This window comes from Actinomycetospora sp. TBRC 11914 (assembly GCF_012933465.1).
Lineage (GTDB): Bacteria > Actinomycetota > Actinomycetes > Mycobacteriales > Pseudonocardiaceae > Actinomycetospora.
This window is the reverse complement of record NZ_JABBND010000010.1, coordinates 171,846-217,095: the sequence shown is the minus strand read 5'-3', so window position 1 is coordinate 217,095 and position 45,250 is coordinate 171,846. Positions and strand designations below refer to the sequence as shown.

Below are 45,250 nucleotides of genomic sequence, written 5' to 3'. Positions count from 1 at the left end.
CCTTCGGCTCGTGAGCAGAAAGTGTCGCTATACCGACACTTTCTGCTCACGAGCGCGCAGCGCACCTCAGGAACGTCTCGGGACCCGCCGGCGTTGCACAGGACGTCCGCCCAGCACCGAAGGAGGACCAACACATGGCTCCCAACAACGCCGTTCAGGCTGAGACGGCGATCCTCGCCGGCGGCTGCTTCTGGGGCGCCCAGGAGCTGCTGCGCCACAAGCCGGGCGTGATCTCGACCCGCGTCGGCTACAGCGGCGGGGACACCCCCAACGCGACCTACCGCAACCACGGCGACCACGCCGAGGCGGTCGAGGTCGTCTTCGACCCGTCGACGATCTCCTTCCGCGACATCCTGGAGTTCTTCTTCCAGATCCACGACCCGTCGACGAAGAACCGCCAGGGCAACGACGTCGGCCGCAGCTACCGCTCGGCGATCTACTACACCTCCGACGAGCAGCGTCGCGTCGCCCTCAACACGATCGCCGACGTCGACGCCTCCGGCCTGTGGCCGGGCAAGGTCGTCACCGAGGTGGAGCCGGCCGGCGACTTCTGGGAGGCCGAGCCGGAGCACCAGGACTATCTGCAGCGGATCCCCTACGGCTACACCTGCCACTTCCCGCGTCCGGGATGGGTGCTGCCGAAGCGGGCCACGCAGAACGCCTGACCCACCGCCGCAGCACGCACACGACGGCGCCGTCCCCGGCCGGGGGCGGCGCCGTCCGCGTCTCAGCCCCAGGCCTGGGCGAGCAGCTCGTGGCTGCGGACCCGGTCGGCGGGATCGGTCGTGATGGTGGTAACCAGCAGCTCGTCGGCGCCGGTGGCCTTGACCAGGATCTCCAGGTCGTCGCGCACCGTGGTCGGCGACCCGACGAACTGGGTGTCGACCCGGTCGGCCACCCCCGCCCGCTCGGCGTCGGTCCACGCCCGCGCCCGCGCCTGCTCCGGGGTGACGTAGGGCTGCGCACCGCGGCCGGTGCGGATGTCGAGCACCCACTGGCCGTACGGGGCGGCGAGCTCCCGGGCCGCGTCGTCGGTGGGGGCGACGACGACGTCGGCCGACACCATGACGTGCGGGCGGTCCAGACCGGGGGACGGCACGAAGGCCGCGCGGTAGGCCGCCACCGTCTCCAGCACCGTCGTCGGGAGCGTGTGGTAGTTGACCGCGAACGGCAGCCCGAGCGCGCCCGCGGTCTGCGCGCTGACGCCGGGACTCGAGCCGAGCAGCCACACCTGGAGGTCGGCGCCCTCGGCGGGCATCGCGTGGATCGGGGTGCCGTCGGCGCGGGTCGCCGTGCCCTCGAGATAGGAGACGATCTCGCGGACCTGGGCGGCGTGGTCCGGGGCGTCGCCGCTGACGCCCATGCGCTCGGCGAGGGTGCCGAACCCGGAGAAGTCCGCGCCCGGCACCCGCCCCGGGGCGGGGATGAGCAGGCCGTCGACGTGGCGCGACGGCGGCGGGGGCGGCGCGTCGGCCGGTGGCGCCGAGCGCGCCCGGAGCATCGCGAGGATCTTGTGGATGTCGAAGCGGCCGAGCCCCAGGTCGACCCGGTCTGGGAAGACGGCCGCGACCGTGCCGAACTGCTCGGCGATCTGCAGCGGCGGCGTCATCGGCATCTGCACCGCACCGGAGCCGACGCGGATCGTGCTGGTCGCGCTCGCGACGAGACCGACGAGCACCGGGGTCGACGACGAGGCGACCCCGGGGGTCAGGTGGTGCTCGGCGACCCAGTAGCGGCGGTAGCCCGCCGCCTCGGCGGCGCGGGCCAGCTCGAGGGTGTGGCGCAGCGCGTCGGCGGCCGTGCCGCCGGGCGGGACGGGCGCGAGGTCGAGGACGGACAGCGGGACGGCGGGCACGGCGGGGCCTCCGGGGGCGAACGGTCGGGACGGGGTGCTCCCGAACAGACCGCGCTCGCCGTGCGCACCAGGTCGACGTGCCGGCGGTGGGTGCCGAGGAAGCCCGCGCGCATCCGCCACCTCCGCTCGCCCGGCCGTCACTCCGTGCCTACCCCGAAGGGGCGCCCCCGGGCAAGCGCTGGTGCGGCCACGGCCACACCTCGCGGACACGGGCGCGGAGCACACCGCGTGGTTACGGTGGAGGGGTGATCCCGGCCCTGGTACTCGTCGCGCGCCGCTGGCTCGACGGTCGCGGCGCGCCCTCGGGGCTGTAGGCCGCCTCTCCCGTCGTCCACGTACCGACAGGGAGGACCCCGGGTGAACGCACCCAGCGCCACCGCACTCGACGAGCCCGTCCGGGCCGCGCTCGACGGTCCCCACGCGCACCTCGCCGTCCGCCACGGACGTGCCGTGCGCTACCACCCGGACGTCGCGCCGTTCCTCGCCCCGCCTCGCGACGAGGCCGAGTGGGCCGACGCCGTCGCGCTCGCCGGGGCCGGCGGGGTCGTCGTCGTGCGCTCCCCCGCACCGCTCGACGTGCCGCCGGACTGGGAGATCGCCCGCGACCTGCCGGGGGTCCAGATGGTGCTCGGCGACGACGTGCCCACCCCGGCGGATCCCGACCTCGACGTCCTCGGCGCCCCCGACGTCGACGCGATGCTCGCGCTCGTCGGGCGCACGCAGCCCGGCCCGTTCGCCCGCCGCACCCACGAGCTGGGCACCTACCTCGGCGTCCACGACGACCTCGCCGGGCTCGTCGCGATGGCCGGCGAGCGGCTCCGCGTGCCCGGCGGCACCGAGATCAGCGCGGTCTGCACCGACGCGGCCGCCCGCGGCCGCGGCCTCGCGACGAGGTTGGTGCTGGCCGTCGCCGCGGGTATCCGGTCCCGCGGCGAGCTCCCGTTCCTGCACGCCTCCGCCACCAACACGACCGCGATCCGGCTCTACGAGGAGCTCGGTTTCGTCCTGCGGGCCGAGCCGGCCTTCGTCGCGGTCCGCGCGCCGTCCCACGTCGTCGAACCGGCCCTCACCGAGGAGACCTCCGCATGACACCTCCGCTTCCTGCGATGGCGCCCTTCCACCTGGCGATCGCCCTCGACGGGACCGGCTGGCACCCCGCGTCGTGGCGGGAGCCCGGCGCGCGTCCCGCCGACCAGTTCGGTGCCGACTTCTGGGTCGAGCAGGTCCGCGAGGCCGAGAACGGCCTGGCGACGTTCGTGACGATCGAGGACGGCTTCACCGCGGCCCGCGTCCCCGGCGACGAGGGCCGCTCCGACCGCGCGCAGGGCCGCCTCGACGCCACGCTGATCGCTCAGCGGGTCGGCCCGACGACCGAGCACGTGGGGATCGTCCCGACGGTCGTCGCCACCCACACCGAGCCGTTCCACGTGTCCACCCAGATCGCGACGCTGGACTGGGTCACCTCCGGGCGGGCGGGCGAGCGGATCAAGGTGTCGACGGGCGACGCGGAGTACGCGCTGTTCGGGCGCCGGCAGCCCGGCACCGAGAGCCGCGACGCGCTGTTCGACGAGGCCGCCGACCACGTCGAGGTGCAGCGGCGGCTCTGGGACTCCTGGGAGGACGACGCGGAGATCCGCGACGTCGCGACCGGCCGGTTCGTCGACCGCGACAAGCTCCACTACATCGACTTCGTCGGGACGCACTTCGCCGTCCGGGGCCCCTCGATCACCCCGCGCCCGCCGCAGGGCCAGCCGGTCGTCACCGCGCTCGCCCACGTCGACACCGCCTACCGCCTCGCCGCGCGGGCGGCCGACGTCGTGTTCACGACGCCGGACGGCACCGGTCGCGACGGCCCCACCGGCGACGCGGCGACGACGCTGGCCGCGGCGCGCGCCGCGGAGCGCGAGGTCGGGCGCACCGGTGAGCCGCTCGTCGTCGTCGGGGACCTGCTCGTCCTGCTCGACGACGATGCCGCGGGGGCCCGCGCCCAGCTCTCGCGGCTCGACGCCGTCGCCCCGCTGCGCAGCGACGCCGCCGTGCTCGCCGGCTCGGTCACCGACGTCGCGGACACCCTCGAGTCGTGGGCCGCGGCCGGCCTCACCGGCGCCCGCCTGCGCCCCGCGGTCGCCACCAACGACCTGCCCCGCATCACCCGGGAGCTCGCGCCCGAGCTCGCCCGCCGCGGGCTGACCCGCGGCGCCTGGGGCGAGCCCGGGTCGCTGCGCGACCTGCTCGGACTCCCCCGCCCCGCCGACCGCTACGCGCACGCGTGAGAGGAGGGCTCTCCCATGAAGCCCCGTAAACGGATCCACCTCGCCGCGCACTTCCCCGGCGTGAACAACACGACGGTCTGGGGCGACCCGGCGTCGGGCAGCCACATCGCGTTCTCCTCGTTCCGCCACTTCGCGCAGACCGCCGAGCGCGCCAAGTTCGACTTCCTGTTCCTGGCCGAGGGCCTGCGCCTCCGCGAGCAGGGCGGCAGGATCTACGACCTCGACGTCATGGGCCGCCCGGACAACGTCTCCATCCTCATGGCGCTCGCCGCGGTGACCGACCGGATCGGCCTCGCCGGCACCGTCAACTCGACGTTCAACGAGCCGCTCGACGTCGCCCGCAAGCTCGCCACGCTCGACCACCTCTCGGCCGGGCGCGCGGCCTGGAACGTCGTGACCAGCTGGGACGAGTTCACCGGCGAGAACTTCCGCCGCGGCGGCTACCTGCCCAAGGACAAGCGCTACCTGCGCGCGCAGGAGATGCTCTCGACCGCGCAGGCGCTGTGGGACTCGTGGGACTCCGACGGGATCGTCGCCGACCCGGCGTCCGGAGAGTTCCTGCGCCGCCCCGACGAGGGCGCCTTCGAGATCCACTCCGACCAGTTCGACATCGCCGGGCGCTTCCCGCTGCCGCGCAGCCCCCAGGGCCGGCCGGTGATCATCCAGGCCGGGGACTCCGAGGAGGGCCGTGAGTTCGCCGCGCACAGCGCCGACGCGATCTTCACCCGGCACGCCGAGTTCACCGCAGGCCAGGAGTTCTACGCCGACGTGAAGGCCCGCCTGGCCCGGTTCGGGCGCCGCCACGAGGACCTCAAGATTCTCCCGGCGGCGACGTTCGTCCTCGGCGACACCGAGTCCGAGGCCGCGGAGAACGCCCGGCAGGTGCAGTACCAGCAGGTCGGCCCGCAGACGGCGATCGCGTTCGCCGAGCAGGTGTGGAACCTCGACCTCTCCGACGTCGACCCCGACGGGCCGGTGCCCTCGTTCGACCCGAAGACCGAGGACGACGTCGACTCGGGCGGCCACATCTCCAAGGGCCGCGCGAGCGTGCGGATGTACCGCGACCCGGTGGCGACCGCGAACGAGTGGCGCGAGCTCGGCGAGGCGGAGGGGCTGTCGCTGCGCGAGGTGGTGATCCGCAAGAACGGGCGGCACACCTTCGTCGGCACCCCGCAGCGGGTCGCGGACACGATCGACCGGTTCGTGCAGGAGGACGCCTCCGACGGCTTCGTGCTCGTCCCGCACATCACGCCGGGCGGCATGGACGCGTTCGCGGACCAGGTGGTGCCGCTGCTGCAGGAGAAGGGCTCGTTCCGCACCGAGTACGAGGGGACGACGCTGCGGGAGCACCTCGGGCTCGCGCCGTTGCGTTCAGATGCGCTGGCGCAGTCGTAGATGACCGCCCCGGATCGGCGGTCCGCAGAGTCCCTGCTCGGCCTGGTCGGCGGCACCCCGCTGGTGCGGCTCGCCCGTGCCGCGCCGGCCGCCGAGGTCCACGCGAAGCTGGAGTACCTCAACCCGGGCGGGTCGGTGAAGGACCGCGCGGCGCTGGCGATGGTGCTCGACGCGGAGGAGTCCGGGGCGCTGCGCCCGGGCGGCACGGTCGTCGAGGGCACCTCGGGCAACACCGGGCTCGGGCTCGCGCAGGTCGCCGCGGCCCGGGGCTACCGGTCACTGTTCGTGCTGCCGGACAAGACCGCGGTGGAGAAGCTCGACGCGCTGCGCGCGTACGGCGCGGAGGTGGTGCTGACACCCTCGGCGCTGCCGCGGGAACACCCGGACCACGTGATCAACTACGCGACGCGGCTGGCGAAGGAGACCGACGGCGGCTGGCTCGCCGACCAGTACGGCAACCCCGCCAACCCCGAGATCCACCGCCGCACCACCGGCCCCGAGATCTGGGAGGCGACCGGCGGGCGGATCACCCACCTCGTGTCGACGATCGGGACCGGCGGGACGATCACCGGGACCGGCTCCTACCTGCGCGAGGTGTCGGGCGGGCGGGTCGAGATCGTGGGCGCCGATCCGGTGACCAGCCGGTACGGCGGCGGGGACGGATCGCCGTTCGCGGTGGAGGCCGCGGGGCACTATCTGCACCCGGAGACCGCCGAGGACGTCTTCCCCGACGTCTACCGCCGCGAGGTCGTCGACCGGATCGAGACGATCGGCGACCGGGAGTCCATCCTCACCGCGCGCGGACTGGCCCGGACCGAGGGCCTGCTCGTGGGCGGCTCGTCGGGGACGGCGGCGGCCGCGGCCCTGCGGGTCGCGCGCGAGGCGGGACCGGACGCCGTCGTCGTCGCGATCCTCCCCGACTCCGGGCGCGCGTACCTCTCGAAGTACCACTCGGAGACGTGGCTGCGCCGGCAGGGCTTCCTCGACGACGACCGGCCGGGCACGTTGGCCCCGCTCGTCTCGCCGGTGGTGAGCGTCCCGACCGGGACGTCGGTGGGCGAGGCGCGGGCGGCGCTCGAGGCGTCCGGGCAGGCGGCGCTCCCGGTGGTGCTGGCCGGCCGGTCGGACCGCTTCCCGCCGGCGGCCGGGGAGGTGCTGGCGCTGCTGTCGATGTCCGACCTGCGCGGCGTGTCCTCGGAACCGGTGCCGGTGCCGGCGACGCCGCCGGTGGGGGTCGGCACCGGGGAGACGGCGGCGGAGGCGCTGGCGCGGCTGGGTCCCGACGTCGAGGCGGTGCACCTGGTGCGGGATGCGCGGTTGGCGGGCGTGCTCTCCCTGGGTGCGCTTCGCGCTCGTGAGCACTAAATGTCGCTATAGCGACATTTAGTGCTCACAAGCGCGGAGCGCACCTACTCGGTAGGAATTGAGCCGCCGAGTGGACTCTCAAGGCTGCGCCGACAGCCATGGAGGTCCACTGAACGGGTCCTCACCCCTGTAGGGAGATCCCCACCGCTGCTCGGGGGCGCGCACGATCGTTCCGAACCACCCACCACGACAGGCTCCTCCCATCACGGAATCGGGGTCACCGAGGCCCCTCCGACACCCAGAGGAGCCTTCGATGACCACGTTCGACCCGCGCACCGTCAATTCCGGCAATTACTCCGGTCCGCAGTTCGGGACCCCGAACTTTCCCGGCCGGCAGTTCCCGGGCCCCGTTCCACCGCCACCCTCGCGACCCACCCGCAAGAAGCCGTTCGCGGCGAAGCTCGTCGCGGGCCTCGTCGCCGCCGGACTCGTCGTCGGCGGCGCCGGCACCTGGTTGGCGTTCTCCAGCTCGTCCGCGGAGGCCGCCGTGCAGTCCACATCGTTCGCCGGGGACAACCCCACGACGTCGCCCTTCGGCACCGACGCTCCGCAGGTCGCGGCCGTCTCGGCCACCGGCCCGCAGGCCGGCGACACCAAGGGTCTCTACGCCGCCACCGACCCGGCCTCGTGCAACACCGCCGACTTCCTCGCCCAACTCCAGGCGGACCCGAACAAGCTCGCGGCTTTCGGTGGTGTGTTCGACCTCGGCGCCGACGCCGTCCCGGGCTTCATCAGCAGCCTCTCCCCGGTCGTCCTGCGCGCGGCCACGTCGGTGACGGACCACCCGTTCGTCGACGGCGCCTTCGACGCTCGGACTGCTGTGCTCGCCCCGGGCACCGCAGTCCTCGTCGACCACCGCGGCGTGCCCGCCGTGAAGTGCTTCAACGGCAACCCGCTGACCGCCGGACCCGAGGCCGCCGGTGCCGTCACCGTCATCCCCACCGCCCAGGAGATCGCCACCTTCTCCTTCACCAGCGTCGACAACACTCGCGTCGTCGTCACCCCCCGCCCCGAAGCCCGACCCCGAAGCCCTCGAGAAGGCCGCCAAGGAGGCCGCCGCGAAGGCTGCGACGTCACGGGCGCAGGCCGACACCGCCAGGTCGCAGGCCGCGACGTTCGAGGCCCAGGCCGCGGCCCTCCGTGCGCAGGCCCAGAGCGCCGACGCCAATGCCGCTGCGGCGGCCGCGAACCTGAAGGCGGCCGACAACGCGGTCGCGAAGGCGCAGAAGGACCTGCAGGACGCCGAGAACGCCAACCCACCGATGCCTCAGTGGTTCATCAACTCCCTGAAGCACGACCTCTCCCTGCGCCTCAACGAGCAGAACACCGCGCTGCACGTCAAGGGGATCGCCGACCTCAAGGCCAAGGACGCCCGCCAGAAGTCGGACGACGCGGACAAGAAGGCCGCGGACGCCGACAAACTGGCCAAGGAGCTCGAGGAGCAGGCCAAGAAGGACGCGGACGAGGCGAAGAAGGCCCAGGAGGCCGCCGGGAAGGAGAAGCCCGAGCTCAGGAACGGGCAGGCGGAGAAGACCAAGGTCGACCCGACCACCATCGACCCGAACGGTCGGACCCCGATCACGGGCACGACCGGCACCAGCTCCATCCCCTGCGGTGCGGTGGCCGACTCGGCGACCACGAAGGAGTGCACCGTCCCGTCGGGCTCGGCGGACACCGCGACCGGCACCACGCCGGTCACGGGCAGCGGGTCGACGACGGCCGGCGGGTCCACCTCGACGGGGACGTCCTCGACGGGGACCGGCTCCACGAGCGGCAGCTCGACGAACTCCGGCTCCACGAGCTCCGGCTCGACGTCCTCGACCGGCGGCTCGCAGACCGGCGCGAAGGAGGGCACCGACACGTGACCTGACCGCCCCGGACGCTCGGCCCCACGTCGTGGAGCCGAGCGTCTCGGCGTGCGCGGGCAGGGAGAACCCCGCGGGGCGTCACGGGTCAGGGAGCGCTCGCCGTCGTCGTCCGATCAGCAGGGCGTCCGCTCGCGGTCGTTGCCCGCCGGCGCCCGCTCCCGGTAGGGAGAACCCCCGGTCGATCGGCGGGTCGTCCCCGCCCTGCTCGGGGGCGCACACGATCGTTGCGCGGCCCCGATCGCGACAGGCTTCTCCCATCACCGAGCGGGCCGGACCGAGGCCCACCGGGACCCCACCGAGGAGCTTCCGATGACCTTCGACCCGCGCACCGTCCAGCCCACCCACCCCGGCCAGTACGGCACCCCCACCGTCCCCGGCCAGAAGTTCGCGGGCTCCGCCCCACCGCCGCTCTCCCGACCGAGGACCAAGCGCCCGCTGGCCGGCAAGATCGTCGCCGGCGTCGTCGCCGCCGGTCTCGTCGTCGGCGGCGCCGCCACGTGGTTCGCGCTGACCGGCTCGCCCGCCGAGGCCGCCGTCCAGTCGACCTCGTTCGCCGGCGCCAACCCCACGACCGTCCCGTTCGGGGTCGACGCCCCGCAGGTCGCCGCCGTGGCCGCCACCGGCCCGCAGGCCGGCGACACCACCGGCCTCTACGCCGCGACCACCCCGCCGGCCTGCACCACCGCCGACTTCCTCACCCAGCTCCAGGCCGACCCGGCCAAGCTCGCCGCGTTCGGCGGGGTCTACGGGATCGGCGCCGACGACGTCCCGGCCTTCGTCGACAGCCTCGCCCCGGTGGTGCTCCGCGCGAACACCTCGGTCACCGACCACCCGTACTCCGACGGCGCCTTCGTCCCCCAGCCCGCGATCCTCGCCGCCGGCACCGCGGTGCTGGTCAACAGCTACGGCGAGCCCACCGTGAAGTGCTTCAACGGCAACCCGCTCACCGCCGGCCCGCAGGCCGCGGACGCGATCACCGTCGTGCCGACCGCCCAGGTCATCACCAACTACTCGTTCACCACCATCGACAACACCCGCGTCGTCGTCATCCCCGGCAAGCCCGACCCCAAGCCGCACCCCGGCCCGAACCCCACGACCACCCCGCAGCCCGACCCCGAGCTCGTCAAGAAGGCCGAGGAGGCCAAGGCCACCGCCGAGAAGGCGCGCGCCGAGGCCACCGCCGCCCGCGAGAAGGCCGACGCCGCCAAGACCGCCGCCACGATCGCGCAGACCAACCTGAACCAGGCCGAGCAGGACCTCGCCCGGGCGATCGCCGACGGCGCGAACCCCACGGTCATCAACGAGCTGACCAAGGTCCGCGACCAGGCCAAGCAGGACCTGGAGACCAAGCAGAACCAGGCCAAGTACGCCGACGCCGCGGCCACCAGCGCCGAGGGCACCGCCGACCAGGCCGACAGGAACGCCAAGGAGGCGAAGGACAAGGCCGACGCCTCGGCCAAGGCCCAGGACACGAAGCACCAGAGCACCAAGGACCAGGACACGAAGGACGAGACCCCCAAGGACAAGCCCGCCGTCCAGGACGCGGGGCAGGCCCCGGCCCAGGGCCAGGAGAAGACCCAGGACCAGCAGGTCCAGAAGCCGGTGCAGGTCCAGAAGCCCGCCACGGTCACGCCGGTCTGCCCGAAGGTCGTCACCGAGGCGACCGCGACCGCCACCTGCCCGGCCACCGTCTCCGCCGACACCGCCCAGAAGGCCCCGGCCGGCCAGGGCACCACGGGCACCGGCAAGGACGAGACCGGGACCGGCTCGACGAAGGGCACCGACTCGACCGGCAAGTCCTCCTCCGGCTCGGACACCAAGACCGAGAGCAAGGAGGGCACCGACAAGTGACCTGATCCCCGAACCCAGCCACGAACGCCCGGCCCCTCAGCAAGGGCCGGGCGTTCGTGCGTGCTCAGGCCGACGACGCGGCCCACCGCCGCCGGTAGGCCAGCGGCGACACCCCGAGGGTGGCGCCGAGGTGGGCACGCAGCGACGAGGCGCTCCCCAGCCCGGCCGCGCTCGCCACCCGGTCCACCGGCAGCGTCGTCGTCTCCAACAGGTGCCGGGCGTGCGCGAGCCGCTGGGCGAGCAGCCACGCCGCCGGCGACCGGCCGGTCTCGGCCCGGAAGCGGCGGGTGAAGGTCCGCACGCTCATCGAGCACACCGCGGCCAGGTCCGCGACGGCGACCGGCTCGGCGAGGTGCTCGAGGGCCCAGGTCCGGGCCGCCGCGGTGCCGCCCTCGGCCCGGCCCTCCGGCACCGGCGCCGCGATGAACTGGGCCTGCCCGCCGTCGCGCCAGGGGGCGACGACGGCGTGGCGCGCGACCGCGTTCGCGACGTCGCTGCCGTGGTCGCGGCGCAGCACGTGCAGGCACAGGTCGATGCCGGCGGCCAGGCCGGCCGAGGTGAGCAGGTCGCCGTCGTCGACGAAGAGCACGTCCTCGTCGAGCTCGACCGCGGGGAAGAGCCGGCGGAAGTCCGCGGCGCGGGCCCAGTGGGTCGTCGCGCGGCGCCCGTCGAGGCGGCCGGCGGCGGCCAGGACGAACGCCCCGGTGCAGATCGACATCCAGCGGGCGTGGTCCGGGACCAGGGCGAGCGCCTCGGCGACGGCCGGCGGCAGGACACCGTCCCGCCGGACGGGCACGCAGTGGGTGCCGGGCACGATCACGGTGTCGGCCTCGGCGAGGGCCTCCGGCCCGTGGTCGAGCTGCAGCGCGTACCCGCTGGTGACGCGGACCGTGGGCTCGACGCCGCAGACGCGGACGTCGTAGAGCGGCTCGTCGTCGCGGCGGGCCTCCCCGAGGATCTGCGAGGCGATCGGCAGGTCGAACCCGACCACCTCGTCGAGGGCGAGGACGGCCACCCGGTGCGTCATGGCCCGATCCTGGCACATCTCGGCGGTCCGGCCACTGGTTCGACGACGCCCCCGCCCCCACGATGATCTCCCGTGTCCACGACCGCGTCGCCCACGCCGACGCTGCTGCGCCGCTCGAACACCTGGCCCTGGGCCGTCGCCGCCACCGCGTTCGTCTCCCTCATGTGCGCCGCCGGGTTCCGGGCCGCACCCGGGGTGCTCATCGACCCGCTGCACATGGAGTTCGGCTGGTCGCACGGCGAGATCTCCGCCGCGGTGTCGGTCAACCTCGTGCTCAACGGCGTGATCTCCCCCTTCGCGGCCGCGCTCATGGAGCGCTTCGGGATGCGCCGGGTGGTCAGCGGCGGGCTGCTGCTGGTGGCGGCGGGCAGCGGGCTGACGGTCTTCGTCGACGCGCCGTGGCAGCTGGTGATGCTGTGGGGCGTCTGCATCGGCGTCGGGACCGGGGCGACCGCGCTGGCCTTCGTCGCGACGGTGACCGGGCGCTGGTTCGTGAGCCACCGCGGCCTGGTCAGCGGGGTGCTCACCGCGGCGCAGTCGGCCGGCGGGCTGGTGTTCCTCCCGCTCATGGCGTGGCTGGCGACGTCGCACGGGTGGCGGCCCGCCTCCCTCGTCGTCACGGCCGGGGCGCTGCTCGTGGTTCCGCTGGTGCTGTTCGTGCTGCGGGACCACCCGAGCGACGTCGGTACGGTCGCGCTCGGCGCCGACCCCGCCGCCCCGGCCCCCGTCGCGACCCGGCCGGCGGGCGGCGCCGTCCGGCACGCGCTCGCGGTGCTCCGCGAGGCCTCCCGCACCCGGGTGTTCTGGCTGCTCGCGGGGAGCTTCGCGATCTGCGGCGCGACGACCGTCGGGCTGGTCAACACCCATTTCGTGCCCGCGGCGCACGACCACGGGATGCCGGAGACGACGGCGGCCGGGCTGCTCGCCGTCGTCGGGATCTTCGACGTGGCCGGGACCGTCGCGTCGGGCTGGTTCACCGACCGGATCGACCCGCGGAAGCTGCTGGTCGCCTACTACCTGCTGCGGGGCGCCTCGCTGGTGGTCCTGCCGATCCTGCTCGGACCGGCCGCGACGCCCCCGATCTGGGCGTTCATCGTCTTCTACGGGCTGGACTGGGTCGCGACGGTGCCGCCCACCGTGACCCTCGCCCGCGAGCACTTCGGAGAGAAGGCGCCCGTGGTGTTCGGGTGGGTGTTCGCCTCGCACCAGGTGGGCTCGGCGATCGCCGCGGTGGGCGCGGGGGTGCTGCGCGACACCACCGGCTCGTACACCTCGGCCTGGCTGACCGCGGGGAGCCTCTGCGCGCTCGCCGCCGTCCTCGCCCTGCTGATCCCCAGGTGGGCTTCGCCCTCGTGAGCACTAGATGTCGGTATAGCGACACTTGGTGCTCACGAGGCGAAGCCACCCAGCGACAGGCGCAGGAGCCGCCGGGCCGCGTCGGGGTCGCCCTCGCACGCGAGCGAGAGCGCGTTCGTGAGCGCGAGCAGATCGTCGGTCGTCGCCTCCGCGCGCAGCTGACCGGCCTCGCGGGCCCGCACGACGAGGCCGCCGGCCGCGTCGTGCATCAGGCCGTGGCAGGTGTCCTCCTCGGCGATGTGGCCGTCCGGTCCGGCGAGCAGGGCCGTCGCGACGCCGCGCGTGGTGGCCGAGTAGACGGCGAGCTCCTCGAGCCAGGTGGCGAGCCCCTCGCGGGGGTCAGGAGCGTCGAGCAGCTCCTCCGCCCGGCGGCAGAGGCGCACCACGCCCTCGTGGAACACCGCGTCGAGCAGTGCACGCCGGCCCGGGAAGTGCCGGTGCAGCGTCGCCGAGCCGACCCCGGCCCGCCGGGCGATCTCCTCGAGCGAGGCGCCGGCGCCGTCGCGGGCGATCACCGCCTCCGCCGCCACCAGCAGGCGCTCCCGGTTGCGCCGCCCGTCCGCGCGACGGGGACCGGTGGGGGCCGCCACGTCCACCTCCTCGCTCGACAACCGGGGGACCACCCCATATGGTAGCGACCACCAAACGGGGTGGTCCCCCGTTTCGTGGCGAGGAGACGGACATGGCGGGATTCGTGCTGGTCACCGGGGCGACGGGGCAGCAGGGCGGAGCGACGGCGCGTGCCCTGCTCACCGCGGGCACCCCGGTCCACGCCCTCGTCCGCGACCCGGACGCGCCGCGGGCGAAGGACCTCGCCACGCTCGGCGCCACCCTCGTCGTCGGGAACCTGGACGACCCGGACTCGCTCGCCCGCGCCGCCGCCGGGGCGCGCGGTGTGTTCTCGGTGCAGACCCCCGACCTCGCCGACCTCATGGGCGACGCCGAGCTCCGCCACGCGCAGAACCTCGCCGCGGCGGCGCGGACGGCGGGCGTCGCGCAGGTGGTGCACACCTCGGTGTCCGGCGCCGCGCGCTCCGAGCCGATCGACGAGGCGCGGTGGGGCGCGTTCATGGGCCACTACTGGCGCAGCAAGGCCGCGGCGGAAGAGGCGGCGCGCGACGCGGGGGCCGCGTCCACGACGATCCTGCGGCCCAGCACGTTCATGGAGAACTTCGTGCGGCCGTCGTTCTACTTCGCCGACGGGACCTCGGACCACCTGCTGGTCGCGATGGACCTCGACGTCGCCCAGCCGTTCGTCGCCGTCGCCGACATCGGCGCCGCGGCGGCCGCCGCCTTCGCCGACCCGGTCCGGTTCGACGGCGTCGAGCTCGAACTGGCGGGCGACCTGCTGACCTTCCGGCAGGCGGCCGCCGTCCTCTCCGAGGTCCTCGGCACGACGATCACCGTGCCGCAGAGCCCGGCCCAGGCGCGGGCGGACGGCCTGCCCGACCACTTCGCGGTCTCCCAGCAGCTCATGAGCGAGCACCCGGCGCCCGCCCGGCCCGGGGACGCCCGGGCGCTGGGCCTCCCGACGACGTCGTTCGCCTCCTGGGCGAGTGCGACGCTCGGAGCCGCGGCGTCGTCCGTGTGAGCGACACGACCTCGACTTTTCGTCGCGGTCGTCGTGGGGCACTCTCGCCCTCGTGCAGGGGACGCCTCGTTCGACGCGCTCGCGTCGCTGCGTCCTGCCCCGGGTGCCCCTCGCCCGCCGCCGCCACGTCGACCACGGCCGCCGGCGCACCCAGGCCTGTCCGGCCTGATCAGCAGGACTCCCCGACCCGCCCGCCGCGGGCCCTGTCGGGGTGTGCCCGCTGCGCCCGGCCGGACCCACCGACCAGCCGGGCGTTCCCCGCCTCCCGAACCGAGGACGCCCGTGACCACGACCGATTCCGCCGCGCCCGCGGAGAGGACCGAGCCGCCCGCGCAGGCGACGACCGTCCTGCTCGCGTCCCTCATCGGCACCACCATCGAGTGGTACGACTTCTTCCTCTTCTCGACGGCCGCGAGCCTCGTCTTCCCGGCGTTGTTCTTCCCCGCCGGCAACGAGACCGTCGGGACGCTGCTGTCCTTCGCGACCTTCGCCGTCGGGTTCGTGGCACGCCCGATCGGCGGGGTGATCTTCGGCCACCTCGGCGACCGGGTCGGGCGGCGGGCGACGCTCGTCGCGACGATGGCCCTGGCCGGCGCCGCCACCGCGCTGATCGGGGTGCTGCCCACGTACGCCTCGATCGGGATCTGGGCCCCGGTGCTGCTCGTGGTGCTGCGGGTGCTCGGCGGGATCGCCCTCGGCGGTGAGTGGGGCGGCGCCGTGCTGATGGCCGTCGAGTACGCGCCGCCCGGGCGGCGCGGACTGTGGGGGTCGAGCCCGCAGATCGGTCTCGGGCTCGGCCTCGCGCTCGGGACGGGCGCGTTCGCGCTGCTCGGGGCAGCGATGGACAACCAGGCGTTCCTGGCGTGGGGCTGGCGGATCGCCTTCCTGGTCAGCATCGTGCTCGTGGCCATCGGGCTGATCGTGCGGCTGCGGGTCTTCGAGACCCCGGCGTTCCGGCGGATGCAGGAGGGTGCGGAGATCTCCCGGGTGCCGCTGGTCGACGTCGTCCGCGACACCTTCTCCCGGCGCAACCTCGGCCTCGGGCTGCTCGCGCGGTGGGGCGAGGGGGCCGCGTTCAACACCTGGGGCGTCTTCGTCCTGACCTACGCGGTGACGACGGTGAAGATGCCCAAGACGCAGGTGCTGGTGGCCGTCACCGTCGCCGCCCTGGTCTGCGCGGCGGTCGTGCCGGTGGCCGGACGTCTGGCGGACCGGTTCGGGCGACGGGCGGTGTTCGCGACCGGGTGCGCCGCGTTCGGGATCGGCGTGTACCCCGCCTTCCTCGGGCTGCACACGGGGTCGCTGGTCGTGGTGACCGTCGTGCTCGTGCTGCTGCTCGGCGTCGTCTACGGCATCCAGTCGGGGTCGGAATCGACCCTGTTCGCCGAGCTCTTCCCCACGCGCACGCGCTACACCGGGATGTCGCTGGTCTTCCAGGGCAGCGGCATCTACGCGTCGGGCCTGACCCCGCTGATCCTCACCTCGCTCCTGGCCGTGGCCGGGGGCTCGCCGTGGCTCGCGTGCGGGTTCCTCGTCCTGACGGCGGTGATCAGCGTCGTGTCGACGGCGTTCCTGCGGCCGGTGGTCGACCTGTAGCCGCGGGTACACCCGGATCCCCTGCCGAGGAGATTCCGTGCCCGTACCCGACGCCCGGTCCAGCGCCGACGCCCTCGACGCGCTCCGGGCCCACACCCCGCTGGTGCAGTCGCTGACGAACATCGTGTCGGCGAACTTCCTGACCAACGTGCTCCTCGCCGCCGGCGCCACCAACGCCGTCATCGACAACCCGCACGAGGCCGGCGGGTTCGCGGCGATCGCCGACGCCGTGCTGATCAACCTCGGCACGCCGACCGACGAGCAGGCCGAGGCGTTCTCGCTCGCGGCGGACGGCGCGACCGCGGCGGGGACGCCGTGGGTGCTCGACCCCGTCGGCGTCGGCGGGCTGCCCTGGCGGACGGAGCTGGCGGCCGGACTGCTCGAGCGGCGGCCGACGGCGATCCGCGGGAACCCCTCGGAGATCCTCGCGACGGCGGGGCTGCGCGGGGCGGCCGGGCACGGCGGCGGGCGCGGGGTGGACAGCGGGAGCGACGCGGCCGACGCCGTCGGCGCCGCGGTGGCGCTGCTCGAGGTCACCGAGGCGGTGTCGGCCTCCGGCCCGGTCGACCACGTCACCGGGTACACCACCGAGGGCGAGGTCGTGACCGTCCTCGTGCCGGGCGGGAGCCCGTTGCTCGCGAAGGTCACCGCGACGGGCTGCTCGCTCGGTGCGCTCGCGGCCGCGTACCTCGCCGTCACCCCCGATCCGTTGACCGGGCTGGTGGCCGCCCACGTGCACGTCGCCGTGGCGGCCGAGGCCGCCGAGCGCGTGGCGCTCGGACCGGGGACCTTCGTCCCGGCATTCCTGGACGCGCTGGCGTCGGTCGGTCCCGACGAGGTGCGCTCCGCGCCTGTGAGCACTAAAGGTCGGTATAGCGACAGTTAGTGCTCACGAGCGCGCAGCGCACCTCTTGACCTCGACAATCGTTGAGGTTCCACGCTGGCCGGCATGGCATCGCTGCACTCACCGACCGCCCTCGTCACCGGCGCCTCCCGCGGGCTGGGGCGCGCCCTCACCGACCAGCTCGTCCGGGACGGCTGGCGGGTCGTCGTCGACGCGCGCCACGGCGCGGACCTGACCTTCGGCTCCCCCGCCGTCACCGCCGTCCCCGGGGACGTCACCGACCCCGCGCACCGTCGGCGGCTCGCCGAGGTCGTCGACGGGCTCGGCGGGCTCGACCTGCTGGTCAACAACGCGAGCCTGCTCGGACCCAGCCCCCAGCCGCGGCTCGTCGACTACCCCCTCGACGTCCTCACCGGGGTCCTCGCGGTCAACGTCGTCGCCCCGCTCGCGCTGGTCCAGGCGCTGCACCCCCTGTTCCGCCAGGGCGCGCGGGTGATCGACGTGTCCTCCGACGCCGCGGTCGAGGCGATGGACGGCTGGGGCGGGTACGGCGCGTCGAAGGCCGCGCTGGACCACCTCACCGCCGTGCTCGCCGTCGAGGAGCCCCAGCTGCGGGTGTACGCCGTCGACCCCGGCGACATGCGCACCGTCATGCACCAGGAGGCCTTCCCGGGCGAGGACATCGGCGACCGGCCGCTGCCGGAGTCGGTCGTCCCCGCGCTGCGCGCGCTCGTCGCCGGCGAGCTGCCGAGCGGGCGCTACCGCGCGGCGGACCTGGTGGTGGCGTCGTCGTGACCGCGCCGCTCACCCGCTTCGTCCTGCCGGCCGAGCGCGAGGCCACCGCCCCGCCGGAGCGGCGCGGGCTGACCCGCGACGGGGTCCGGCTGCTGGTGGCCGGACCGGACGGCGTCGAGCACCGCCGCTTCGCCGACCTCGGCGAGTACCTCGACCCGGGCGACCTCCTGGTCGTCAACACCTCGGCGACGCTGCCCGCGGCGCTCGACGCCCGCCGCGCCGGCGGGGAGCCGACGACGGTGCACGTGTCGACCACGCTCGACGACGGCACCTGGGTCGTCGAGCCGCGGCGTCCGGACGGGCCCGACCGCGGCGTCACCGCCGGCGAGGTCCTCACCCTCACCGACGACGTCCGCCTCGCGCTCACCGAGCCCTACCCGGACCCGACGACGACCCTGACCCGGCTGTGGCGGGCGCACACCGACCCGCCGCGCGAGGCCGCGCCGTTCCTGCGGGGCCACGGCCGGCCGATCGGCTACGGCTACCTCGCCGGCGCCTACCCCCTCGGCGACCACCAGACCGTCTACGCCACCGAGCCCGGCAGCGCCGAGATGGCCAGCGCCGGGCGCCCCTTCACCGAGCGCCTGCTGGTCCGGCTGATGGCGGGCGGCGTCGTCGTCGCGCCGATCGTGCTGCACTGCGGGGTCTCCAGCCCCGAGAAGCACGAGCCGCCGATGCCCGAGCGCTACACCGTCCCGGCCGCCACCGCACGGCTCGTCACCGGGACGCGGGACGCCGGCGGCCGGGTGGTCGCGGTCGGCACGACCGTCGTGCGGGCCCTGGAGTCGGCGGCCGACCCGGACGGCACCGTGCGCCCCGCGGGCGGCTGGACCGACCTCGTGCTGGGACCGGACCGTCCGGCCCGCGTCGTGGACACCCTGATCAGCGGGCTGCACGCCCCGGAGGCCAGCCACCTGCTGCTCCTCGAGGCGGTCGTCGGGCCGGAGGTGGTGGGCCGGGCCTACGCGGCCGCCGTCGAGCACGGCGACTACCTGTGGCACGAGTTCGGGGACTCGACCCTCCTCGGTGGCCTCCGGCCTCGTGAGCACACAAGGTCGGTATAGCGGCACTTGGTGCTCACGAGGCCGCAGGTCACCTAGGGTCGAGGACCGTGGTGGTGCGGGCCCGACACGTGATGACGCAGGGCGTGGTGACGGTGTCGCCCGACGACCCCCTCGAGAAGGCCCGCGCGCGGCTCACCGAGAACCGCTTCAGCGCCCTGCCGGTGGTCGACCGCGGCTACCGGCTCGTCGGGATCGTCACGACCTTCGACGTGCTGCGCGCCGAGGTGCGCGGGCACGCCGACGCCGCCGTGAGCGAGGTGATGACCCGCGAGCCCATGACCATGGGCCCCGACTCCCCCGTGACGATCCTGTCCCACCGGCTGCGCCGCTACGGCGAGCGCCGGGTGATGCCGATCGTGGAGCGCGGCGTGCTCGTCGGGGTCGTCACCCGCGGCGACCTGCTCAAGACCCCGCCCCGACGCTCGTTCTTCGACCGCCTGCTGGGCTCCGAACCGGACGACCCCGACGACCTCCCGGCCGACCGCGGCCGCTTCGGCACCACGGCGGGTGAAGTGATGACCCCGTTCGCCGACCTGATCTACGCCGAGACCGACACCCCGGTCGCCGCGGCCGCCGCCGCGCTGTCGACGCACCGGTTCACCGCCCTGCCCGTCCTCGACGGCGAGGGCGTCCTGCGCGGCATCGTCAGCGAGGCCGACCTGGTCACCGACAACCTCTCCGGGCGGCGCGGCCCGACGCCGGCCCGGTGCGGCGACGCGATGACCTCGCCCGCCACCGCGGTGCGCCACGACGTGCCGCTCGCGAAGGTCGCGCGGACGATGATCGAGCACCGTCGCCGGGTGTTCCCGGTGGTCGACGACGCCGGCCGGCTGGTCGGGATGATCAGCCGCGGCGACCTGCTGCGGGCCGACTCGCCGCCGGAGGAGCCCGCGGGGCCGGAGGAGCCCGAGAAGCCCGCGTGACGATGTCCACGCCTGCCTGCGGATCCGGCCGCGGTGGCGCACGGTGACGGGGTGGGTTCGACCGACGGACGGGAGCAGCGGGTGGACGACGAGGGTTCCGACGGGTCGGAGCAGGAGAACGTGCTGACCCCGCCGCTGGTCCGCAGCGACCCCGCCGACCCGGCACGACGCACCTGGACCGGCTCCCCGGTGCCCGCCGGCTACCCCGAGATGATCGACGAGCTGCGCGAGCTCCTCGACCGCGTCGCGACGACGGCCCCGAGCGCGGAGGTCGTCGCGGACACCACCAAGGCCGTCGCGCAGCTCAACGCCTGGCTCGCCGAGTACGAGGTCGACGAGGCCGACCGCTTCGCCGGCCGGCTCCTCGCCGCCCCCGGCCGCGCCCAGCTCACCGGGCCGCCGCTGCTCGTCGACGAGATCGACGACGGCCGCATGACGGGCCGGGTGCGCTTCGGGGCGCACTTCCTGGGCAGCAACGGCGTCGTGCACGGCGGGGCGATCCCGCTGCTGTTCGACGACGTGCTCGGCCGGCTCGCCCTGACCGGCGGCCGCTCCCGCTCGCGCACCGCCTTCATGCACGTCGACTACCGGGCCGTCGCCCCGATCGACACCGAGCTGCGCGTCGAGGCGTGGTTCGAGCGCGAGGAGGGCCGCAAGCGCTTCGTCCAGGGCACGCTGAGCCACGGCGACACGGTGTGCTCCGAGGTCAGCGCCCTGTTCGTCGCCCTGAAGCCGGGACAGCGCTAACCGACGGGCTCCTCGGCCACCGGGATCGGCGCGTCGTCGCGCAGTCCGGAGCGCACCGCGACCGGGAACACCGCGAGCGCCCACACCGCCACCACCACGGTGTCCCACGGCGCCGGCAGCACCCCGGCCCCGTCGAACGAGCCGAGCCCGGAGAGCAGCAGCACCACCAGCAGGTGCACGACGAGCCAGGCGCCCCGCCGGAGCTCCCCGCCCAGCGACCCGACCCGGTCGGCGCGCCACAGCACCACGAACAGCGGCACCCCGACGAGCGTGAGCGGCAGCGCGAGGCGCAGGTCGTCGAAGCCCGACCAGTAGACGAACAGCGTCGCGAGCACGAACGAGACCGGCGCGATCACCGGCAGCCCCGGCACCCAGCCCGACAGCCGCGCGGGCTCCCGGCGCCGGAACACCTCGACGGCGACCGCGGCGGCCAGGTAGAGCAGCAGGTACAGGTCGCCCATCACCGAGACGATGCTCTGCCAGCCGGAGAACGGGAGCAGGTAGACCACGATCACCGCGAGGTTCAGCGCGAGCGCGCGCCGCGGCACGCCCCAGTCCCGGTCGACCGTCATCAGGCCCCGGGGCAGCAGCCGGTTCTTGGCCAGGGCATAGGTGTGGCGCGCGTCGACGGCGACCCCGACGAAGGCCGACCCGCCGGGCGAGACCACCGCGTCGCCGTAGAGCAGGGCCGCGAGGAACCCGAGGTTGAGCGCGACGGCGAGCTGCCCGAACGGCGAGTCGAATTGGATCCCCTGCCAGCCGTCCGCCAGCGCCGAGTCGGGCACCGCGCCGAGGAACGCCAGTTGCAGCCCCAGGTACACCAGGACCGCGGCGCCGATCGAGCCGAGCACGGCCAGCGGCACCGTCCGGCTCGGGCTGCGGGCCTCGCCGGAGAAGTCCACCGGCGCCTGGAACCCGTTGATCGAGTAGACGATCCCGCCGCCCGCGAGGGCCGAGAGCACCGCGCCGTAGCCGTACGGGGCGAACCCGCCGTGGTCGGTGAGGTGGGCACCGTCGAACCCGGACGCGAGCAGCAGGACCACGGTGAGCACCGGGACCACGACCTTGACCACGGTGATCGCCGCGTTCAGCCGGCCGAAGAGCCGCACGCCGAACCAGTTCAGCGCGGTGAGCACGATCGAGAGCACGACGGCGAGGCCCACCCCGGGCCAGGTCAGGGAATCGTCCCGGTAGAGCCAGGGCAGGTAGTAGCCCGCGTACTGGACGATCGCGGTGAGCTCGGCGGAGGTGGCACCCACCGCGAGCAGCACCGAGAACCCGATCACCGAGCCGACCAGCCGCCCGCTCGCGTAGAGCGGCCAGCGCACCGTGCCGCCGCCCTCGGGCCGCGTCGCGCCCAGCTCCACCATCACCAGCGCGACCAGCGCGCACAGCACGCCGGCCACCACCCACGAGATCAGCGCGGCCGGGCCGGCGATCTGCGCGGCGTACATCGACGCGAACAGCCAGCCGGAACCGATGATGTTGGAGAAGCCGATCGCGGTGAGGCCGCCGAGGCCGAGGTGACGCCGCAGCCGCCCCTCCTCGGCCTCGACGTCGGGCGGCACGGTCTCGGTCGTCACGCACGGCTCCCAGGGGTCGGCACGGCGCGGGCTACCCCGCTGGACGATGGGATCAGGGGTCGGCTACGCGGACCGGCGGAAGTCCGAGGCGCGCGCCCGGTCGAGCAGCACCCGCAGCGCGTCGACGGAGTCCTCGATGGCGTTCCGGGCCAGGGCGGCGGTGACGCCGGGCTCGAGGGGCACGAGCCGCGTCCGCAGCGGCGAGGGCACGTCGAACGGCGCTCCGGACCGCATGGCCAGCGCCAGCGCCTGGCCCGCGGAGAGCTCCACCCGCCGGTCGTCGGTGAGCACCGCGGTCGCGCTGAGGTCCGCGAGCCGGAGCCGCGGTGCCCGGACGGACCCCGACGGCGCCCGCGGGCGCCCCGCGGCCGGCGTCGGCGCGGTGCACGACGCCGCCGACGCGTCCGGGGCGGGCCCACCCTCCGCGAGGCGGAAGTAGTGGATCCGCGCGCCCAGCCCGGCGACCACGGCCAGCAGCAGGTCGATCCCGCCGGCGCTGAACCCGTCGCCGTGGGCGCGGGCGACGTCGATCGCGGTCGGGTCGTCGACGCCGATCGGCAGCACCGCGCTGCGGCTCCGGTTGGTGAGCAGCACGGTCGCGGGGCGCGGGGGTCGGCCGGCGCGTACGCCGGCCACCGTCATCCACATGGGCGGGGTCCTTCGTCCTGGCGGGACGCTCCCGGGGCTCGGGGAGCGGGCACGGACCCGCGAGGCCGGGCGGACGGACGGCCGCCCGGGCGGTCAGCGGATCGGCACCGCCGGACAGTGCCCGCCGACGAGGCGCAGCAGATCCAGCCAGACGCGCGCGACCGGACGTCGCTGCGCGCCCCAGGAACCCACGTCCCGATCGTGGCACACCCGTGGCACGACGAGCCAGCGACGGCCGCCGTCGTGCTGGTGGGGACGCGTCCCCCGTGTCACCATCAGCGTGTGCCAGGACCGGGAGTGAGACTCGTGCGCCGCACGTACGTCGACCTCCTGCGCGTCGTCTCCGACGGGTGTCGTCGGCCCTCCGGCCGCTGACCCACCCCGTCCACCGACGCGCCCGCGCGGGCGCCGCCCTCCGAGGACACCCGTGCCCACCTCCCTCGCCACCCCCACCCCGCTGTCCACGTCACCCTCCCGCGGCCGGGCCCGCCCGACGCGCGGGCCGCTCGCGCGGGCCGTGGTCACCGCGCTGCGCCGGCTCGACGAGGCCGACCACCGCGACGCCCGCCAGCGCTGGAACCGCAGCCGGCGCCTGGAGTCGATGCTGCGCACCGTCCTGGCCGACCACGCGGGTGCCGAGCACGGCGACGCGGTCCCCGCCGTCACGATCGCGTGCTCCTACCTCGCGGCGGGCGACGACGAGGAGGCCTACGCAGCGCTGCTCGTCGCGCACGACAAGCTGCGCTGACCCGTGGCGGCCGGGGACGAGGCGCGGGTCGTCGCCTGCGCGGAGTCAGTCCCGCGTCCGTGTCTCCCCCCACCGCTCCCAGTGGACGACCTCCTCGACGGGGCGCCGGCGCGGCTGCGACCACCGTCCGCGGGCCGGGTAGCCGAGCGGGACCAGGCCCATCGTCGCCGCGTCGTCGGGGAGCCCGAGGAGCGCGTCGACCCGGTCCTCCGCGCCCAGGTACAGCGAGGTGAGCACCCCGCCGATGCCGTGGGCGCGGGCCGCGAGCAGGAGCTGCTGGACCGCGCCGTAGATCGAGGACCCGAGGCGCTTGTCCGTGGAGTCGGCGGCGTCGCGCAGCACCGGTACGACGAACACCGGCGCCTCGCCGAGGTGCTGGGCGAGGTACTCGGTGGCCCGGTACGACGACGGGGTCAGCCCGGTGTCGACGCCGCTGCGGCCGGGATCGCTGAGCTCCTCGCGCCGCACGCCGTAGGCGGCGTCCCACCCCTGCCGGTACCAGTCCGCGATCCGCGTCTTCACCGACGGATCGGTGACGACGAGCCACGCCCACCGCTGCCGGTTCCCGCCCGACGGGCCGCGGATCGCGGTGTCGAGCAGCTCCCACAGCAGGTCGTCGGGGATCGGGGTGTCGGACAGGTAGCGCCGCGACGGGGTGCTGCGCAGGCCCTCCAGCAGGCCGACCTGCTCGGGCACGGGCTGGGACACGCTGCCTCCTCGGTGTACCGGCCGCCGGAGATCGACCGGACGCGGCCACCGTATGTGCGGGCCGGGCGGGAGAACCTCGGGGTGGTGCGAGCCGCCCCCGACGCTAGGTTGGGACGAGTGCACGTCACCACCGTCGTCGTCGGCGCCGGTCACTCCGGCCTCGCGATGAGCAGGCGCCTGGCCGAGCGGTCGATCGACCACGTCGTCCTCGAGCGCGGCGAGGTGGCCAACTCCTGGCGCACGGAGCGCTGGGACTCGCTGCGCCTGCTCACCCCGACGTGGCACCTCACGCTCCCCGGCGCGCGCGCCCTGCCCGACGCGGACCCCGACGGGTTCCTGTCGGTCGCCGAGCTGGTGTCCTACCTCGACGGCTACGCCGAGACGGTCGCCGCGCCCGTCCACACCCGGACCACGGTCTCCCGGGTCGCCGCGACCGACGGCGGCTACGAGGTCACGACCGACCGCGGGACGTGGACGTGCGCGACCGTCGTCATCGCCAGCGGCGCCAGCAACGTCGCCGCGCTGCCCCCGGCCGCCGACGGCGTCCCGGACACCGTCACCTCGCTCGCGTCGGCCGGCTACCGGTCGCCGGCCGACCTGCCCGAGGGCGGTGTCCTGGTCGTCGGGGCGTCGGCCAGCGGTGTGCAGCTCGCCGACGAGATCGCCCGCAGCGGCCGCCCGGTGACGGTCGCCGCCGGCGAGCACGTCCGCATCCCCCGCACTTACCGGGGTCGGGACGCCTTCTGGTGGATGGAGCGCGCCGGCGTCCTCGACGAGCGCTACGACGAGGTCGACGACATCATCCGCGCCCGCCACACCCCGTCGCCGCAGCTCATCGGGACCCCGGAGCGCCGCTCCATCGACCTCGACTCGCTGCAGCAGCGGGGCGTTCGGCTGGTCGGGAAGCTGGGCCGGTTCCGGGACGGGGTCGCCCAGTTCTCCGGCGGGCTGTCCAACACCGTCCGGCTCGCCGACCTCAAGCTCGGCCGGCTGCTCGACCGGTTCGACGCCTGGGCGGACGAGCACGGCGTCGACGACCTGGACGACCCGCGCCGACCGGCCCCGACGACCGTCGCCGCGTCGCCGCCGACGGAGCTCGACCTGTCGCGGGAGGGGATCCGCTCGGTCGTCTGGGCGACCGGCCACCGCCCGGACCACTCCTGGCTGGCGCTGCCCGTCCTCGACCACAAGGGCCGCATCAAGCACCAGGGCGGCGTGGTCACGGGCGCACCCGGCGTCTACCTGCTGGGGACGAGCCTGCTGCGCCGCCGCCGCTCCACCTACCTCGGCGGCGCGGACCAGGACACCGCCGACCTCGCCGAGCACCTGGCGGCCTTCCTCGCCGGGCGGTCCACGACCGGGGAGGGCGCGGCCTGAGCGCCGCGCCCTGCCCGGCCCGTGCCGTCAGCCGACGCTGACGTTGATGTTCGTCGGGTTGGCCAGGGCGTCGAAGACCGCGGACCGCTTCTGCGACTGCGCGACGAGCGCCGCGATGTCCTCCTCGCTCGCGTCCGCGTCGATGTCGAAGTGGACGGAGACGTCGTTGAAGCCGTTGCGGACCTCGGGGTCGCCGCCGAGGATCCCCAGCACGTTGTGGTTGCCCTCCACGGTCGCCCGGACCGAGCGCAGCTGGATGCCCCGGTTCTGCGCCACCGCGGCCACGCCCGCCGTGAGGCAGCCGGCGAGCCCGGCGAGCACCGTCTCCACCGGCGTGGGTCCCCGGTCCTCGGAGGCGAAGACCTCCGGGTGGTCACCCTCGAGCGTGAACGCCTGCTTGTGCTGCTGCGGTCCGCCGAGGCCCGAGAAGTGCTCGATGGTCTGCCGCGAGTAGGTGCCGTCCTCCCACTCCGAGGTCACCTTCCAGACGAACTCGGCCGCTTCGGGGGCCTCCTTCAGCGCGTCGCGGGCCTGCAGCAGGGCCTCGGTGTTGACGTTGTTGTCGACTGCCGGACTGGTGGTCATGGGGTGCTCCGGGAGTGGTCGCTGGGTGCTTCGGTCACGACGGCTCGGGCGGGGACGCCCGTCGGGTGGGTCGCCCGCGCGTCGGGGCGGCCGGAGGACGTGGGCACCGCTCCCCGCGCCGTCGAGCGGGTCCGGAGCGGCGCGGAGGCGCTCAGCCGCGACAGCGCATGGCCGACGTGCGGCACAGGTCGACGTGACGTCGCCTGACCAGCACCTGTCGACCGTCCACACCGGTCTTCCTAGCGAACCCGTCGCCCCAGGCCAAGAGGCCACCGCGCCGGAAACCGTCTAGGAGTACCAGTCGACGGCCAGCGGAGCCTCGCCCCGGAGCAGGTGCACGCCGACCTGGAGGCGCTTGTAGGCGACCGGGTCGTGCAGGCTCTGGGTGCGCAGGTCGCGCCAGAAGCGGTCCAGCTCGACGTCGCGGGCCGTCGAGCGGGCCCCGGTCAGCTCGAAGATCTTGGTGGTGACCTCGACGCCCACGTCGACCGCCACCGTCTTGGCCGCGGAGAGCAGGGCCGCCAGGTCCCCGCGCTGCTCGGCGGTCACCTCGTTCGGGCTCCGCAGCGCGGCGCTCACCTTCTCCCCCGCGTCGCGCACGAGTGCCTCAGCGGCCAGCAGGTGGGAGTGCAGGTGGCCGAACCCGTCGAGGATGTACGGCTCGTCGACGGCCCGCTCGTAGGGCGAGTGCAGCCACGAGCGGGTGCGGGTCCGCACGTACTCGGCCGCGCGGTCGAGGGCGCCGCGGGCGAGGGAGACGTAGAAGACCGGCATGAGCGTCTGGGAGGTCAGCCCCGGGGTGGAGTTCGCCGGCTGCGGGACGAACGCCTTGTCGGCGAAGCCCAGGGCGTCCGTCCACGGCACCCGGAGGTCGGTGACGGTGGCGCTGCCGCTGCCGGTGGACCGCTGCCCGAGGGTGTCCCAGTCCTCGCCGTAGGTGATGCCGGGCTGGTGGGCGGCGGTGTAGACGAAGAAGACGTCATCGGTGCCTTCGAGCGCGGCGCCGATGAACACCCGGTCGGCGACCGGCAGGCCGGTGTTGAACTGCTTCCCGCCGTTCAGCACGATCTCCTCGCCCTCGTCCCGGGCGCCGATCGGGCGGTCGCGGAAGTTGGCGATCCCCTCGACGAGCAGGCGCTCGCGGGTCACCTCGGCCTCCCACCGTTCGCGCTGCTCGGGGGTGCCGAAGGAGCGGAAGAGCCAGGTGTAGGCGTAGTGCCACCCGAGGATCTGGGCGATGGAGCCGTCGACCTTGGCGAACTCGGCGACGACGTCGAGGACGGTGGCCCAGTCGGCGTCACCGCCGCCGTGCGCGACCGGACCCTGCAGCCCGAGCAGGCCGGCGTCCTTGATCCAGCCGATCTCGGTGTGCGGGTCGGCGCCGGCGAGGTCGCGCTCGAAGGCGGTGGCCGAGACCAGGGCGGCCACCTCGCGGGCCCGGTCGGTCCAGCCCTGACGGTCGGTGGGGAGCGGGCGGTCGGCCCAGGCGGTGGAGGTGTCGACGGGGATCTGGTGGTCGAGGGACATGCGGCCTGCCTTCGGGTCGGACGAGCGGGACCGCGCGCGACGCGGGGGGTCGACACACGCGGGGGGGGGGCGGCACGGCGGAGGACGACCGCACGTGCGGGAGAGGAGACGGACTCCGGCGAGGGCTCAGCGGTGAGCGCGACAGCCGTCGGCACAGCCGGGAGCCACTGCCCCGCCACGGCCGACCCGGAACGTCATGCCGGGAACGCTAGCCAGCGCGCCCACGGCCGGTCCAACGACGATCGGGGATGGGACCCATCGCGATCGGTCATCGGTGCGCCGCCGGGTCGAGCCGCTCCTGCAGGAAGTCCACCGTGCGCGACCAGGCGAGCGCGGCCTGCTCGGGGTCGTAGGTGCCCAGCGGGTTCTCGTCGTTGAGGAAGGCGTGGCCGGCCGGGTAGAAGTGGAACTCGGCCGGCGCCGGCGCCTGGTCCTCGAGGGCCGAGCGCACCGCCTCGACCGCCGCGACGGGGAGGAACGCGTCCTGCTCGGCGTAGTGGCCGAGGACCGCTGCGGTGAGCCCACGGAAGTCCTGCTCCACCGGCGGCACCCCGTAGAACGGCACCGCGGCCCCGATCCGCTCGCCCTGCTGGGCCGCGAGGAGCAGGACGAACCCGCCGCCCATGCAGAAGCCGACGGCACCGACCGCGTCGCCGGTGACGGCCTCGTGGCCGAGCAGATACGTCACGGCGCCGGCGAGGTCCTGGGCCGCCCGGTCGACGGGCAGCTCGCGCATGAGCTGTTCGGCCTCGGCGGCGTCGTGGGTGGTCGGTCCGCCGTAGAGGTCGGGGGCGAGCGCGACGAACCCGGCCGCGGCGAAGCGGTCGGTGAGGTCGGCGACGTGGGTCGTCAGGCCCCACCACTCCTGGATGACCACGAGCCCGGGTCCGTGCCCGCCGGGCGGCAGCGCGAGGTAGCCGTGGGCGGTGTGGCCGTTGCTGGGGAAGGTGGTGTTCTGCACGGGCGCGCTCATCGGGATGCTCCTCCTCGGGAGTGGGACGCGAGGCCGTAGTGGCCGCGCAGGGTGTCGGCGTCGTAGTGGTCGCGGTGCAGCCCGCGGCGGCGCAGCTCGGGGACCACGCCCTCGACGAAGTCCTCGAGCCCGGCGGGGAGCTCGGCGGCCATGACGTTGAACCCGTCGGCGCCGCCGGCGGTGAACCACCCGGCCATCACGTCGGCGACGTGCTCCGGGGTGCCGACGACGACGAGGTGGCCCCGGCCGCCCGCGAGTCGGCCGAGGATCCCGCGGATCGTCAGGCCCTCGTCGCGGGCGAGGCGGGTGATCAGCTCGAGCCGCCCCTGCGCGCCGCGGTGCTCGCCGGGAGCGGGCAGGTCGGGCAGCGGCCCGTCGAGCGGAAGCCCGGAGAGGTCGCGGCCGACGAGGTTCTCCAGCTGGCGCAGCGCGTAATCGGTGACGACGAGCTCGTCGAGCTCCGCCGCCCGGGCCCGTGCCGCCGCCTCGGTGGCACCGACGATCGGGACGATGCCGGGCAGGACCACCACGTCGTCGGGGTCCCGCCCGGCCCGCGCGGCGCGGGCCCGCAGGTCGGTGCGGAAGGCGCGGGCGTCGGCGAGGGTCTGGTGGGCGGTGAAGACGGCGTCGGCGCGGCCGGCCGCGAAGTCGCGGCCCGTGGGCGAGGCGCCGGCCTGCACCAGCAGCGGGTGCCCCTGCCGGGACCGCGGCGCGGTGAGCGCACCGTCGACGCGGAAGAACTCGCCCCGGTGGTGGAGATCGTGCACCCGCTCGACGTCGGCGAACACGCCGTCGTGCCGGTCGTGGACGAACGCGCCGACCTCCCAGCTGTCCCACAGCGCGCGGACGACGTCGACGAACTCCGCGGCGCGCCGGTAGCGCCGGTCGTGCTCGTCGACCCGGTCGGCGCCGAAGTTGCGCGCCTCGGCGTCACTGTAGGAGGTGACGACGTTCCAGCCGGCGCGGCCGCCGCTGACGTGGTCGAGGGTCAGCAGGCGGCGGGCGACGTGGTATGGCTCGTCGAACCCGGTCGATAGCGTGGCGATGAGCCCGATCCGGCTGGTCGCGGACGCGAGCGCGGCGAGCAGCACGGTCGGCTCGAGCATCGTCAGGACGTTGTGGCGGGCCGCGTGGCCGGTGGAGAGCTTGTCGGCGAGGAACACCGAGTCGAACGTCCCGCGCTCGGCCACCCGCGCGAGGTGGCGGTAGTGCTCGACGTCGAGGACGGCGGCCGGGTCGGCGCGGGCGGTGCGCCAGGCCGCCTCGTGGTGCCCGACGCCGAGCAGGAACGCGTTGAGGTGCAGCCGCCTCATCGCTCGGGGCGGGCGGCGAGCAGGGTCCCGGCGCCGAGAGCCTCGTGGGCGACCTCGACGGTCGGGTTGTGGAAGCCGCCGGCCCGCACGTCGCGGTAGAGCCGCTCGAGCTCCTGGCCGCGCTGCATCGAGCGGCCGCCGGTGACCTGCAGCGCGAGGTCGACCACGCGCTTGGCGCCCTCGACGGCGTGCACCTTGGCCGAGAACAGCCTGGTGGTCCACGCGAGCCCGCCGGGCCGGTCGTGGCTCCACTCCCGGGTGGCCGCGTCGAGGTGGGCCTCGATGCCGTCGAGCTCGATCACCGCGTCGGCGACGGTCCAGGAGACGTAGGGGTCGTGCGCGCGGGTGCTCCCGCCGCGCCGGGTCGACACCCGCTCCTGCGCGGCCGCCACCGCCAGGTCGAGGGCGCGGCGTGCGATCCCGGCGTAGACGGTGGCGGTGAGCAGGGTGGCCCAGGCCGGGACGGCGACGAGGTACGGGTGGCTCGGCGGGCCGGGGGCGACCCGGGCGAGCACCCGTCCCGGCTCGGCCCGCACGCCGTCGAGCACGGTGCTGTCGCTGCGGGTCGCGCGCATCCCGAGCGCGTCCCAGGTCGGCTCGATCCGGTAGCCGGGCGCGTCGCGGGTGATGACGGCGTGCACCACGGCCGGCGCCTCGAGGTCGGTGTCGTCGCGCCCGTGGACGCCGAGGCGGGTCCAGACCGGCGAGAGCGAGGAGAAGACCTTGCGGCCGTGGAAGGTGTACCCGCCGTCGGCATCGGGCTCGGCACGGGTGACGGAGTCGGCCAGGCCCAGGTCGTTGCCCGGCTCGCTGTGCCCGGCGGCGAACACCTCTCCCGCCGCGGCGTCGTGCAGGACCCAGGCGAGCGAGTCGTCGCCGGCGCGGAACCGATCGGCGGCCGCGCCGACCCAGAACAGGTGCATGCCCATGGCCAGCGCGGTCGCGGGGGCCCGGGTCGCGAGCGCGCGGTGCAACCGGGCGAGCTCGTCCAGGCGCAGGCCGGCCCCGCCGAGCTCGACCGGGACGGGTGCCCGCAGGTAGCCCCGGGCGGCGAGGTCCGCGACGTCCTGCGTGACGAACTCGCCGCTGCGGTCGTGGTCGGCCGCGCGGCGGGCCAGCGTGTCGAGCAGGTCGTCGGCCAGCAGCGGCGGGGGGACGGCGGTGGCGGTCACGTCGCGGAACGCTAGGTCCGCGGCGGGCCGGCGATCCAACGACGATCCGGAATGCCCACCCATCACCGGCGGGCATGACCGCGACCGGCCGCGGGCCGCTACGAGGCGCGGGCGGCGGCGGGACGCGGGAGCGCGAACGGCGGCGTCAGCACCGACGCGAACCCGCCGGCCACCTCCAGGGCGGTCTCCTCGAGTCGCGCGTCCAGCCCCGGGCGGGTGAGCAGCCGGAACGGCACCGACCCCATGTCGGGCAGGTCGCCCCGGCGCACCAGCCCGGGCGGCACCCCGGCCGCGGTGGGCAGCAGCGCGACGCCGAGGCCGGCCCGCACCGCCTCGACCACCCCCGAGAACGACGACGACTCCGCGACCACCTCGGCCCGGCGGCCCTCCTCGGCCAGGGCGCGCAGTGCGGCGTCGCGCAGCCCGCAGGGGTCCTCGAAGGCGACCAGCGGGAACGGGGCCGCCGGGTCGGAGGGCTCGGCGCGGCGGCCCGCGTACCAGTGCAGGGCCAGGGTGCCGAGGTCGCGGCCGACGGCCTCGGCGTTCGCCGCGACCACGAACGCGAGGTCGGTCTCGCCGCGCCCGACCGAATCGACCAGCCGCGGGGACCGGTCCATCCGGAACCGTACGGTGCGCGGGGCGAACCCGGCCCGGAGCGCACCGAGCAGGTCGGTCAGCGTCCGGTCGGCGACGTGCTCGGCCATCCCGACCGTCAGCGGCGTCGTCGCTCGCACCGCGAGCCGGCCCATGGCCTCGTCGTTGAGGGCCAGCAGGCGCCGCGCCTCGTCGAGGACCAGCTCCCCGGTGGCCGTGAACCGGGCGCCGCGGCCGTGCTTCTCGAGCAGGACCCCGCCCACCGCCATCTCGAGCAGGCGGACGTGCTTGCTCACCGCCGACTGGCTCAGGTGCAGGGCGGTGGCGGCCCGGCCGAAGCCCCCGAGGTCGGCGATCGCCACCACGGTGCGCAGGTGTTCGAGGTTGAAGGTGTCGCGCATCGCCACTCCTCGGCCTCACGGCCGATCGTCGGGGTCGGGTGTCTGCGGCGAGACGGGCGCCCCGGGGGGCGGGCCTCAGCGGCGGCGACAGCCCATCGACGGCGTGCGGCACAGGTCGACGTGCAGGCGTCGAGCCATGAGCCGGGATGCGTCCACGACGACGAGTGTTCCCCACGCGGCCCGGCGCGGCCAAGACCCGGTCGGCGCCTCGCGCCTCACCACGCCGCCCGGTGTGAGGTCAGCCCGCGCGGGTGCGGTGGCGGTCGATCTCGCCCGCGTGGTCCTCGGCCCAGGCCCGCAGGGCGGCCAGCGGCACCTCGAGCGACGCCCCGAGCTCGGTGAACCGGTAGTGGACCCGCGGGGGCACCGTGTCCTCCACCCGGCGGGCGACCAGCCCGTCGAGGACGAGGCTCTGCAGCGTCGAGGAGAGCATCTTCTGCGACACCCCGGGGATGCGCCGGCGGAGCTCGGAGAACCGCACCTCGCCGGAGGCCGCGAGCACCTCGAACACCATCGAGGTCCACTTCGTGCCGACCCGGTCGAGCACCTGTCGCGTCGGGCACTCCGGGGAGAACAGGTCTCCCCGTCGCCGGGTGGTCACCTCGACGTCACCACCTGACCCGGATGTGCCGTCTTCCCTGCTCATGCCCGGTGAATTTAGGTGACGTGGTCACCGAGGGGAACCAGGAGGAACACCGATGTCGCGGATCGCCGTGGACGACGTCGAGCCGGCCGTCGAGACGACCGGGAGCAGCACCAGGACCGGGCGCGTCGGGACGGGGGCGCCCGTGGTGTCGGTCGGGCCGCTGACGCTGGAGTCGCCGGCACGGGGCGTGGATCTCGAGGTGCGGGTGTCCGCGCCGGTGACCGGGCGGGACCTGCCCGTCGTGCTCTTCTCGCACGGCTTCGGCTCGTCGTCGCGGGCCTACGGCCCGCTGGTCGACTTCTGGGCCGCGCACGGCTTCGTCGTGGTCCAGCCCACCCACCTCGACTCCCGCACGGTGGGCCTCGCGCCGCACGACCCCCGCCAGCCGACGCTGTGGCGCCACCGGGTGGAGGACATGCTCCGGATCCTCGACGACCTCGACCGCCTCGAGGGCGCCGTGCCCGGCCTGCCGGGCCGCGTCGACCACGGCAGCGTCGCCGTGGCGGGGCACTCCTTCGGCGGCCAGACCGCGGGAGTGCTCCTGGGGCTGCGGGTGACCGACCCGGTCGACGGCACGGAGATCGACCTCGCCGACGGCCGCGTCGGCGCCGGGGTGCTCCTCGCGACGGCGGGTCGGGGTGGCGCCGACCTGCGGCCCGGGGTGATCGAGGCGATGCCCTGGCTGAACCCGGTCTTCGCGCACCTGCGGACCCCGTGCCTGGTGGTGGCCGGGGACGCCGACGTCAGCCCACTGACCACCCGCGGCGCGGACTGGCTCACCGATCCCTACCGGTACAGCCCGGGTGCCCGGAGCCTGCTGACCCTCGTCGGCGGGGAGCACTCGCTCGGCGGGATCCCGGGCTACGAGGCGGCCGAGACCACCGACGAGGACCCGGAGCGGGTCGCGGTCGTCCAGCGCACGACCTGGGCCTTCCTGCGCAGCACGCTCCGCCCCGGCGACCCGGCCTGGGCCGAGGCCGTGGCCGCCCTGGCGGACCCGCCGCACCCGTCGGCGGTGCTGGAGTCGAAGCGGGCGAACCCTGGTGGCCGTGAGCACGATGCGGTACGAGTAGGTCCGTGACCCCCCGCCGGCCGCTGGTGCGACGTCTGCACGTCGACCTGTGCCGTGTGGACGCGACCAGCTGTCGCCCGGCTCCCCGCCGCCCGCGCTCCTGACGCGGCCCCGGCGCGGCCCGCCCCCCCGGCACCGCACCGCCCGGGTGGGACACGCCGCCTCGAGGCCGTCCGTTCCGTGCCCGTGGCCCCGCCCCGACGCCGGCGTCGGCGGGCGGACCCGGCGCCCCACCGAAACGGCTGCCCGATGAGCTCCTCCCGACCCCGCCGCGACCCGTCGACCGCCACGCCGGACGGGCGGACCACCGCGGCCTACCTCGCCCCGGCGGTGCCCGAGGTCGCGGCGCTGCTGGGCGCCGCGGAGCGGGTGCTCGTGGCCTGCGGCCGCGCCGAGGACGCCCACGCGGACCGCGCCATCCGCCTGGCCGCCGCCGTCGACCCCGCCACGCTGCCGGTGCACGCCGTCGTGGGGCCGGGGCTCCCCGTCCCGCTCGCCCGCCGCATCGCCTTCCGCGCGCTGCAGCGCTTCGCGGTCGCGCTGCGTCCTGCACTGGGGCGGGAGCCCGGCACCTGGCCGGGCCCGGGGCGCCGCGACGTCGTCGCGTTCCGGGCGCTGCGGGTCGACACCACCGACCTCGCCGTCCTCGGCCAGGCCGCCGCCCAGCTGACCCATCCCCGGCGGACGAGGGAGGGCACGCTCGGCGCCGCGGTGGAATCGCTCGGCGGGGGCGCCGGCGAACCACCCGCGGACCGCCACCCCGCCGCCCTGGGCTGCCTCCTCGCCGTCGTCGTGCCCGTCGTCGACCCGGTGGCCGCCGCCGTCCACGAGGTCGCGGCGGCGGAGCACCCCCTGCTCGACGCGGCGACCCTCGAGGCGCACCACGAGCTGGGCTGCCGTGTGCTCTCCCGGCTGCGGCGCGCCCGCTGAGCCGAGAGCTGTGGGTCACTGGCACGACACGAACGGTTGACACCTCACGGGTCGACGTCCTTACAGTTCCGCTCGGCCGGCGACGGATGGGCCGCGCCCGGCCGGAGCGACGGAGGCAGCGATGCGTGAGACGGTCCGCGTGACCGCACCGCGCACCGCGCACCGCGGGAGCTATCGCAGGCACGTCGACCTGCTGCGCGTCGTCAGCGCGGCGTGTCCGGCCTGACGACCTCTCAGCACCCACCTCTCCTCCTCCACCGCGCGGCCCCGCGCCGCAGGAAGCGGTCACCCATGTCCACCGCGGACACCCCTGGTCGGAGCCTGCACCTGGCGGTCGCCCTCGACGGCGCCGGTTGGCACCCCGCCGCCTGGCGCGAGCCGGGCGCACGCCCCGCCGAGCTGTTCACCCCCGGGTACTGGACCGACCTGGCCCGCATCGCCGAGCGCGGCCTGCTCGACCTCGTCACGATCGAGGACGCGCTCGGACTGCAGTCCGGCGACCACCTCGCCGAGCCCGACCGGCGCACCGACCGCGTGGCCGGCCGGCTCGACGCCGAGCTGATCGCCGCGTTCCTCGCGCCGCTGACCAGCGCGATCGGGCTCGTCCCGACCGTGACCACCACCCACACCGAGCCGTTCCACGTCGCCTCGGCGCTCGCCACCCTCGACCACGACTCCCACGGTCGGGCCGGCTGGCGGGTGCAGACGTCGGTGCGCCCCGACGAGGCCGCGCACTTCGGGCGGCGCGCCGTGCCCGGGCTGCGCCGCGACGCGATCGACACCCCCGAGGCCCGGGCGCTCGTCGCCGAGCTCTTCGGCGAGGCCGCCGACGCGGTCGAGGTGGTGCGCCGCCTCTGGGACTCCTGGGAGGACGACGCCGAGATCCGCGACGACGCCACGAACCGCTTCGTCGACCGCGCGAGGATCCACCACGTCGACTTCACCGGCGAGCGGTTCTCGGTCCGAGGTCCCTCGATCGTCCCGCGGCCCCCGCAGGGCCAGCCGCTGGTCGTCGCCCTCGGCCACGGGTGGGAGCCCTACCGGTTGGCCGCCCGGGCCGCCGACGTCCTCCTCGTGACCCCGCACGACGCCGCGGAGGCCACCGCGATCGTCGAGCAGGCCCGGGCCGCCGAGCGCGACGTCGGGCGCACCGGGGAGCCCCTCCGGGTGCTCGGCGACCTCGTCGTCGTCCTCGAGGACACCGAGGACGCGGCCCGCGAGCGCCTGGCCCGCCTCGACGCCGTCGACCCGCTGACCAGTGACGCGGCGATCGTCGCGACGACGCCGGCCGCGCTGGCCGACCTGCTGCTCGCGTGGCGGGACGCGGGCCTGCAGGGCTACCGGCTGCGGCCCGCGGTCCTGCCGACCGACCTCGAGCGAATCGTCGACGGGCTCGTCCCCGACCTGCAGCGCCGCGGCGCGTTCCGCACCGCCGCCACCGAGCCCACCCTGCGCGAGCGCTTCGGCCTCGCCCGTCCGGCCAGCCGCTACGTGGGGAGCGTCGCGTGAACCAGCCACGGCAGCGTCGCAAGCAGATCGTGCTCGGCGCCTACTTCCCCGGGGTCAACCACGACACCGTGTGGAGCGACCCGGCGTCGGGCAGCCACATCGACTTCGCGTCCTTCGAGCACTGGGCCCGCACCGCCGAGCGCGGCAAGCTCGACCTGCTCTTCCTCGCCGAGGGCCTGCGGCTGCGCACCCGGGGCGAGGCCGTCTTCGACCAGGACGTGGTCGGCCGGCCCGACACCTTCACGGTGCTGGCCTCGCTGGCCGCCGTCACCTCGCACGTCGGGCTCGCGGGCACGATCAACTCGACGTTCAACGAGCCCTACGAGCTGGCCCGCAGGTTCGCGACGCTCGACATCCTCTCCGGCGGCCGCGCGGCCTGGAACGTGGTGACGAGCTCCGACGCCGACACCGGCGAGAACTTCCGCCGCGGCGGCTACCTCGCGCACCACCAGCGCTACGAGCGAGCCGGCGAGACCCTCGCCGCGGTCCGGGCCCTGTGGGACTCGTGGGGGTCGGACGCGATCGTCGCGGACCCGGCGTCGGGGCGGTTCCTGCGCGACGGCCACGTCGGCGACTTCGCCGTGCACGGCCACCAGTTCGACATCGCCGGCCGGTTCACCACCCCGCGCAGCCCGCAGGGGCACCCGGTGATCCTGCAGGCCGGCGAGTCGCCCGCGGGGCGGGACTTCGCCGCCGCCGGCTCCGACGCGATCTTCTCGCGGTACCAGAAGTTCGACGAGGCCCGCGCGTTCTACGACGACGTCAAGGCGCGCGTCGCGACGGCGGGCCGGGACCCCGACGAGGTGCGCATCCTGCCCTCGGCGGCGGTGGTGCTCGGCGACACCGACGCCGAGGCCCGGGAGCGGCACGCCGTGATCCACGACCGCCAGGTCGACCCGCAGACCGCGATCGTGCTCACCGAGATGATCTGGAACCAGGACCTGTCCTGGTACGACCCCGACGACCCCGTCCCGGACTTCGACCCGACGCCCGAGGCGCCGAAGTGGATCCGCGGCCGGGCCCCGCTGACCCAGGACGCCCACGCCACCGCGAGGGCCTGGCGGGAGATCGGCCGGGACGGGGCGCTGTCGCTGCGCGAGGTGGTCAAGCAGGTCTTCGACCGCGCCGTGTTCGTCGGCACCCCGCAGCACGTGGCCGACGAGATCGACCGCTACGTGCAGGCCGACGCCTGCGACGGGTTCATCCTCGGCTCGCACGTCACCCCGTCCGGGCTCGACGAGGTGGTGGACCGGGTGGTGCCGCTGCTCCAGGAGCGCGGCGTGTTCCGCGCCGAGTACGCCGAGGGGACCCTGCGGGAGAACCTCGGGCTCGCCCCGCCGTCCCGCTTCGGCGAGCCCCGGTCCGCCGCGGAGGTGGCGGCCTCGTGAGGACCTCCCTCGCCCTCACCGCCCTCGTCGCGACGGCGGCCCTGACCCTCACCGCCTGTGGTGGGGGCGGCTCCGGCTCGGAGGCCGATGCCGGTCCCCCGCGTCCCGGCGGAGACCTGATCTTCGCCGTCTCCAGCGACCAGGGCTGCGTCGACCCGCAGCAGGTGCAGAGCAACGACTCGATCTACTCGCTGCGCCAGATCGTCGACTCGCTGACCGACCAGGACCCGCGGACCGGGGCGATCGTGCCCTGGCTGGCCACCTCGTGGTCGTCGAACGCGACCGCCACCGAGTGGTCGTTCACCCTCAGGCCGGGCGCCACGTTCTCCGACGGCACCCCGGTCGACGCGAACGCGGTGAAGGCCAACTTCGACCGGGTGCCCTCGCTCGGCGCGCGCGGGACCCTGCCGAAGGGCTACCTCGCCGGGTACCAGGGCACGACGGTGACCAGCCCGACCCAGTTCACCGTCCGGTTCGCCCAGCCCAACGTGCAGTTCCTGCAGGGCACGTCGACGCACAGCCTGGGCCTGCTCTCCCCGGCCAGCGTCGCGAAGACCGACGACCAGCGCTGCGCCGGCGTCGTCGGGTCGGGCCCGTTCGTGCTGCAGTCCTACGTCAAGAACCAGAACACGGTGCTGGTCAAACGGCCCGGCTACTCGTGGGGCTCCTCGCTGTTCAGCCACCCCGGTGAGGCCTACCTCGACCGCGCCGAGTTCCGGGTGGTCCCCGAGTCCGGGGTCCGCACGGGCAGCCTGCAGTCCGGCGAGGTCGACGCGATCGCGAGCATCGGCCCGCAGGACGAGCAGCCGCTGCAGGGGGCGGGCGACGCGCTGCCGTCGCGGGCCAACCCGGGCATCCCCTTCGGGATCTCGTTCAACCTGTCGAACCCGCTGGTGGCCGACCAGGCGGTGCGCGACGCGGTCTCGCTCGGCATCAACCGACCGGAGCTGGTCTCGGCGGTCTTCACCTCGCAGACCAAGGCGGCCACCAGCCCGCTCGCGTCCACGACCCCGACCTACGCCGACCAGTCGGCGCTGCTCGGGTTCGACCCGGCCAGGGCGAACACCGAGCTCGACGCCGACGGCTGGGTGCGCGGGCCGGACGGCATCCGCACCAAGGGCGGCCAGCGACTCACGATCCCCCTGGCCTTCGCGCAGAACCTCTCGACGGTGAAGCCGGCGGTGGAGCTGCTCCAGCAGCAGCTCCGCGGCGTGGGCATCGACCTCCAGCTGCAGGAGAAGCAGATCTCCGACGTCGCCCTGATCTCCCAGAGCGGACAGTTCACCGCGCTGTGGGGCAACCTCACCCGCGCGGACCCGGACATCCTGCGGGCGCAGTACTGGAGCGGCGGGGCGAACTACTACCGCTTCCCGCCCGGCCCGCTGGACGCGCTCCTCCTCGGCCAGGCCGCCGCGGTGGACCCGGCCCGGCGCGCGCAGATCTCGGCGCAGGCCCAGCAGGTCATCGCGAGCCAGCACCTCGTCGTGCCGGTCGTGGAGCTGACGACCACCCTCGGCGTCGGACCGAACGCGCACGACGTGGCGTTCGACGCGTCGGCCCGGGTGCAGCTGCACGACACCTGGAAGTCGGCGTCGTGAGCCTGCCCTACCTGCTGCGGCGGCTCGGCTTCGCCGTCCTCGTCCTGTGGGCGGCGTTCACGGTGTCGTTCGTGGTGCTCTACCTGCTGCCCGGCGACCCGGTGGCCACCATGGCCGCCGGGTCGTCGGACGGTCAGCCCGTGACCGCGGCCCAGCTCGACGAGCTGCGGCACCGCTACGGGCTCGACCAGCCGTTGATCGTGCAGTACGGGCACAAGCTGGCCGCGGCGCTCCACGGCGACCTCGGCACGTCGTTCGCCACCGGGGAGACCGTCCGCGGCGCGATCGCGGACGCGCTGCCCCCGACGCTGCAGGTCGCGCTCTGCGGGCTCGCGTTCGCCGTCGTGTTCGGGGCGGTCGTCGCGCTCGTCGCGACCTACACCCGGATCCGCTGGCTCTCCCAGGTGCTCATGGCGCTGCCCTCGCTGGCGGTCTCGCTGCCGGTGTTCTGGGTCGGGCTGATGCTCGTCCAGCTCTTCTCGTTCCGGTTGGGGCTCTTCCCCTCGGTCGGCGCGCGGGGGCCGCAGTCGCTGGTGCTGCCCGCGATCACGCTCGGGCTCCCGCCCGGGGCGCTGATCGCGCAGGTGCTGGCCAAGAGCATGGGCCAGGCGCTGGACGAGCCCTACGTGACGACGGCCCGGGCCAAGGGCGTCGGCGCGGGCGCGGTGCACCTGCGCCACGCGCTCGGCAACGCCCTCATCCCGGCGCTCACCGTCCTCGGCTACGTGACGGGCCTGCTCCTGGCCGGCTCGGTCGTCGTCGAGACGGTCTTCACCCGGCCCGGGCTCGGGCGGCTGACGGTCTCGTCCGTCGGGGTGCAGGACATCCCGGTGGTGCAGGGGGTCGTGCTGTTCGCCGCGGTCGTGTTCGTCGTCGTGAACCTCGTCCTCGACCTCGTCTACCCGCTGCTGGACCCCCGGATCGCCACGGCGGTCCCGGCGTGAGCCCCGTCGTGGGTGGAGGGGAGACCCGATGACCGAGCTGCTCGACCGCGGGCCGGAACGCGCCGACCCGATACCCCCGCCACCGCCGGCGCCGTCCACCGAGGGCCGCCGGGAGCGGCTGGCGCGGCTCGGGCGCTTCCTGCGGCAGCGCCCCGGCCTCGTCGGGTCGGCCCTGGTGATCGTGTTCGTGCTGCTGTCGGCGTTCGTGCCGGGCCTGCTGGCGCCGGGCGACCCGGACTTCGCGGTGCCCGAGGTCAAGCTCCGCCCGCCGGGCACCCCGGGGCACTGGCTGGGCACCGACTACCTCGGGCGCGACGAGTGGACGCGGCTGGTGCACGGCGCCTCGCTCTCGCTCGAGGCCACCGTCGTCGCCGTGGCCGTCGCGCTCGTCGTCGGCGGTCTGATCGGCCTGCTCGCCGGCTTCGCGGGCGGCTGGGTCGACGAGGTGCTCATGCGCGTCGTCGACGTCATGCTCTCGATCCCGCCGATCCTGATGTCGCTGGCGCTCATCACCGCGCTCGGGTTCGGGACGTTCAAGGTCGCGATCGCGGTCGGGATCGCCAGCGTCGCGAGCTTCGCGCGGGTGATGCGCGCCGAGACGCTGCGGGTGCGCAGCTCGGTCTACGTCGAAGCGGCGCGGTCGGTGGGCACCCGCTGGTGGGTGTCGCTGGGCCGCCACGTGCTGCCGAACGCGGCGGGCCCGGTCACGGTGCTGGCCGTGCTCGAGTTCGGGCTGGCCATCCTCGCGGTGTCCTCGCTGTCGTTCCTCGGCTACGGGACACCCCCGCCCGCCCCGGAGTGGGGCTCGCTGGTGGCCGAGGGCCGCAACTACCTCGCCACCTCCTGGTGGCTGTGCACCATCCCGGGCGTGGCGATCGCGGCGACGGTGCTGTCGGTCAACCGCATCTCCCGGGCCCTCGACGGCGAGTGGGGGCGGGCGCGATGAGTGACCTGCTGACCGTGTCCGGGCTCGAGGTCGACTACCGGGCCCGCGGACGCACCATCCCCGCGGTGCGCGGGATCGACCTCGAGGTCGCCGCGGGTGAGGTGGTGGCCGTCGTCGGCGAGTCGGGCTCCGGCAAGTCCACGCTCGCCCAGGCCGTCATCGGCCTGCTGCCCGCCAACGGGACGGTGCGCGCGGGCCGCGTCGAGCTCGGCGGGGAGGACCTCACCGGCCTGGGTGAGCGCCGCCTGCGCGGGATCCGGGGCGCGCGGATCGGCCTCGTGCCCCAGGACCCGACGGTGTCGCTCAACCCGGTGCAGAAGGTCGGGCCGCAGGTGGCCGAGGTGCTGCGGACCCACCAGCTCGCGGACCGCCGCACGGCGGGCATCAGGGCCGTGGAGCTGCTGGAACGCGCCGGGCTGCCCGATCCGGCGGTGCGCGCGGGCCAGTACCCCCACGAGCTGTCCGGGGGCATGCGACAGCGGGCGCTGATCGCCGTCGCCATCGCCGCCGACCCGGCCCTGCTCATCGCCGACGAGCCCACCAGCGCCCTCGACGCCACCGTCGCGCGACAGATCCTCGACCGCCTCGACGCGCTGCGCGCCGAGACCGGCAGCGCCCTGCTCCTCATCACCCACGACCTCGCGGTCGCCGCCGACCGCGCCGACCGGATCGTCGTGATGTCCGAGGGCCGGATCGTCGAGCAGGGGCCGACCGCGGCGATCCTCGCCGACCCCCAGGAGCCGTACACCCGCCGGCTGCTCGCGGCCGCGCCGGGACTGGCGGTCGACGCGGTGGCGCCGCCACCGGCGCCCGACCCCTCGCCGACGCCGGTCGCCGAGGTCCGGGGCCTGGTGAAGGACTTCCCGCTGCCGCGCTCCGGTGGGTCCTGGCGGCGCGGGACCCTGCGGGCGGTCGACGACGTGTCCTTCACCGTCGGCCGCGGCGAGACGCTGGCGCTGGTCGGCGAGTCGGGCTCCGGGAAGTCCACGACGGCCCGGCTGCTGCTGCGGCTCGAGCAGCCGACGGCGGGCGAGGTGCGCCTCGACGGCGTCGACGTCACCGCGGTGCGCGGGGAGGAGTGGCGGCGGCTGCGCCGGCGTGCGCAGCTGATCTACCAGAACCCCTACGCCTCGCTCGACCCCCGTTTCAGCGTCCGGGACGTGATCACCGAGCCGCTGCGGGCGTTCCGGGTCGGCAGCGGCGTCGAGCAGGCCGCGCGGGCCGCCGAGCTGGTGGACCGGGTGGCGCTGCCGGGGGCGGTGCTGGAGCGCCGGCCGGTGGAGCTCTCCGGCGGGCAGCGCCAGCGGGTGGCGATCGCCCGGGCGCTCGCCCTGTCCCCCGACCTCGTCGTCTGCGACGAGCCGGTCTCCGCGCTCGACGTCTCCGTCCAGGCCCAGGTGCTCGAGCTGCTGCGCGAGCTGCAGGAGCGCGACGGGCTGGCCTACCTGTTCATCTCGCACGATCTGGCCGTCGTGCGGCGGGTAGCCCACCGGGTGGGAGTGATGCAGGCCGGTCGGCTCGTCGAGCTGCGGCCCACCGCCGACCTGTTCGACGACCCGCGGCACGAGTTCACCCGCACGCTGCTCGGTGCGATCGCGGGCCGTCGGCGGACGGTCGACGAGGCCGCCCGGTGAGCGCCGCCGACGTCGTCGTGGTCGGCAACGGGGCCGCGGGGACCCTCGTCGTCATCGACCTGGTGCGTGGTGACGCGGCGGGCGGGACGCCGCTGCGGATCACGTGGGTGGGCGACGGCCCGACGGCGCACGGCGTCGCGTACGCCACGAAGCGCCCGTGGCACCGGCTGAACGTCCCCGCCGACACGCTCTCGCTCGACGCCGCCCACCAGGACTTCCCGTCCTGGCTGGAGGCGCGCGGCGTCGACGCCGAGGCCACGTCGGCCCGGGACGCCGAGTTCGCGCCGCGCTGGTCGTTCGGTGCCTACCTCGCCGAGACGCTGCGCGACGTCCGGGCGGCCGCCGACCCGTCGCTGGTGACGGTCGACGTGGAGTCGACCCGCGCCGTCGGGGCCGTCACCGGCACCGACGGCGTGCGGGTGGAGCTCGCCGACGGGCGCACCGTCGACGCCGGGCACCTCGTGCTCGCGCCCGGCCCGTTCCCGTCGCCGCGGCTGCCGGGTCTGACAGACGCGGGCGCCGAGCACCCCGGGCTGGTGGTCGACCCGTGGTCGGGCGCCCTGGAGTCCGACGACCGCCCGGCCGACTCGGTCGTGCTGGTGGGGACCGGGCTGACGATGGTCGACGCCGCGCTCTCGCTCGGCCGACGCGACCCGCGGACCCGCCTGCTGGCGGTCTCCCGCTCGGGTCTGCTCCCCCGCGCCCACTCCTGGCGTCGGGGCGAGCCGGTCGACCCACCGGTCTCGCCCGGCATGTCCCTCGCCGAGGTCGTGCGGGCCGTCCAGGACCGGGTGGCGCGCGCGCCGGACCGCTGGCGCGACGTCGTCGACGGCCTGCGCCCCGCGGTCCAGGACATCTGGCGCTCGTTCCCGGCGGCCGACCGCGACCGGTTCCTCGCCGAGCACGCCCGCACGTGGGAGGTGCACCGCCACCGGATGGCTCCGTCCGTGGCCGATGAGCTGGGCCGGTTGCGCGACACGGGCCGGCTCGAGGTCCGGGCGGCGTCGGTGACGCGGATCGACGCCGCGGGCGACGGGCTGGCGGTGACGTTCGCCGGTCCCGACGACGCCGAGGAGACCGTGCACGCCGATCGAGTGGTGTCCTGCATCGGGGCGCAGGAGGACGTGACCGCCGTGGACGACCCGCTGGTGGCGGCCCTGGTGCGCGTCGGCGACGCCCGGCCGCACCCCACGGGCCTGGGCTTCGACACCGACGACGACGGGGCGCTGGTCCCGGTCGACGGCCGCGCGCGCCGGGTGTTCACCCTCGGCACGACGCGGCGCGGGGACCTCTACGAGACGACGGCCGTGCCGGAGATCCGCGAGCAGGCGGCGGCGCTGGCCGGGGTGCTGCTGCGGAACCGGTCGCCGCAGCCGTCCTCGGTCGGCCGGTAGGCCGCGGCGGAGCGACCGAGTCGCGGCGACTCGGTCGTTCCGACAGCGGTCGGCCCCCTCGGCCGCTCGCGTCAGGCCGGCACCGCGGCACGCCGCACGCGCGGGATGACGTGCTCGGCGAAACGCGCCATCTCGGCCTCGAACGGCTGGAACTGGAGCATGAACAGCTCGACACCCTGCGCGTGGAACGCCCGGATGCGCTCGGCCACCCTTCCGTAGGACCCGACGAGCCCGGCCGCGGTGCCGCCGTTCGTGCCGATCGCCGGGTACTTCTGGAACGTCTGGAACATCACCGCCTTCGGATCGGCGCTGGAGTAGAGGTGCGTGAGCTCGGGCTCGTCCTGGGCCGCGTAGCGCCAGGCCTGCGCCAGCGCCTCCTCGGCCTCCTCGTCGGTCTCCCGGGCGATCACGAAGGCCGCCAGGCCGATCCGCAACGGGGTGCGGACCGCGCCGTCCCGGCCCCGTGACCCGACCTCGGCGAGCAGCCGGTCGATCTCGTGCGGCGGCTGGCCGTTGAGGAACCAGACGTCGGCCTGGTCGGCGGCCAGGTCCTTGGCCGGATCGGACTCGCCGCCCACGTAGATCGTCGGCCGCTCGCGGAACCGGTCGCGCGGCCGCAGTGAGTAGCCGTCGACGTCGAAGTAGCGCCCGTGGAAGGTGACCTCCTCGCCGGCGAGCAGCCCGCGCACGATCGTCAGCCACTCCGCGCCGTAGGCGTAGCGCTCGTCGTGCTCCGGGAACGCGATGCCCGCGGGCTCGATCTCGGGCTTGTACCAGGCGTTGACCAGGTTGATCGCGAATCGGCCGTGCGAGATGTCCTCGATCTGCAGCGCCTGCTTGGCGAGGACGACCGGGTGGTAGAGCAGCGGCTTGATCGCCGTGATGATCTCGATCCGCTCGGTGAGCGCCGCAAGCGCCGCGGACGAGGTCCAGGCCTCCAGCTGGTCGAGGTGGCCGCCGAAGGGGTTCACCTCGTGCTGGGCGACCAGCGTCGAGTCGAAGCCGAGCTG

At 75.0% G+C, this 45,250-nt stretch carries 40 protein-coding genes and 1 pseudogene (1 of these 41 running past the window's edge); 27 read left to right on the top strand and 14 right to left on the bottom strand.

The window, feature by feature from the left end:
- Positions 1 to 134 precede the first annotated feature (134 nt).
- Positions 135 to 665, top strand: coding sequence for a peptide-methionine (S)-S-oxide reductase MsrA (msrA, locus tag HH311_RS17265; RefSeq protein ID WP_169184904.1), 531 nt, complete (start codon positions 135 to 137; stop codon positions 663 to 665).
- A gap of 62 nt (positions 666 to 727) precedes the next feature.
- Here the strand turns inward: msrA and HH311_RS17260 are convergent, their stop codons facing one another.
- On the bottom strand, positions 728 to 1,855 hold the full coding sequence (locus tag HH311_RS17260) for an LLM class flavin-dependent oxidoreductase (RefSeq protein WP_169184903.1): 1,128 nt from the start codon (positions 1,853 to 1,855) through the stop codon (positions 728 to 730).
- 357 nt (positions 1,856 to 2,212) lie between these two features.
- On the opposite strand from HH311_RS17260, the gene HH311_RS17255 reads away from it, so the two are divergent.
- The 7 genes and pseudogenes from HH311_RS17255 (at position 2,213) to HH311_RS17230 (ending at position 10,607) form a co-directional block, all read left to right on the top strand.
- A complete protein-coding gene (locus tag HH311_RS17255; RefSeq protein ID WP_169184902.1) occupies positions 2,213 to 2,944 on the top strand; it encodes a GNAT family N-acetyltransferase in 732 nt (243 codons plus the stop codon).
- A gap of 17 nt (positions 2,945 to 2,961) precedes the next feature.
- Positions 2,962 to 4,128, top strand: a complete 1,167-nt coding sequence (locus HH311_RS17250) for an LLM class flavin-dependent oxidoreductase (protein ID WP_211190381.1) — start codon at positions 2,962 to 2,964, stop codon at positions 4,126 to 4,128.
- Positions 4,129 to 4,143: 15 nt separating this feature from the next.
- A complete protein-coding gene (locus HH311_RS17245; protein WP_169184900.1) occupies positions 4,144 to 5,523 on the top strand; it encodes an NtaA/DmoA family FMN-dependent monooxygenase in 1,380 nt (459 codons plus the stop codon).
- Positions 5,524 to 6,888 (top strand): PLP-dependent cysteine synthase family protein, encoded by a 1,365-nt coding sequence (locus tag HH311_RS17240; RefSeq protein WP_169184899.1) that lies wholly within the window; start codon positions 5,524 to 5,526, stop codon positions 6,886 to 6,888.
- Positions 6,889 to 7,141: 253 nt separating this feature from the next.
- Positions 7,142 to 7,756: pseudogene (locus tag HH311_RS33740) on the top strand (DUF6777 domain-containing protein); the annotation flags it as partial.
- Between the two features lie 52 nt (positions 7,757 to 7,808).
- Positions 7,809 to 8,753, top strand: coding sequence for a hypothetical protein (locus HH311_RS17235; RefSeq protein ID WP_169184898.1), 945 nt, complete (start codon positions 7,809 to 7,811; stop codon positions 8,751 to 8,753).
- A gap of 312 nt (positions 8,754 to 9,065) precedes the next feature.
- The gene (locus HH311_RS17230) at positions 9,066 to 10,607 is read left to right on the top strand and encodes a DUF6777 domain-containing protein (RefSeq protein WP_169184897.1); all 1,542 of its coding nucleotides are present in this window, start codon (positions 9,066 to 9,068) and stop codon (positions 10,605 to 10,607) included.
- 64 nt (positions 10,608 to 10,671) lie between these two features.
- Here HH311_RS17230 and HH311_RS17225 read toward each other — a convergent pair whose 3' ends face one another.
- Positions 10,672 to 11,634: a GlxA family transcriptional regulator gene (locus tag HH311_RS17225; protein ID WP_169184896.1), complete on the bottom strand. Its 963-nt coding sequence runs from the start codon at positions 11,632 to 11,634 to the stop codon at positions 10,672 to 10,674.
- 162 nt (positions 11,635 to 11,796) lie between these two features.
- Here HH311_RS17225 and HH311_RS17220 point away from each other — a divergent pair, with 162 nt between their 5' ends.
- Positions 11,797 to 12,990, top strand: coding sequence for an MFS transporter (locus tag HH311_RS17220; RefSeq protein ID WP_169184929.1), 1,194 nt, complete (start codon positions 11,797 to 11,799; stop codon positions 12,988 to 12,990).
- A 32-nt stretch (positions 12,991 to 13,022) separates the two neighbouring features.
- Here HH311_RS17220 and HH311_RS17215 read toward each other — a convergent pair whose 3' ends face one another.
- Positions 13,023 to 13,580, bottom strand: coding sequence for a TetR/AcrR family transcriptional regulator (locus HH311_RS17215; protein WP_169184895.1), 558 nt, complete (start codon positions 13,578 to 13,580; stop codon positions 13,023 to 13,025).
- Positions 13,581 to 13,672: 92 nt separating this feature from the next.
- Between HH311_RS17215 and HH311_RS17210 the strand changes: the two genes are divergently transcribed.
- The 7 genes from HH311_RS17210 to HH311_RS33380 all read left to right on the top strand — a co-directional run bounded on the left by HH311_RS17210 (position 13,673) and on the right by HH311_RS33380 (position 20,550).
- On the top strand, positions 13,673 to 14,581 hold the full coding sequence (locus HH311_RS17210) for an NmrA family NAD(P)-binding protein (RefSeq protein ID WP_169184894.1): 909 nt from the start codon (positions 13,673 to 13,675) through the stop codon (positions 14,579 to 14,581).
- A 282-nt stretch (positions 14,582 to 14,863) separates the two neighbouring features.
- Positions 14,864 to 16,177, top strand: coding sequence for an MFS transporter (locus tag HH311_RS17205; RefSeq protein ID WP_169184893.1), 1,314 nt, complete (start codon positions 14,864 to 14,866; stop codon positions 16,175 to 16,177).
- 37 nt (positions 16,178 to 16,214) lie between these two features.
- Positions 16,215 to 17,063 (top strand): hydroxyethylthiazole kinase, encoded by an 849-nt coding sequence (thiM, locus tag HH311_RS17200; RefSeq protein WP_169184892.1) that lies wholly within the window; start codon positions 16,215 to 16,217, stop codon positions 17,061 to 17,063.
- A gap of 63 nt (positions 17,064 to 17,126) precedes the next feature.
- Entirely contained in the window at positions 17,127 to 17,816 is a 690-nt protein-coding gene (locus tag HH311_RS17195) for an SDR family NAD(P)-dependent oxidoreductase (RefSeq protein ID WP_169184891.1), read from the top strand.
- Positions 17,813 to 18,880: an S-adenosylmethionine:tRNA ribosyltransferase-isomerase gene (locus tag HH311_RS17190; protein ID WP_169184890.1), complete on the top strand. Its 1,068-nt coding sequence runs from the start codon at positions 17,813 to 17,815 to the stop codon at positions 18,878 to 18,880. Before HH311_RS17195 ends, HH311_RS17190 begins: the two co-directional genes overlap by 4 nt.
- 53 nt (positions 18,881 to 18,933) lie before the next feature.
- Positions 18,934 to 19,803, top strand: coding sequence for an HPP family protein (locus HH311_RS17185; RefSeq protein ID WP_169184889.1), 870 nt, complete (start codon positions 18,934 to 18,936; stop codon positions 19,801 to 19,803).
- 51 nt (positions 19,804 to 19,854) lie between these two features.
- Positions 19,855 to 20,550: a PaaI family thioesterase gene (locus HH311_RS33380; RefSeq protein ID WP_169184888.1), complete on the top strand. Its 696-nt coding sequence runs from the start codon at positions 19,855 to 19,857 to the stop codon at positions 20,548 to 20,550.
- On the opposite strand, the gene HH311_RS17175 is transcribed toward HH311_RS33380, so the two are convergent.
- Both HH311_RS17175 and HH311_RS17170 read right to left on the bottom strand, forming a co-directional pair.
- The gene (locus HH311_RS17175; protein WP_211190379.1) at positions 20,547 to 22,133 is read right to left on the bottom strand and encodes an APC family permease; all 1,587 of its coding nucleotides are present in this window, start codon (positions 22,131 to 22,133) and stop codon (positions 20,547 to 20,549) included. The two genes, HH311_RS33380 and HH311_RS17175, sit on opposite strands and share 4 nt — an antisense overlap.
- 63 nt (positions 22,134 to 22,196) lie before the next feature.
- A complete protein-coding gene (locus tag HH311_RS17170) occupies positions 22,197 to 22,781 on the bottom strand; it encodes a hypothetical protein (protein WP_169184887.1) in 585 nt (194 codons plus the stop codon).
- Positions 22,782 to 23,208: 427 nt separating this feature from the next.
- Here HH311_RS17170 and HH311_RS17165 point away from each other — a divergent pair, with 427 nt between their 5' ends.
- Positions 23,209 to 23,529, top strand: coding sequence for a hypothetical protein (locus tag HH311_RS17165; RefSeq protein WP_169184886.1), 321 nt, complete (start codon positions 23,209 to 23,211; stop codon positions 23,527 to 23,529).
- A gap of 45 nt (positions 23,530 to 23,574) precedes the next feature.
- Here the strand turns inward: HH311_RS17165 and HH311_RS17160 are convergent, their stop codons facing one another.
- Positions 23,575 to 24,237, bottom strand: coding sequence for a nitroreductase family protein (locus tag HH311_RS17160; RefSeq protein WP_169184885.1), 663 nt, complete (start codon positions 24,235 to 24,237; stop codon positions 23,575 to 23,577).
- A 117-nt stretch (positions 24,238 to 24,354) separates the two neighbouring features.
- Here HH311_RS17160 and HH311_RS17155 point away from each other — a divergent pair, with 117 nt between their 5' ends.
- On the top strand, positions 24,355 to 25,614 hold the full coding sequence (locus HH311_RS17155) for an NAD(P)/FAD-dependent oxidoreductase (RefSeq protein WP_211190378.1): 1,260 nt from the start codon (positions 24,355 to 24,357) through the stop codon (positions 25,612 to 25,614).
- A 27-nt stretch (positions 25,615 to 25,641) separates the two neighbouring features.
- On the opposite strand, the gene HH311_RS17150 is transcribed toward HH311_RS17155, so the two are convergent.
- The 7 genes from HH311_RS17150 to HH311_RS17120 all read right to left on the bottom strand — a co-directional run bounded on the left by HH311_RS17150 (position 25,642) and on the right by HH311_RS17120 (position 32,780).
- On the bottom strand, positions 25,642 to 26,199 hold the full coding sequence (locus HH311_RS17150) for an OsmC family protein (RefSeq protein WP_169184884.1): 558 nt from the start codon (positions 26,197 to 26,199) through the stop codon (positions 25,642 to 25,644).
- Between the two features lie 288 nt (positions 26,200 to 26,487).
- A complete protein-coding gene (locus tag HH311_RS17145; protein ID WP_169184883.1) occupies positions 26,488 to 27,726 on the bottom strand; it encodes an acyl-CoA dehydrogenase family protein in 1,239 nt (412 codons plus the stop codon).
- 268 nt (positions 27,727 to 27,994) lie between these two features.
- Positions 27,995 to 28,699 carry a dienelactone hydrolase family protein gene (locus tag HH311_RS17140; protein ID WP_169184882.1) on the bottom strand — a complete coding sequence of 235 codons (705 nt, stop codon included), beginning with the start codon at positions 28,697 to 28,699 and terminating at the stop codon, positions 27,995 to 27,997.
- Entirely contained in the window at positions 28,696 to 30,012 is a 1,317-nt protein-coding gene (locus tag HH311_RS17135) for an LLM class flavin-dependent oxidoreductase (RefSeq protein ID WP_169184881.1), read from the bottom strand. The genes HH311_RS17140 and HH311_RS17135 overlap by 4 nt, the downstream gene beginning before the upstream one ends.
- Positions 30,009 to 31,184 carry an acyl-CoA dehydrogenase family protein gene (locus HH311_RS33375; protein ID WP_211190377.1) on the bottom strand — a complete coding sequence of 392 codons (1,176 nt, stop codon included), beginning with the start codon at positions 31,182 to 31,184 and terminating at the stop codon, positions 30,009 to 30,011. Before HH311_RS33375 ends, HH311_RS17135 begins: the two co-directional genes overlap by 4 nt.
- A 98-nt stretch (positions 31,185 to 31,282) precedes the next feature.
- Positions 31,283 to 32,179, bottom strand: a complete 897-nt coding sequence (locus tag HH311_RS17125; RefSeq protein WP_169184879.1) for a LysR substrate-binding domain-containing protein — start codon at positions 32,177 to 32,179, stop codon at positions 31,283 to 31,285.
- Between the two features lie 238 nt (positions 32,180 to 32,417).
- The gene (locus HH311_RS17120) at positions 32,418 to 32,780 is read right to left on the bottom strand and encodes a helix-turn-helix domain-containing protein (protein ID WP_312030210.1); all 363 of its coding nucleotides are present in this window, start codon (positions 32,778 to 32,780) and stop codon (positions 32,418 to 32,420) included.
- Positions 32,781 to 32,877: 97 nt separating this feature from the next.
- Between HH311_RS17120 and HH311_RS17115 the strand changes: the two genes are divergently transcribed.
- The 9 genes from HH311_RS17115 to HH311_RS17075 all read left to right on the top strand — a co-directional run bounded on the left by HH311_RS17115 (position 32,878) and on the right by HH311_RS17075 (position 44,240).
- On the top strand, positions 32,878 to 33,906 hold the full coding sequence (locus tag HH311_RS17115; protein WP_169184877.1) for a chlorophyllase/cutinase-like alpha/beta fold protein: 1,029 nt from the start codon (positions 32,878 to 32,880) through the stop codon (positions 33,904 to 33,906).
- Positions 33,907 to 34,146: 240 nt separating this feature from the next.
- The gene (locus HH311_RS17110) at positions 34,147 to 34,827 is read left to right on the top strand and encodes a hypothetical protein (RefSeq protein WP_169184876.1); all 681 of its coding nucleotides are present in this window, start codon (positions 34,147 to 34,149) and stop codon (positions 34,825 to 34,827) included.
- 291 nt (positions 34,828 to 35,118) lie between these two features.
- Complete coding sequence (locus tag HH311_RS17105; RefSeq protein ID WP_169184875.1) at positions 35,119 to 36,336, top strand: LLM class flavin-dependent oxidoreductase; 1,218 nt, start codon at positions 35,119 to 35,121, stop codon at positions 36,334 to 36,336.
- A complete protein-coding gene (locus HH311_RS17100; protein WP_169184874.1) occupies positions 36,333 to 37,724 on the top strand; it encodes an NtaA/DmoA family FMN-dependent monooxygenase in 1,392 nt (463 codons plus the stop codon). The genes HH311_RS17105 and HH311_RS17100 overlap by 4 nt, the downstream gene beginning before the upstream one ends.
- Positions 37,721 to 39,322: an ABC transporter substrate-binding protein gene (locus HH311_RS17095; protein WP_169184873.1), complete on the top strand. Its 1,602-nt coding sequence runs from the start codon at positions 37,721 to 37,723 to the stop codon at positions 39,320 to 39,322. The genes HH311_RS17100 and HH311_RS17095 overlap by 4 nt, the downstream gene beginning before the upstream one ends.
- Positions 39,323 to 39,324: 2 nt before the next feature.
- Entirely contained in the window at positions 39,325 to 40,266 is a 942-nt protein-coding gene (locus HH311_RS17090) for an ABC transporter permease (protein WP_169184926.1), read from the top strand.
- A 28-nt stretch (positions 40,267 to 40,294) separates the two neighbouring features.
- The gene (locus HH311_RS17085; RefSeq protein ID WP_169184872.1) at positions 40,295 to 41,212 is read left to right on the top strand and encodes an ABC transporter permease; all 918 of its coding nucleotides are present in this window, start codon (positions 40,295 to 40,297) and stop codon (positions 41,210 to 41,212) included.
- Entirely contained in the window at positions 41,209 to 42,846 is a 1,638-nt protein-coding gene (locus HH311_RS17080) for an ABC transporter ATP-binding protein (RefSeq protein WP_169184871.1), read from the top strand. The genes HH311_RS17085 and HH311_RS17080 overlap by 4 nt, the downstream gene beginning before the upstream one ends.
- Positions 42,843 to 44,240 (top strand): FAD/NAD(P)-binding protein, encoded by a 1,398-nt coding sequence (locus HH311_RS17075; protein ID WP_169184870.1) that lies wholly within the window; start codon positions 42,843 to 42,845, stop codon positions 44,238 to 44,240. The genes HH311_RS17080 and HH311_RS17075 overlap by 4 nt, the downstream gene beginning before the upstream one ends.
- 71 nt (positions 44,241 to 44,311) lie before the next feature.
- Here HH311_RS17075 and HH311_RS17070 read toward each other — a convergent pair whose 3' ends face one another.
- Positions 44,312 to 45,250 carry the 3' portion of an LLM class flavin-dependent oxidoreductase gene (locus HH311_RS17070; RefSeq protein WP_169184869.1) on the bottom strand. It continues 129 nt past the right edge of the window, so 939 of the gene's 1,068 nt are visible here — the last part of the coding sequence; its start codon lies beyond the right edge, outside the window; the stop codon is at positions 44,312 to 44,314.

Excerpts from the sequence above, each read along its gene's own strand:
- msrA (WP_169184904.1), top strand. The coding sequence starts at position 135 with ATGGCTCCCAACAACGCCGTTCAGGCTGAGACGGCGATCCTCGCCGGC.
- HH311_RS17250 (WP_211190381.1), top strand. The coding sequence starts at position 2,962 with ATGGCGCCCTTCCACCTGGCGATCGCCCTCGACGGGACCGGCTGGCAC.
- HH311_RS17245 (WP_169184900.1), top strand. The coding sequence starts at position 4,144 with ATGAAGCCCCGTAAACGGATCCACCTCGCCGCGCACTTCCCCGGCGTG.
- HH311_RS17240 (WP_169184899.1), top strand. The coding sequence starts at position 5,524 with ATGACCGCCCCGGATCGGCGGTCCGCAGAGTCCCTGCTCGGCCTGGTC.
- HH311_RS17230 (WP_169184897.1), top strand. The coding sequence starts at position 9,066 with ATGACCTTCGACCCGCGCACCGTCCAGCCCACCCACCCCGGCCAGTAC.
- HH311_RS17225 (WP_169184896.1), bottom strand. The coding sequence starts at position 11,634 with ATGACGCACCGGGTGGCCGTCCTCGCCCTCGACGAGGTGGTCGGGTTC.
- HH311_RS17220 (WP_169184929.1), top strand. The coding sequence starts at position 11,797 with ATGTGCGCCGCCGGGTTCCGGGCCGCACCCGGGGTGCTCATCGACCCG.
- HH311_RS17210 (WP_169184894.1), top strand. The coding sequence starts at position 13,673 with ATGGCGGGATTCGTGCTGGTCACCGGGGCGACGGGGCAGCAGGGCGGA.
- HH311_RS17195 (WP_169184891.1), top strand. The coding sequence starts at position 17,127 with ATGGCATCGCTGCACTCACCGACCGCCCTCGTCACCGGCGCCTCCCGC.
- HH311_RS17170 (WP_169184887.1), bottom strand. The coding sequence starts at position 22,781 with ATGTGGATGACGGTGGCCGGCGTACGCGCCGGCCGACCCCCGCGCCCC.
- HH311_RS17150 (WP_169184884.1), bottom strand. The coding sequence starts at position 26,199 with ATGACCACCAGTCCGGCAGTCGACAACAACGTCAACACCGAGGCCCTG.
- HH311_RS17145 (WP_169184883.1), bottom strand. The coding sequence starts at position 27,726 with ATGTCCCTCGACCACCAGATCCCCGTCGACACCTCCACCGCCTGGGCC.
- HH311_RS17140 (WP_169184882.1), bottom strand. The coding sequence starts at position 28,699 with ATGAGCGCGCCCGTGCAGAACACCACCTTCCCCAGCAACGGCCACACC.
- HH311_RS17135 (WP_169184881.1), bottom strand. The coding sequence starts at position 30,012 with ATGAGGCGGCTGCACCTCAACGCGTTCCTGCTCGGCGTCGGGCACCAC.
- HH311_RS17125 (WP_169184879.1), bottom strand. The coding sequence starts at position 32,179 with ATGCGCGACACCTTCAACCTCGAACACCTGCGCACCGTGGTGGCGATC.
- HH311_RS17115 (WP_169184877.1), top strand. The coding sequence starts at position 32,878 with ATGTCGCGGATCGCCGTGGACGACGTCGAGCCGGCCGTCGAGACGACC.
- HH311_RS17110 (WP_169184876.1), top strand. The coding sequence starts at position 34,147 with ATGAGCTCCTCCCGACCCCGCCGCGACCCGTCGACCGCCACGCCGGAC.
- HH311_RS17105 (WP_169184875.1), top strand. The coding sequence starts at position 35,119 with ATGTCCACCGCGGACACCCCTGGTCGGAGCCTGCACCTGGCGGTCGCC.
- HH311_RS17085 (WP_169184872.1), top strand. The coding sequence starts at position 40,295 with ATGACCGAGCTGCTCGACCGCGGGCCGGAACGCGCCGACCCGATACCC.
- HH311_RS17080 (WP_169184871.1), top strand. The coding sequence starts at position 41,209 with ATGAGTGACCTGCTGACCGTGTCCGGGCTCGAGGTCGACTACCGGGCC.